At 62.3% G+C, this 57,671-nt stretch carries 53 protein-coding genes (2 of these 53 running past the window's edge); 38 read left to right on the top strand and 15 right to left on the bottom strand.

Features of this window, described 5'->3' with window-relative positions; all coding sequences use genetic code 11:
- The 9 genes from RB548_RS19085 to nadE all read left to right on the top strand — a co-directional run.
- On the top strand, positions 1–1,537 hold the 3' portion of the coding sequence (locus RB548_RS19085; RefSeq protein WP_331375017.1) for a methanol/ethanol family PQQ-dependent dehydrogenase. The gene continues 335 nt to the left of window position 1, outside the view; the window shows 1,537 of its 1,872 coding nt (coding positions 336–1,872); its start codon lies beyond the left edge, outside the window; the stop codon is at positions 1,535–1,537.
- 163 nt (positions 1,538–1,700) lie between these two features.
- Positions 1,701–2,225 carry a c-type cytochrome, methanol metabolism-related gene (locus RB548_RS19090; protein WP_331372769.1) on the top strand — a complete coding sequence of 175 codons (525 nt, stop codon included), beginning with the start codon at positions 1,701–1,703 and terminating at the stop codon, positions 2,223–2,225.
- A gap of 1 nt (position 2,226) precedes the next feature.
- Positions 2,227–3,093, top strand: a complete 867-nt coding sequence (locus RB548_RS19095; RefSeq protein WP_331372770.1) for a substrate-binding domain-containing protein — start codon at positions 2,227–2,229, stop codon at positions 3,091–3,093.
- A 227-nt stretch (positions 3,094–3,320) separates the two neighbouring features.
- Positions 3,321–3,896: an S-(hydroxymethyl)glutathione synthase gene (gene gfa / locus RB548_RS19100; RefSeq protein WP_331372771.1), complete on the top strand. Its 576-nt coding sequence runs from the start codon at positions 3,321–3,323 to the stop codon at positions 3,894–3,896.
- A 263-nt stretch (positions 3,897–4,159) separates the two neighbouring features.
- Positions 4,160–4,720: a methylated-DNA--[protein]-cysteine S-methyltransferase gene (locus tag RB548_RS19105; protein ID WP_331372772.1), complete on the top strand. Its 561-nt coding sequence runs from the start codon at positions 4,160–4,162 to the stop codon at positions 4,718–4,720.
- A 542-nt stretch (positions 4,721–5,262) separates the two neighbouring features.
- The gene (gene asnB, locus RB548_RS19110) at positions 5,263–7,200 is read left to right on the top strand and encodes an asparagine synthase (glutamine-hydrolyzing) (protein WP_331372773.1); all 1,938 of its coding nucleotides are present in this window, start codon (positions 5,263–5,265) and stop codon (positions 7,198–7,200) included.
- A 23-nt stretch (positions 7,201–7,223) separates the two neighbouring features.
- On the top strand, positions 7,224–7,490 hold the full coding sequence (locus RB548_RS19115; protein WP_331372774.1) for an acyl carrier protein: 267 nt from the start codon (positions 7,224–7,226) through the stop codon (positions 7,488–7,490).
- Positions 7,491–7,519: 29 nt separating this feature from the next.
- Complete coding sequence (locus RB548_RS19120; protein WP_331372775.1) at positions 7,520–9,067, top strand: class I adenylate-forming enzyme family protein; 1,548 nt, start codon at positions 7,520–7,522, stop codon at positions 9,065–9,067.
- Positions 9,064–10,071 (top strand): NAD(+) synthase, encoded by a 1,008-nt coding sequence (nadE, locus tag RB548_RS19125; RefSeq protein WP_331372776.1) that lies wholly within the window; start codon positions 9,064–9,066, stop codon positions 10,069–10,071. Before RB548_RS19120 ends, nadE begins: the two co-directional genes overlap by 4 nt.
- Before the next feature lie 133 nt (positions 10,072–10,204).
- On the opposite strand, the gene RB548_RS19130 is transcribed toward nadE, so the two are convergent.
- Positions 10,205–11,317 carry a GNAT family protein gene (locus RB548_RS19130; RefSeq protein ID WP_331372777.1) on the bottom strand — a complete coding sequence of 371 codons (1,113 nt, stop codon included), beginning with the start codon at positions 11,315–11,317 and terminating at the stop codon, positions 10,205–10,207.
- Positions 11,314–12,162 (bottom strand): N5-glutamine methyltransferase family protein, encoded by an 849-nt coding sequence (locus tag RB548_RS19135; protein ID WP_331372778.1) that lies wholly within the window; start codon positions 12,160–12,162, stop codon positions 11,314–11,316. Before RB548_RS19135 ends, RB548_RS19130 begins: the two co-directional genes overlap by 4 nt.
- 104 nt (positions 12,163–12,266) lie before the next feature.
- On the opposite strand from RB548_RS19135, the gene RB548_RS19140 reads away from it, so the two are divergent.
- From RB548_RS19140 to deoA, 17 genes are all read left to right on the top strand, one after another.
- Entirely contained in the window at positions 12,267–13,589 is a 1,323-nt protein-coding gene (locus tag RB548_RS19140; protein WP_331372779.1) for a lipopolysaccharide biosynthesis protein, read from the top strand.
- The gene (locus RB548_RS19145; protein WP_331372780.1) at positions 13,579–14,727 is read left to right on the top strand and encodes a GNAT family N-acetyltransferase; all 1,149 of its coding nucleotides are present in this window, start codon (positions 13,579–13,581) and stop codon (positions 14,725–14,727) included. The genes RB548_RS19140 and RB548_RS19145 overlap by 11 nt, the downstream gene beginning before the upstream one ends.
- Before the next feature lie 190 nt (positions 14,728–14,917).
- Entirely contained in the window at positions 14,918–16,522 is a 1,605-nt protein-coding gene (locus RB548_RS19150; protein ID WP_331372781.1) for a GumC family protein, read from the top strand.
- Between the two features lie 14 nt (positions 16,523–16,536).
- Positions 16,537–17,868 (top strand): O-antigen ligase family protein, encoded by a 1,332-nt coding sequence (locus RB548_RS19155; RefSeq protein ID WP_331372782.1) that lies wholly within the window; start codon positions 16,537–16,539, stop codon positions 17,866–17,868.
- Positions 17,861–18,622 carry a polysaccharide deacetylase family protein gene (locus RB548_RS19160; protein WP_331372783.1) on the top strand — a complete coding sequence of 254 codons (762 nt, stop codon included), beginning with the start codon at positions 17,861–17,863 and terminating at the stop codon, positions 18,620–18,622. The genes RB548_RS19155 and RB548_RS19160 overlap by 8 nt, the downstream gene beginning before the upstream one ends.
- A 9-nt stretch (positions 18,623–18,631) precedes the next feature.
- Entirely contained in the window at positions 18,632–19,876 is a 1,245-nt protein-coding gene (locus tag RB548_RS19165; RefSeq protein ID WP_331372784.1) for a glycosyltransferase family 4 protein, read from the top strand.
- Positions 19,877–20,116: 240 nt separating this feature from the next.
- Positions 20,117–21,361 carry a glycosyltransferase family 4 protein gene (locus tag RB548_RS19170; RefSeq protein ID WP_408642384.1) on the top strand — a complete coding sequence of 415 codons (1,245 nt, stop codon included), beginning with the start codon at positions 20,117–20,119 and terminating at the stop codon, positions 21,359–21,361.
- A 99-nt stretch (positions 21,362–21,460) separates the two neighbouring features.
- Positions 21,461–21,820 carry a VanZ family protein gene (locus tag RB548_RS19175; protein WP_408642385.1) on the top strand — a complete coding sequence of 120 codons (360 nt, stop codon included), beginning with the start codon at positions 21,461–21,463 and terminating at the stop codon, positions 21,818–21,820.
- Positions 21,821–22,011: 191 nt separating this feature from the next.
- Complete coding sequence (locus RB548_RS19180; RefSeq protein WP_331372785.1) at positions 22,012–23,010, top strand: glycosyltransferase family 2 protein; 999 nt, start codon at positions 22,012–22,014, stop codon at positions 23,008–23,010.
- On the top strand, positions 23,007–25,175 hold the full coding sequence (locus tag RB548_RS19185) for a glycoside hydrolase (protein ID WP_331372786.1): 2,169 nt from the start codon (positions 23,007–23,009) through the stop codon (positions 25,173–25,175). Before RB548_RS19180 ends, RB548_RS19185 begins: the two co-directional genes overlap by 4 nt.
- Before the next feature lie 141 nt (positions 25,176–25,316).
- Positions 25,317–27,518: a heavy metal translocating P-type ATPase gene (locus RB548_RS19190; RefSeq protein WP_331375019.1), complete on the top strand. Its 2,202-nt coding sequence runs from the start codon at positions 25,317–25,319 to the stop codon at positions 27,516–27,518.
- 244 nt (positions 27,519–27,762) lie between these two features.
- Positions 27,763–29,298, top strand: a complete 1,536-nt coding sequence (locus tag RB548_RS19195) for an ABC transporter ATP-binding protein (RefSeq protein WP_331372787.1) — start codon at positions 27,763–27,765, stop codon at positions 29,296–29,298.
- The gene (locus tag RB548_RS19200; protein ID WP_331372788.1) at positions 29,295–30,428 is read left to right on the top strand and encodes an ABC transporter permease; all 1,134 of its coding nucleotides are present in this window, start codon (positions 29,295–29,297) and stop codon (positions 30,426–30,428) included. The genes RB548_RS19195 and RB548_RS19200 overlap by 4 nt, the downstream gene beginning before the upstream one ends.
- Before the next feature lie 4 nt (positions 30,429–30,432).
- The gene (locus RB548_RS19205; RefSeq protein ID WP_331372789.1) at positions 30,433–31,404 is read left to right on the top strand and encodes an ABC transporter permease; all 972 of its coding nucleotides are present in this window, start codon (positions 30,433–30,435) and stop codon (positions 31,402–31,404) included.
- Between the two features lies 1 nt (position 31,405).
- A complete protein-coding gene (locus tag RB548_RS19210) occupies positions 31,406–31,798 on the top strand; it encodes a cytidine deaminase (protein ID WP_180939687.1) in 393 nt (130 codons plus the stop codon).
- Positions 31,795–32,604 (top strand): purine-nucleoside phosphorylase, encoded by an 810-nt coding sequence (locus RB548_RS19215; protein WP_331372790.1) that lies wholly within the window; start codon positions 31,795–31,797, stop codon positions 32,602–32,604. The genes RB548_RS19210 and RB548_RS19215 overlap by 4 nt, the downstream gene beginning before the upstream one ends.
- Positions 32,601–33,917 (top strand): thymidine phosphorylase, encoded by a 1,317-nt coding sequence (gene deoA, locus RB548_RS19220; protein WP_331375020.1) that lies wholly within the window; start codon positions 32,601–32,603, stop codon positions 33,915–33,917. The genes RB548_RS19215 and deoA overlap by 4 nt, the downstream gene beginning before the upstream one ends.
- On the opposite strand, the gene RB548_RS19225 is transcribed toward deoA, so the two are convergent.
- The 7 genes from RB548_RS19225 to RB548_RS19255 form a co-directional block, all read right to left on the bottom strand.
- A complete protein-coding gene (locus RB548_RS19225) occupies positions 33,910–34,431 on the bottom strand; it encodes a retropepsin-like aspartic protease family protein (protein WP_331372791.1) in 522 nt (173 codons plus the stop codon). The two genes, deoA and RB548_RS19225, sit on opposite strands and share 8 nt — an antisense overlap.
- 151 nt (positions 34,432–34,582) lie before the next feature.
- Positions 34,583–35,212 (bottom strand): uracil phosphoribosyltransferase, encoded by a 630-nt coding sequence (gene upp, locus RB548_RS19230; RefSeq protein WP_331372792.1) that lies wholly within the window; start codon positions 35,210–35,212, stop codon positions 34,583–34,585.
- A 104-nt stretch (positions 35,213–35,316) separates the two neighbouring features.
- A complete protein-coding gene (locus RB548_RS19235) occupies positions 35,317–36,285 on the bottom strand; it encodes an adenosine deaminase (protein WP_331372793.1) in 969 nt (322 codons plus the stop codon).
- Positions 36,282–37,502, bottom strand: coding sequence for a phosphopentomutase (locus tag RB548_RS19240; protein ID WP_331372794.1), 1,221 nt, complete (start codon positions 37,500–37,502; stop codon positions 36,282–36,284). The genes RB548_RS19235 and RB548_RS19240 overlap by 4 nt, the downstream gene beginning before the upstream one ends.
- A gap of 135 nt (positions 37,503–37,637) precedes the next feature.
- Positions 37,638–38,228, bottom strand: coding sequence for a TadE/TadG family type IV pilus assembly protein (locus tag RB548_RS19245; RefSeq protein WP_331372795.1), 591 nt, complete (start codon positions 38,226–38,228; stop codon positions 37,638–37,640).
- A 7-nt stretch (positions 38,229–38,235) separates the two neighbouring features.
- Positions 38,236–38,847 carry a TadE/TadG family type IV pilus assembly protein gene (locus RB548_RS19250; RefSeq protein WP_331372796.1) on the bottom strand — a complete coding sequence of 204 codons (612 nt, stop codon included), beginning with the start codon at positions 38,845–38,847 and terminating at the stop codon, positions 38,236–38,238.
- A gap of 111 nt (positions 38,848–38,958) precedes the next feature.
- Positions 38,959–39,381, bottom strand: a complete 423-nt coding sequence (locus RB548_RS19255) for a pilus assembly protein N-terminal domain-containing protein (RefSeq protein WP_331372797.1) — start codon at positions 39,379–39,381, stop codon at positions 38,959–38,961.
- A gap of 252 nt (positions 39,382–39,633) precedes the next feature.
- Here RB548_RS19255 and RB548_RS19260 point away from each other — a divergent pair, with 252 nt between their 5' ends.
- The 9 genes from RB548_RS19260 to RB548_RS19300 all read left to right on the top strand — a co-directional run bounded on the left by RB548_RS19260 (position 39,634) and on the right by RB548_RS19300 (position 48,580).
- Positions 39,634–39,813, top strand: a complete 180-nt coding sequence (locus RB548_RS19260) for a Flp family type IVb pilin (RefSeq protein ID WP_331372798.1) — start codon at positions 39,634–39,636, stop codon at positions 39,811–39,813.
- 135 nt (positions 39,814–39,948) lie between these two features.
- Complete coding sequence (locus tag RB548_RS19265; protein ID WP_331375021.1) at positions 39,949–40,461, top strand: A24 family peptidase; 513 nt, start codon at positions 39,949–39,951, stop codon at positions 40,459–40,461.
- Between the two features lie 134 nt (positions 40,462–40,595).
- The gene (gene cpaB / locus RB548_RS19270) at positions 40,596–41,405 is read left to right on the top strand and encodes a Flp pilus assembly protein CpaB (RefSeq protein WP_331372799.1); all 810 of its coding nucleotides are present in this window, start codon (positions 40,596–40,598) and stop codon (positions 41,403–41,405) included.
- A gap of 7 nt (positions 41,406–41,412) precedes the next feature.
- Positions 41,413–42,960 carry a type II and III secretion system protein family protein gene (locus RB548_RS19275; RefSeq protein WP_331372800.1) on the top strand — a complete coding sequence of 516 codons (1,548 nt, stop codon included), beginning with the start codon at positions 41,413–41,415 and terminating at the stop codon, positions 42,958–42,960.
- An 8-nt stretch (positions 42,961–42,968) separates the two neighbouring features.
- On the top strand, positions 42,969–43,715 hold the full coding sequence (locus RB548_RS19280) for a CpaD family pilus assembly protein (RefSeq protein ID WP_408642386.1): 747 nt from the start codon (positions 42,969–42,971) through the stop codon (positions 43,713–43,715).
- 18 nt (positions 43,716–43,733) lie between these two features.
- Positions 43,734–45,020, top strand: coding sequence for an AAA family ATPase (locus RB548_RS19285; protein WP_331372801.1), 1,287 nt, complete (start codon positions 43,734–43,736; stop codon positions 45,018–45,020).
- 25 nt (positions 45,021–45,045) lie between these two features.
- Complete coding sequence (locus RB548_RS19290; RefSeq protein ID WP_331372802.1) at positions 45,046–46,512, top strand: CpaF family protein; 1,467 nt, start codon at positions 45,046–45,048, stop codon at positions 46,510–46,512.
- 63 nt (positions 46,513–46,575) lie between these two features.
- Positions 46,576–47,586 carry a type II secretion system F family protein gene (locus RB548_RS19295; protein ID WP_331372803.1) on the top strand — a complete coding sequence of 337 codons (1,011 nt, stop codon included), beginning with the start codon at positions 46,576–46,578 and terminating at the stop codon, positions 47,584–47,586.
- A gap of 70 nt (positions 47,587–47,656) precedes the next feature.
- Positions 47,657–48,580, top strand: a complete 924-nt coding sequence (locus RB548_RS19300) for a type II secretion system F family protein (RefSeq protein ID WP_408642426.1) — start codon at positions 47,657–47,659, stop codon at positions 48,578–48,580.
- A 217-nt stretch (positions 48,581–48,797) separates the two neighbouring features.
- On the opposite strand, the gene RB548_RS19305 is transcribed toward RB548_RS19300, so the two are convergent.
- A complete protein-coding gene (locus RB548_RS19305; protein ID WP_331372805.1) occupies positions 48,798–49,619 on the bottom strand; it encodes a tetratricopeptide repeat protein in 822 nt (273 codons plus the stop codon).
- 131 nt (positions 49,620–49,750) lie between these two features.
- Here RB548_RS19305 and RB548_RS19310 point away from each other — a divergent pair, with 131 nt between their 5' ends.
- The 3 genes from RB548_RS19310 to RB548_RS19320 all read left to right on the top strand — a co-directional run bounded on the left by RB548_RS19310 (position 49,751) and on the right by RB548_RS19320 (position 52,633).
- Positions 49,751–51,142 carry a leucyl aminopeptidase family protein gene (locus RB548_RS19310; protein WP_331372806.1) on the top strand — a complete coding sequence of 464 codons (1,392 nt, stop codon included), beginning with the start codon at positions 49,751–49,753 and terminating at the stop codon, positions 51,140–51,142.
- A gap of 277 nt (positions 51,143–51,419) precedes the next feature.
- Positions 51,420–51,770 carry a MarR family transcriptional regulator gene (locus RB548_RS19315; protein ID WP_331372807.1) on the top strand — a complete coding sequence of 117 codons (351 nt, stop codon included), beginning with the start codon at positions 51,420–51,422 and terminating at the stop codon, positions 51,768–51,770.
- 8 nt (positions 51,771–51,778) lie between these two features.
- Positions 51,779–52,633, top strand: coding sequence for a C40 family peptidase (locus tag RB548_RS19320; protein WP_331372808.1), 855 nt, complete (start codon positions 51,779–51,781; stop codon positions 52,631–52,633).
- 12 nt (positions 52,634–52,645) lie between these two features.
- On the opposite strand, the gene RB548_RS19325 is transcribed toward RB548_RS19320, so the two are convergent.
- From RB548_RS19325 to RB548_RS19345, 5 genes are all read right to left on the bottom strand, one after another.
- Positions 52,646–53,605, bottom strand: a complete 960-nt coding sequence (locus tag RB548_RS19325; protein WP_331372809.1) for a 2-hydroxyacid dehydrogenase — start codon at positions 53,603–53,605, stop codon at positions 52,646–52,648.
- Between the two features lie 10 nt (positions 53,606–53,615).
- Positions 53,616–55,244, bottom strand: coding sequence for an ABC transporter ATP-binding protein (locus RB548_RS19330; protein ID WP_331372810.1), 1,629 nt, complete (start codon positions 55,242–55,244; stop codon positions 53,616–53,618).
- A gap of 8 nt (positions 55,245–55,252) precedes the next feature.
- Complete coding sequence (locus RB548_RS19335; protein WP_331372811.1) at positions 55,253–56,395, bottom strand: ABC transporter permease; 1,143 nt, start codon at positions 56,393–56,395, stop codon at positions 55,253–55,255.
- Positions 56,395–57,477: a microcin C ABC transporter permease YejB gene (locus RB548_RS19340; protein ID WP_331372812.1), complete on the bottom strand. Its 1,083-nt coding sequence runs from the start codon at positions 57,475–57,477 to the stop codon at positions 56,395–56,397. The genes RB548_RS19335 and RB548_RS19340 overlap by 1 nt, the downstream gene beginning before the upstream one ends.
- Before the next feature lie 179 nt (positions 57,478–57,656).
- Positions 57,657–57,671 carry the end of an extracellular solute-binding protein gene (locus tag RB548_RS19345; RefSeq protein WP_331372813.1) on the bottom strand. It continues 1,836 nt past the right edge of the window, so only the last 15 of its 1,851 coding nucleotides appear in the window; the start codon falls outside the window, past its right edge; it ends in the stop codon at positions 57,657–57,659.

The raw sequence follows: 57,671 nt of genomic DNA on the forward strand, positions 1-57,671 counted from the left end.
TGCGAACGTCATCGGCATCATGTGCTGCGACACGGTCTATCGCGGCGTCGCCTATGGCGATGGCAAGATAATCCTGGCCCAGGCGGACACGACGGTCGTTGCTCTCGACGCCAAGACCGGCAAGGTCGTCTGGTCTGTGAAGAATGGAGAGCACATCGATGGCAGCAAGGCGGAATCCAGCACCGGTGCGCCGATGGTCGTCAAGGACAAGGTGCTGGTCGGCATATCTGGTGCGGAATATGGTGTCCGCGGCTCGATGGCGGCGTACAATCTGAAAGACGGGTCGCTTGCCTGGAGAGCCTATTCGACTGGCCCCGACTCTGAAATGCTCGTCGACCCCGAAAAGACCACTCACCTCGGAAAGCCGATCGGACCTGACTCTGGTGTAAAGAGCTGGGAAGGCGAGGAGTGGAAGACCGGCGGCGGCACGACGTGGGGGTGGTACTCCTATGATCCGAAGCTGAACCTGATTTACTATGGCACGGCTAATCCGGGGACCTGGAATCCCGTGCAGCGCCCAGGCGACAATCGCTGGTCCATGACCCTGATGGCGCGTGACGTCGATACCGGTATGGCCAAGTGGCTTTATCAGATGACCCCGCACGACGAATGGGACTTTGACGGCGTCAACGAGAACATTCTCGTCGATCAGATGCAGATCAACGGTCAGCCGCGCGACGTGCTCGTGCATTTTGACCGCAACGGCTTTGCCTACACCCTCGATCGGGCGACGGGAGAGCTTCTGGTTGCCAAGAAGTATGATCCGAAGGTCAACTGGGCGACGGAAGTCGTCATGGATCCGAAGAGCGATAAGTATGGCCGGCCGCAGGTCGTGGCGAAATACTCCACCGAACAGAACGGCGAGGACGTGAATTCGACGGGGATATGCCCCGCTGCCCTCGGCACGAAGGATCAGCAGCCAGCGACTTATTCACCGAAGACCGGCTTGTTCTACGTGCCGACAAACCACGTCTGCATGGACTATGAGCCCTACAAGGTCAGCTATACGGCCGGTCAACCTTATGTCGGTGCGACCCTTTCGATGTATCCGGCCCCCGACAGCCATGGCGGCATGGGCAACTTCATTGCCTGGGATGCTGCCAAGGGCGAGATCGTCTGGTCGAAGCCCGAGCGGTTCTCGGTCTGGTCGGGCGCTCTGGCGACCGAAGGGGACGTGGTCTTTTACGGAACACTGGAAGGCTACATCGTTGCGGTCGATACGGCGGGTAACGAACTCTACCGGTTCAAGACGCCCTCCGGCATCATCGGCAATATCAACACGTTCGAACACGGCGGCAAGCAGTATATCGCCGTCTTGTCCGGCGTTGGCGGCTGGGCAGGCATCGGGCTCGCCGGCGGCCTTCTGGGAGCGGAGGGTGCAGCGGCGTGGCAGCAGGCCGTGGCCGGTAAGAACGCTCCGACCGAAGAAAGCGAAAGCATCTCCACGGCAGGCTTGGGTGCAGTCGGTGGTTATGCCGGACTGGCGGAGTACACGACGCTTGGCGGGCAGTTGACCGTCTTCGGGCTTCCGGACTGATGACCTGTTCAAGAGTGATGGGGCGGTGTCTGCGGCGCCGCTCCATCAGACATCGATCGCCCGAGGCAATGACCGCCGGGCAATCCGTATCTCCGTTCGTAAAAACCCTGATAGGTCCTGCTGGAGCAGCGTGTTCCGGTTTTCCCAAAGCGTGGAGTTGTTGATGGCTTTCCGTAATGCAGTTCTGGCGCTCGGCGCCGTGTTCCCGCTCCTGATTTCCGGAAATGTTGCAGCGGCAGACGACAAGGAAAAAGCCGCAGCGGTCAAAGACGAAGACGGCAAATACTTCGATGCGGAGGGAAACCCGACATTCAAGTTTCAGAGCGACGGGACGGTCGACTGGTACACCTTCAGCGGCTATCGGCGCTATCACTCGGACTGTCACGTCTGTCACGGCCCCGATGGGGTCGGCTCGAGTTATGCACCCGCCTTGGCCACGTCCATGAAGAACATGGATTATCCGACTTTCCTCTCGGTTGTTGCGGAGGGACGCAAGAACGTCGGCGGCGGCAAGGAAAACGTCATGCCGGCATTCGGCGACAACAAGAACGTCTATTGCTACCTCGACGACATCTACGTCTACCTGCGCGCCCGCGCCGTTGGCGCCGCGCCTCGGGGTCGTCCGCCCAAAAAGGCCGACAAGCCCGAAGCGGCGAAGGCCTACGAGGCGTCCTGCATGGGTGAATGACATGGCACACGGCGCCCATCGGACCTGCAAGATAGCCCTCATCTCGACGGCGATGGCCGCCGCACTGATGCCGCTCCAGGCGCTATCCCAGGGCGCCGGGCTCGGAGCCGCTGGCGAACTGGTCGATCCGGAGACGCTGCGCGTCTGCGCCGACCCGTCCAATATGCCCTTCTCCGACCAGAGCGGCGAAGGCTTCGAGGACAAGCTCGCCAAGATGGTCGCAGCCAAGACAGGACGAGGCTCCGTCGCCTACATGTGGTATCCTTCGATCACTGGTTTTGTGCGCAACACGCTCGGTGCCAATCGCTGTGACATCATCATGGGCTATGCGCAGGGAGACGAACTCGTCCAGAACACCAACGCCTATTATCGCTCCTCCTATGTGTTGGTTTACAGGAAGGATGGCGACCTTGCAGGCGTAGAAACGCTGGTCGATCCGAAGCTTGCCGACAAGAGGATCGGCGTGGTCCAGGGGACGCCGCCCTCCGCCAATATGGCGGCGGCAAAACTGATGCGCAAGGCGAAGGTCTATCCGCTCACGGTCGACACGCGGATAATGCCGTCGGTGGCGGAGATCATGATCCGGGACATGCTGGCAGGCGTGATTGACGCCGCCGTGATCTGGGGTCCGATGGCAGGCTATTACGCCGGCAAGTCCGGGGCCGAACTGGCGATCGTGCCTTTGACCAGCGAGAAGGGCGGCCAGCGCATGATCTATCGTATCACGATGGGAGTACGGCCCTCCGACCAGCAATGGAAACGCACGCTCAATTCCTTCATCAGGGACAACCAGGCGGAAATCAACAAGCTCCTGCTCTCCTATGGCGTCCCGCTGCTCAATGAACGCGACGAAAGGATCACGCAGTGATGTTCGAGTACCTCGCGACACTGGAAATGCGCGATGCCGGAGATACCGCGGTGTCATCTGCCGGTGATCGTCGCCGCGCGTCCTATCAGGCGCGCCAGGGACGTTGCAGCACTTTGAATTGCTGCTTGTTCCCCTAAATCGGGTACGATTTAGGGGAACAGGCAGCGAGCCGAAGCGCCGCCGCATGCAAGACGGACCGGGCTTCGACACAACAGGGAGGACAAGCAATGGAAAGTTCTGTTCGCATTCATCCGGCGGTGGATGGCGGCATCCGACCGGCCAACCCGGATTTTGCCGGAGGTACGCTTGTTTGCGCCTGCACGGACAGGCCCGTCAAGGTCCGGATCGAGGGCCAGATCGCCCACAACCACGCTTGCGGCTGTACCAAATGCTGGAAGCCAAGTGGCGCCGATTTCTCCATTGTCGCAGTTGTTCCGCACGACAAGTTGACGGTGCTCGAGAACGGCGACAAGCTGCAAGTGGTCGACCCGTCCGCGCTGATCCAGCGGCACGCCTGCAGGGAGTGCGGCGTTCATATGTATGGACCGGTGGAGCGGGAACATGCCTTCCAGGGGCTGGACTTCATTCACCCCGAGCGCTTCCAGGAGTCGGGCTGGGCTCCGCCCGGCTTCGCCGCCTTCGTCTCCTCGATCATCGAATCGGGTGTCGACCCTGGCCGCATGGATGGCGTCCGCGCTCGCCTGAGGGAGCTCGGGCTGGAGCCCTATGACTGCCTGTCGCCAGCCCTGATGGACTATGTTGCCACCTGGGTCGCGAAGAAATCGGGCGCGCTTTCGAGCTGATCGCGCAGGCGGATTTGATGCGGGCCGGTCAGCGTCCTGACCCTGACGCTGACCGGGAGCGCGGACTTTGTTGTATGGAAACATCTTCGCGTCCGGGCTATCCTGTCTGCAGGCCCGAAACGCCACGGTCATATCGCCCGCAGTGGCGCTTCCCGATGGCCCTCTTTCGCACTCACACATCCTCTTCGCTGCGCCGAAAACGGGTTGAAGTCGGGGTCGGAAAGCACGATTCTTATGTCATAGGAAACGTGGAGGCCCACGTGATGGGACAAACAGTGTACCATTACCTCATCTTCGAAACCGTTGGCGGTTTCTGCGGCATCGCCTGGAACGACAACGGCATAACGCGCTTCCAGCTGCCGACAAAAGATGCCGCCGCGACCGAGCAAATGCTGCTGCGTCGCATTCCGGATGCCGAGCCCGGTACGCCTACGCCGGACGTGCTGGAAGCAGTCGCGGCCGCGAAGCGCTACTTCGAGGGTGAGGAAACGGATTTCTCCGGCGTGAGGCTTGATCTCGCCGGACAGGAAGCGTTTTTCAAGGAGGTATATGCCGCTGCGCGGCGAGTCCGGTGGGGGCAGACGACCACCTATGGCGCGTTGGCGAAGGAGCTCGGTGCCGGACCGGAAGCGGCGCGAGACGTCGGCCAAGCCATGGCGAAGAATCCGGTTCCGCTGATCATTCCCTGCCACCGCGTCCTCGCCGCTGGCGGCAAGATCGGCGGTTTCTCCGCGCCGGGCGGTGCATCGGCAAAGACGCGCATGCTCGAACTGGAAGGCGTTCATGTCGGCGCGCCGCCCGTGCAACAATCCTTCGGCTTCTGAAGCAATAACAAGAAAAGTGCGTAACGTCCGGAACAGAGGCGCGTTCGAATCGACGCGCAAGACACGCTCTGGCGCTTTCTTCTCTGAACCGCTTCCGTGATTCCGCTTGAAGCCGGCATCCCCAGCCGCCTGCGCCGCGTGTGACCGCCACCTACAGCGGTCTCACATCGATCCTGGCATCGATATCACGCGGATCCAGTGGCGTGCAGCGTTAACCACAAATCCATGTAATCCGGGCGCTGGCCTCGGCGAGCTTGTTAAAGGATCGTTAATGACAATATAAGTTCCGCAGCTCAATAGAAGAGAGACGACGTGGATGTAAAACAATGCGGGTTTTTTTGGCGGATGCATAATAACTATCGATTGAGGAATTGTGTAAAATTTTAGAAAAAGAGTATCGGTCCGCAATTGTATCCTTTTGTGGTTTTCGTTCCGATCCAGATTGATTTACCATTTCAATGAAAACACTCGACAGTTAACTCTTGCTGTCGATATCCCGGCTATATTTTCCGCGTTGTCAGCGGGCGTCAGAGTATCTCGTCATGTGCGGTTTTGGTGGCTATTTCGGCTCGGTTCCGGATGGAAAGGCTCTTCTTGAGAAGATGACGGTCGCGATTGCCCATCGCGGACCGGATGAGCAAGGCGTTTTCACGGCGCCGCAGGCCGGTCTTGGCCATGTCAGGCTGTCGATCGTCGGGTTGGGGGATGGCCAGCAGCCGATGTCCGATGCCTCCGGCGAGCTGACGATCGCCTTCAACGGCGAGATCTTCAATTATGTCGAACTGCGCGACGAGCTTCGCGCCAAGGGCCGCCGTTTCCGCACATCCAGCGACACGGAGGTCATCCTCCATCTTTACGATCAGATGGGCGAGGATTGCGTATCCCGCCTCAACGGCGATTTTGCCTTTGCACTGTGGGACAATCGGCGTCGGCGGATGCTGCTGGCGCGTGACCGCATGGGTGTCCGGCCGTTGTTTTATACGATGCGGGCGGGAACGCTCTATTTCGCCTCAGAAGTCAAGGCGCTCCTTCAGGTTCCCGGCATTTCCGCGGAGATCGACCCGATCGCGCTCGACCAGATTTTTACGCTCTGGGCGCCGATCGCGCCGCGCACGCCGTTCAAGGACATCTTTGAGCTCGAACCGGCAAGCCTGGTGGTTGCCGACGAGCGGGGCGTGGCCACGCGGAGCTATTGGAGCCTCGAGTTTGCGGACCGCGATGCGCCGCCCCGGCATGTGAACGAAGGCAAGGCTGCCGAGGAACTGCGCACGCTTCTGACCGACGCGACGCGCATCCGCATGCGGGCCGACGTGCCGGTCGGCTCCTATCTGTCGGGTGGCCTCGATTCGTCCATCGTTTCGGCGCTCGCCGCCGGCATGGCGCCGCAAGGGCTTCGAACCTTTTCCGTGACCTTCGACAGCGCCGAACATGACGAGAGCGCCTTCCAGAACGAGATGGCTGTCGCCCTCGGCACCGATCACAGGGCTGTCGCCTGCCGCGCCGGCGATATCGCGAAGGTTTTCCCGGACGTGGTCCGCTATGCCGAGAGGCCGGTGCTTCGAACTGCGCCGGCCCCCTTGTACCAACTCTCCGGCCTGGTGCGCGATACGGGTCTGAAGGTGGTGCTGACAGGCGAGGGGGCGGACGAGGTTTTCGCAGGCTACGACATCTTCAAGGAGTCGCGCGTGCGCCGCTTCTGCGGCCGACAACCCGGCTCGCGGATAAGGCCGCATCTGTTCCGCAAGCTTTATCCCTATCTGCCCGGCCTCAAGCAGCAGTCGCCCGAATATCTGGCGGCGTTTTTCGGCGCCGGGAACGACCCACTTGACGATCCGCTCTTTTCGCACCGCCCGCGGCTCAAGGGGACGGCAGCGACGAAAATGTTCTTCTCCGGCGACTTGCGTGCGAGGTTGGCGGGTTATGATGCAGCAGACGAGCTCGTCAGCCGCCTGCCCGAGGCCTTCGGCCGCTGGCATCCGCTGCATCAGGCGCAATTTCTCGAAAGCCGCTTCCTTCTGCCGGGCTACATCCTTTCGAGCCAGGGCGACCGCATGGCGATGGCGCATGGGGTCGAGGGCCGATTCCCCTTCCTCGATCATCGCCTCGTCGAATTCGCCGCGGGACTGCCGCCGGAAATGAAGCTCAAGGGTCTGGTGGAAAAACACATTCTGCGCGAGGCGACAAAGGATCTCCTGCCGCCTTCGATCGGCAAGCGGACCAAGCAGCCCTATCGCGCGCCGGACAGCCATTCCTTCAGCGGCCGGGGCGAATTCGACTACGTGCGCACCGCCATGGGCGAAGAGGCGATTGCCGCCGGCGGCCTCTTCAACGCAAAGGCGGTGACGAAACTTTACGAGAAGTGCCGGGCACGCCCGGCCTCCGGCTTCCGCGACAACGCGGCCTTCGTCGGCATCCTGTCGACGCAACTGTGGCTGCAGACATTCACCGGCACGAGCATCCGCACGGCGGAGGCTGCCTGAAACCAGATAGGAAAGGATAAGACATGACAGAAACGATCAAGGACAGCGTCAAGGCGTTCATCATCGAGAATTTTCTCTTCGGTGATACGTCCTATGAGCTCGCCGATACGGCATCGCTGATCGAGAACGACATCATCGATTCGACCGGGGTGCTGGAGCTTGTCGCGTTCATCGAGGACCGTTTCGGCATCGCCATGGCGGACGCCGATATCGTGCCGGCAAACCTCGATTCGCTTGCACGCATTTCCGCATTCATCGCGGCGAGAAGCGCCGTGCCGGTATCGGCATAGACGGCGACAGGTTGGGGGGCGTCACGCGTATGCGGTTCGAGCAATTTCTCATCAGGAACGCCGGAGCAAGCGGCGGCAAGACGGCGCTCGTCACCGAGCGGAAGCGGCTGAGTTACGAAGAGCTCGATGATCTCTCGGCCCGCCTTGCCGCTGCCCTCGCTGCAAACGGCGTAAAGCGGAACGACCGGGTTCTGGTCTTCATGGACAATTGCTGGGAGGCGGCGGTTTCGATCTTCGCGATCCTCAAGGCCGGTGCGACCTTCAGCCCGATCAACGCGTCGACCAAGGCCGACAAGCTCGCCTATATCATCGACGATTGCGACGCGGCGGCGATTCTCACTCAGGCCAAGCTGATGCCGATCGTCGCGGAGGCACGCGACCTTCTGCCCGGCGCGCCACCCTTCGTCGCTTCGACCGCTGCGCCAGGAGGCCGGACGCCGGAAGGCGCCGCTTCGTTCGAGGATTGCCTGGCGGCAGCACTCCTCTTCGTCCCTCATGGCGGCATCGATATCGATCTCGCGATGCTGATCTACACCTCCGGGTCGACCGGCCGGCCCAAGGGCGTGATGATGACGCATCGCAATATCGATGCGGCTTCGGAATCGATCACCACCTATTTGCGCAACACGCCGGACGACGTCATCCTCAACGTCCTGCCGCTCGCCTTCGACTACGGCCTCTATCAGCTCCTGATGGCTGTCCGGCTTGGGGCCACGCTCGTCCTCGAAAAGTCCTTCGCCTTCCCGCAGGCGATCTTCGAGCGGATTCGTGCCGAAGGCGTGACGGGCTTTCCTCTCGTGCCGACGATGGCGGCGATGATCCTGCAGATGCGCGATCTCGAGCCCGGCTTTCTGTCGAGCCTTCGCTATATCTCCAACACGGCCGCGGCGCTGCCGCCGGCCCATATCGCGCGTCTGAGAGAACTCTTCCCCTCTGCCCGGCTCTATTCCATGTACGGCCTGACGGAATGCAAGCGCTGCACCTATCTGCCGCCTGAGGAACTCGATCGTCGGCCCGGATCGGTCGGGATCGCCATTCCGAACACGGAAGCCTTCGTCGTCGACGACGAGGGAAACCCGGTGCCGCCTGGCGTTCCCGGCGAGCTGGTGATCCGAGGCCCGCACGTGATGCAGGGATACTGGCGTAATGACGCGGCGACCGAGCGCATGCTGCGGCCCGGCCCGAACCCCTGGGAGAAGGTGCTTTACACGGGTGATCTCTTCCGGGCCGACGAGGAAGGCTTCCTCTATTTCGTCGGCCGCAAGGACGACATCGTCAAGACGCGCGGCGAGAAGGTGGCGCCGAAGGAAGTCGAGACCGTGCTGCATGCCCATCCGGGAATTGCGGAAGCGGTTGTGATCGGTGTTCCTGATCCGGTGCTCGGGGCTGCGATCGGAGCGCTTGTCGTTCTTTCGGATCCGGCCCTCACCGAGAAGGACATCATTCGGCATTGCGCCCGCCACCTCGAGGATTTCATGGTGCCGAAGATCGTCGAATTCCGCACCGAACTCCCGAAGACCGATACAGGCAAGGTCAGCCGCAGGCTGGCGGCCGAAACATTGGAGCCCGCAGAATGAACATCCGTCCGGATCAGGATAAATTTGTCTTCTCGGCCGATAGCCTGAAGGTGGACGCGGCCGCGGAGACGGATCGCATCGTCGAAGGGCTGCGCGCGCAGCTGCGCGGCATGCGCAAACGCGGCCTCGTGCTCGGCCTTTCCGGCGGCATCGATTCCAGCGTCTCGGTGGCACTGGCGGTGCGCGCCGTCGGTGCGAAGAATGTTTTCTGTGTGTTCATGCCGGAAAACGACTCCGATCCGGAGAGCCTTCGCCTCGGCCGGCTGGTGGCGGAAAGCTTCGGCGTCGAGGCGGTCGTCGAGGACATCGGACCAACGCTCGCGGCAATGGGCTGCTACAAGCGCCGCGACGCTTTCATTCGAGAGCTTGTTCCCGACTATGGGTTGGGCTGGGCATCGAAGATCGTCATCGCCAACGCGCTCGAAGGCGATGGCTACAACATCTCCTCGCTGGTCGTGCAGGATCCTGCGGGAAAGCAGACAAGGTTGCGCATGCCGCCCTCGGTCTATCTCGGCATCGTTGCCGCGACGAACATGAAGCAGCGCACGCGCAAGCAGATCGAATATTATCACGCCGACCGGTTGAACTTCGCCGTTCTCGGAACCCCGAACAGGCTCGAATACGACCAGGGCTTCTTCGTCAAGAACGGCGACGGCGCGGCCGACGTCAAGCCGATCGCGCATCTCTACAAATCGCAGGTCTATGAGCTCGCCGCCTACCTTGACGTCCCCGAGGAAATCCGGCGCAGGCCGCCGACAACGGACACCTATTCGCTCGCGCAGACGCAGGAGGAATTTTACTTCTCGCTGCCCTACGATCGCATGGACCTCTGCCTCTATGGTCTCAACAACGGCATCAGTGCCGAGGCGGTTGCCCGCGTGGCGCAACTGACCGCGATCCAGGTGGAGCGCGTCTGGGCCGACATTGCTGCCAAGCGCAAGGCGACACGCTACCTGCACCTGGGGCCGCAGCTCGTCCAGCCTGTTGAGGAAATCGGTCACTAGGTCGCGATGATTCTGGGTCGGATCGACCCAAAATCATAAACGTGAGACGCGGGATACGGGCGGAAAACCGCGCACACTTTTCCTCATCCCGCTCTGTCCGGGACGGGGCGCCAGCGTTCTCTCCAGCGCGGTGTCAATCGAAACGGCCACCGAACACACGGTTCCATTGTTCGCCTGCGAGCCCGTTCATGAAGCCTTGCGCTTTGCGGAAGGCGTCGACGAGTTCTTCGTCGCGGGAGTGGACGACGGTCGAGGCTGCGTGAACGAAAGCAATGCGGCGGCCGAGCATCGCTTCCAGCAGGGCGGGCTGTGTTCGCCCGCGCAGGCCCGCAACACCGCGCGCTGCTGCGTGGTCGATGAGGCAGTCGATGACGGGACCGGCTTGTCCCGGCGCGGCGAGAACCTGAAGCACCCTGGCGATACCGCCGGCACGTACGTGGTAGAAGAACCCACCCACCGGCGTGCCGCCGCGAGCGGTGACGGCAGCGAAGACCGGCTCGCCAAATTCCGGCTTCTCGACTGCATCCGCCAATACGTGATCGAGTTGTCCTGGCGCCCAGTCGGGGCGCAATGCGAACTGCGCCGTCAGCCGTTCGAAGAGAGCGGCAAAGGCGTACCGATTGATGTCCGAGACCTGCAATGCCCCGCGGGCGGGCGGGCTTTCCGCCAGGCCCGACCAGCGCAATCTGCCACGGTCCATCCTGTTGCGATAAAGGTGATCGACCGACCGCGCCAGTGGGCTTAGCAGGCGGGCCGGCCGGATGCGGCCCGCGACGAGATCGAGCGCGAAAGCCGAAGGCCGGACGACCCGTATCCACTCGAGACTGTATTGGGGAAGCGCGATGCCGCGCAGCTTGGTCCACATCTGCGTGGAAACTTCGCTCGCGGTCTCGCTGAAGGAAAGATCCTGCGGGCCGGCGAGAAAAGCCTTGAGAAGTCGTGCGCCGGCAAGCGGATCGTTCTCGTGCCCCTCGACCATCAGCGATCCGCAGATCGCCGCGCGCAATCGTCTGCCGTTGAAGGTCATCGGCAGGGCGTTCACGCCGACGAAGCCGGAAATGCGCCCGCCTCCGTTGACGTAGACGAGCGGCGAAATCTCCGGGTCGCATCCGGGCGCTTCCAGATAGAGCTGGCGGAGATAGTCGATGAAGGTGGGCGGCGTCACTTGCCCGTTGCGAAATACGCTCTGGAACAGCCCGGCAACGGCCGGAATGTCCGCCGCTTCCAGAGGACGGATATCGCTCATCTTGCGCGTCCTTCGAATGCGTTGACCGGGCTTTCGCTGGCAAGCTTCTGCACCAAGGCCACGCGTGGCTTGCCCGCTGCATCTGTCGCAAATGTCACGGCGCCATAGGCCTTGGTCCGGGCGAGAAGCGCGGCCGCCTGCCGTTCCTGCCCTTCTCCAAACTCGAACAGCAGCCGGCCGCCCGGCTTCAGAAAGGCAATGGCGTCGCGCACCAGGCGTTGATGGATGGATATGCCATAGGGGCCGCCGTCGAAGGCTTCGCGCGGTTCGGTTGTGAGAAGATGGGCGCTGTCGCTTTCGAGGCGCGATGTCGAGATGTAAGGCGGATTGCAGACGACCAGGTCGACCGCGCCTTCGAGCCCCTCACCCTCGAGCGCGGCGAAAAGATCGCCCTGCCGGATGGCTACGCGCCCTTGAAGGGCGAGACGCTCGACGTTGCGGCGCGCAAGCGCCACCGTGCTGTCCGTCAGATCCGCGCCCCAGACACGCGCGGAAGGAATGTTGGCCGCGATGCCGAGCGCAAGGTTGCCTGAGCCGCAGCACATGTCGATGACCGTCGCCTGCCCGGCGTGATCGCGAAGGATGGCCGCGGCGCGACGCCCGAGGAGCTCGGTTTCCTCCCTTGGCACCAGGACGTCCGGCGCCAGCTCGAGCTCGACGTCCATGAACCGAACGAGGCGAACCGAGGGGTCGCCTGCCCGATTGCCGCGTAATTGATCGTGGCCCTGCTGCACGAGCGCTCCTTGGGTTTGGGGATGGAAAATCAGATCGCCGCGGACCCTAACGCATCCAGGTAAACGGAAGCTAAAATGCAATTGATGCGAGTATGTTAACCGCGCAATCATTTCTGCGTGGTAGGGTCCGCGCGATCGATGCCGGTGACCGGGCGGACCACGCGTCCGCCCGATTGCCGCGCACGACGTCAGGCAGTCGTCAAAGGCAGATCGCAATGGCTTCGGAATGCGCAACGGAACCGGGCAGGTACAAGCCATTTCTGCCGATGCTCGTGTCCTATATTGCCTCTGGCGGCAGTCTCGTCATTGGGTCAGCGGCGCAGCTTCTGACCTTCGCGATTCTCGCGCGCTGGCTCGGCGTCCATGAATTCAGCGTCTTCGTTGCGGTGACAGCGGTCGCCAACATTGCCGTTCACTTATGCGGGCTCGGCGCCATGGAATGCCTCGTGCGCCGGGTCGCGCGCGATCGCGCCATTTATCCGCAGATGCTTGGCCACAACGTCATTCTGACGGCGGCAAGCGGCGTGGCGCTGGTCCTGATCGGGGCCGCCGTGCTGCCGTTCTTTCTCAAGCTTTCCGCCGATCCGCTGACGAACTTCGCGGTGATCACGCTGATGCTCGTGACCAATGTCGTGCTGGTTCGCGTCATCGTGCTGGTGGAACAGATCTTTCTCGCCCATTCCGACTTCGCTTCGGCGAACGTCGTCGTGGTCGGTTTCGCGGTCGCACGGACAGCCGCGGCGGCGCTCGCCTGCATTGCCTTCGGCGTCGCCACGGTCGCGTCCTGGGCCGTCTGGCAGTTCATATGCCACGTCCTGGTGGCCTTGGCCTGCATGTGGGCGATCAGGGGGCTCGGTAGGCCAAGCTATTGCATCGTGCGTGAGGAATTGGCGCAGGGCCTCTATTTCAGCATCCCGTTCATCCTGCGCGCCGTGCGCCAGAACGCTGACCTGCTCGTCCTCAGTCTCGTCGCGACCGCCGAGATCGTTTCGAGCTACAGCGTTGCGCGCCGGATGCTGGAGAGCAGCTACCTGTCCGTCGAGGCGCTGCATCGCCTCATCTACCCCGGTTCGGCAAGAATTTCCGCGGCTGGGCTGCATCACGCGCTGGAGCGGGTGCGAAAGGTGCTGATCGCCGCCACCGGCATCAGCGTCGCGGCGGCCGTGGTGGTTTTTGTGCTGGCGCCGATCCTGCCCTATCTGTTCGGCAAGGATTACATTTCTCTCGTCGCATTTGTCAGGAACCTTTGCTGGGTCATCGTACCTATGGCCATCTGGTCTGTGGCGGTGGAAGCGCTCGGCGCTTCGGGTTACCACGCCGCCCGCGCAACAGTGATGGGACTTGGCAGTGTCGCGGGGGCGGCGCTCGCCGCCTGGGCGAGCTGGTATGCCCCGCCTGCCGGTACATTCGTTTCGTTCTATGTGATCGAGATCGCGATGGTTGTCGCCACATGGAGTGTGTTCCTGCATTTCGTTCGGCGCGACAGGGCGCAGGCCGGTCGGCCGGAACTTGCCGCAAGGATGGTGCATGAAGGCTGACCTGCGGGACGCTCAATCGGCGCCGGCCGGCGAAACCGACCTGTGCCGACCGGCCGGCATAAGGGCCATGGAGCGCGGCGACGTCCCCACAATCGGCAAGCTGTTCAACAAGATTTTCCGCAAGACCGACTGTGACGCCGGAGACGATCTCCGGCGGTACCTGGAGACAGTCTTCTTCGGCAGTCCCCATTGCACTCCGGAATGTGGGAGCGTCGTTCACGAGAATGGCGCAGGGGACATCGACAGCGCGATCCTTGCGGTTCCCATCGAGTTCATGGTTCACGGCCGCCCGACCATCGCCCGGCTTCTCTGCGCCTTCATGGCGGACGGCAAGGCCGGGGCAGCGGGTGCCGCGCGTCTTGCCCGCATGATGCGCGCGGCGCGACAGGACATGTGCTTTTCGGACAATTCGTCTCCGGTGAGCGCCGATCACTGGGTTGCCGGCGGCGGTGTCGTCATGCCCATCCAGAGTCTCGAATGGCGACGCTCGTTTCGGCCGTTCACCGCGGGCGCCTTCCTTGCGGGCCGCCGCGTTCCGCTGCTGCGGTTGCGTGCCGTCATCGGCGCGCTTGCATTGGCGGATCGCGTGCTGCGTTGGCGGAGGCCGTCGACGAAACCCACTCCGGTGCCGGGATTTGAGACGCGGCTGGCAAGCCTCGAGGAGTTCCGCCAGTGCGCGGGACCGATGCTTAAGCGCTTTTCGGTTCGCCCCACCTGGTCGCGATCCGAATTCGATTGGCTCGCCGGCGTTGCCTCCTTGAACAGGAGCCTCGGGGCGCTGCACTGCAGGAAGGTGATTTGTGAAAGCGGACGGACCGTTGGCGCATTCCTCTTCTTCGGCAAAGAGAACGGGATTGCCAATGTGCTGAATGTGCTTTGCGAGGAGGGACGCGAATTCGACGTCACCGGCGAAATGTTCGCCTCGCTCGATAGCGAAGGTTATGCCGCCGCCGTGGGCATGGCGCAGCCCTTCCTGATGAATGCCATATTGCGCCAGCGATGGCTGTCCTTCCGCCACCGGGGGTATTTCTGCATGGTCACGCGCCACGCCGACCTCATGGAGGCGGCCTCGCGCAATGACATCTATATCGGCGGCCTCGCCTCGGAGAGCTGGAGCAGGCTGATTACGGATTTCTAAAGCCAGATGAGAAAGTGCTGGCGGTTTTCCGACCGCACTCCGCCCCTGGTTCTTTGCGGCCGGCGAATGGTTACCGACGGCCAGCCGCACTTAACGGAATATTCACCGTGCTGGCTTAGTTCTTAACAATGGATGCGGGGTACGCAGGACGCTCTTTGTTGGCTTCAAGGGCATGCGTGGGGAAAAACGGATGTATCGGCGGAGCGAGCCCGAGGAGCAAGGATTACGCCTGCAGACACGCTATCGGCGGCTTCGCTCCGGCGAAGGCTCGCTGCTCGATCTCGTCCCCACTGCGGAAGAGGAAGAGGCGATCCTTCCCGAAGATCGCGGGATTTCGCTCCGAGCCGTGGATTTTCCGCCGGCCCCACCGGCTCCGCCGGCCCGGGAGCCGGTACAGCCGACCGTTGGTGAATGGCTCCCTCGTCTTCAGCTCATCGGCGAGATCGGCATCGATGACGTGATCCTATGGCTGCGCCACGGGGTGCGGTGGATTGCCATTGCCGTCGTCCTTTGCGTTGCCGCCGCTCTTGCCTACGCGCTGATGGCGTCGCCGCGATACACTGTCTATGCCGACATCGTCGTCGATCCATCCAATCTCAACGTTGTCAGCGACGACGTCTTCACCAGCAACCCGCAGCGCGACGCGCAACTGCTGGAGGTCGAAAGCAAGCTCAGGATTCTCACGTCGCGCAACGTTCTGGCGCGCGTCATCGACAAGCTGCAGCTGACGCAGGATGTCGAGTTCGTCAAACCGTCCCCGCTGGATTTTCTGAAGAACCTGCTCCTGTCGGATCAGGAGGAAGCCGCCGACAAGCACCTGGCGGCGCTGCGCGCTCTCACGGAGCGGGTCGAGGCGCGGCGGGAAGAGCGTTCCTTCGTCGTCGTCATGAAGGTCTGGAGCGAAGAACCGGAAAAGGCCGTCGCCCTGTCGGATGCGATCGTAGATGCCTTTGAAACAGAACTTTTCCAGTCGGCCGCGGAAAGCGCCGGCCGTGTCGCCCGGAACCTGAACGCCCGTCTCGACGAGCTCCGCCGCAACGTGACCGAGGCCGAAAAGAAGGTCGAGGACTTCCGCCGCGCGAGCGGACTGCAGTCGAGCAACGGCGAGCTCGTCAGCAACCAGCTTTCCAGCGAGCTCAATACCCAGGTCCTGGCCGCCCAGCAGGGCTTCATCCTGGCCGAGACGCGTTACAAGCAGATGAGTGCAGCCATCGCCGAGAAGCAGACGGCAAGCGCTTCGGTCTTCGAATCCGCCAACATGACGAACCTGCGGCAACAGTATAATGCGCTCCAGCAACAGATCGGCTCGATGCGGCTGATCTACGGCGAGAGGCACCCGCGCCTCGTTTCCACGCGCTCCGAACGGACGACGCTGGAAGCCGCCATGGACGAGGAAGCCCGGCGCATCCTGGAGCGCGCGAAGGCCGATTTCGACAGGGAACAAACGGCGCTCGGCGCGCTGCGCGACAAGGCACGCGCCGAGAAATCGAATGTCTTCACCGACAACGAGGCCCAGGTCCAGCTGCGCGATCTGGAGCGCGACGCACGGGCAAAGGCGGCGATCTATGAAACGCACCTCGCTCGCGCCCAGCAGATCACCGAGCGTCAGCAGATCGACGCGACCAATGTCCGCGTCATCTCGCGCGCGGTGCCTCCGAACTCCCGAACCTGGCCGCCCCGGACATTCATCCTCCTGATTGCCGGCGGTGTAGCGGGGCTCCTCATCGGTGTGGCAGCCGCGCTGATCCTTGGCCTGTGGAAGTATGTTCGCGGCCCACGGCCAATGGCCGCATAAAGGGAGCCGCAGGCATGAGCAGTGCCACCTACAGCGAGGATCGGTCCACACAGACCCTGATGGCGCCTGCCGGAACCTTTCTGTTCATGGCGATGTTCCTGTTCCTGTGGATCTCGATCGACCCCTTTGTCGACCTGACGGGCGAGGCGATCCTGGACCCTTCGGCCGGCAATTCCAGTCGGCTGAATCAGATCATTTCCCTGGCTCTCTTCGCCGGCACGCTTTGTTACGGTGTGCTTCATCCGATGCGGAATATCATCCTGCAGCCGCGCCTCCTCTTGGCTGTGCTGTTCACGTGGTTTCTTCTCGTCTCGGTCATTTCCGCGCATCCGATCCTCGGCATCAAGGGCGTCGTTCTCAGCGCGATGATGGCGGTGAATGCCAGTGTCTATCTGTTGATGCCGGACTCGGAACGACATTTCGCCAAGATGCTCGGGATAGGCACACTCTTCATGCTGGCGGTTGCCTATTACGGCATCCTTTTCAAGCCGTCGCTTGCCATACACCAGGCCTCGGAACTGCGTGAACCGATGAACGCCGGATTGTGGCGGGGCCATTTTCCGCACAAGAACAGCGCCGCCGCCGCGATGGTGCTTGGCGCCTTCTTCGGTTTCTTCGTCATGAATACCTGGTCGCGCCTCGCCGGCATGGCGATCGTTGCGCTGTCCTGCGTCTTTCTCGTCCACACCGGTGGAAAGACCTCGACGGCGATGCTCCCCGCGATATTGATCCTCGCATGGATTTTCGAGCATGCGCGTTTCCTGCGCATCCCGATCGCCGTCGGCGGTGTTGGGCTTTTCAATCTCTTCGCCGTCGGGTCGGCCGTCTTCATCCCGCTCGGAGAATTCATTAGCCGGCTTGGCATCGACGCGACATTTACAAACCGCGCCGATATCTGGCGTTTCGCCTTCTCGGCGCTGGCGGAGCATCCGTTGCTTGGCTATGGCTTCCGGGCGTTCTGGCAGACGGAAGAATTGGTCTACAGCGGCGGGTCGGTGGAGACGTGGGCCGTGGCTGCGGCCAATGGGCACAATTCCTACCTGGATGTCGCATTGATGACCGGATTTCCGGGGCTGATCCTGACCTTGATCTGGGTCATTCTGCTGCCGCTGCGCGACATCTCCCGGATCGCTCCGGACTGCGAGCACGCCCACCTCACGCGGCTCTTCCTTCGCATCTGGCTTTACACGATTTTCCATGCCGGCCTCGAGACGCTGTTCTTCGAGGGCGGAAATCTGATCTGGTTCACGTTCATGTTCGCGCTCTACGGTCTGCATCTCCAGTCCTCCGCGGTGTTGAAGGTCGATCGGCAACCGGTGAAAAGGAGCACGATGGCGCATGCCTGAGGTCGCACGGAAGATCGACGGGCTCGTCGACCGGTTGGCAAACCGGCTGATCTGGCGCTTCGGCAGGGAACGACGCCGGCTGGAAACGGCAGCGCCGCTCGTCTCCTTCACCTTTGACGACGTTCCCGACAGTGCGCTCGACCACGGGGCAGCTATTCTGGAGCGACACGGCGTCCGCGGCACCTTTTACATTGCCGGCGGGCTTGCCGGTCAGGTGGAACCGGACCGAACGCTGATCTCGCCGGCCGGCTGTGGCGAGCTAGTGGCTCGTGGGCACGAAATCGGCTGCCACACTTTCTCGCATCGCAGGATGCGGGACATGTCCACTGCCGCCCTCGGCCTCGATCTCGATCGCAATGCTGCCTATCTCGAGGGCGTGGGCGTGGCCACCGCCCCGGCAAATTTCGCTTTTCCGTACAATGCAGCCTGGCCTCTGGCGCGTCAGGAGCTTCGTAGGCGTTATCGCACCTGCCGGGCGGGCGGCGAGGCCATCAATCGCGGACTGGTGGATCCGTTGATGCTCAAGGCCGTCGAGATCCGCCAGCCAGAGCAGCACGCGCGTGTGCTGACACGCTGGATAGACGACGTCGTCGAGCGTCCGGGCTGGCTCGTCTTCTTCACGCATGACATAGCGCCATCTCCGACACCCTACGGCTGCACCCCGGAAACCTTCGATCATCTGGTCCGCTATGCGGTCGGCAAGGGATGTCAGGTGCTTCCGGTCGATCAGGTGCTCAACCGGATCAAGTGGTGAGGTGCGCACGTGGCGGGCTTTGCAGATTCCGGGAAAAAGTTGCTGGCGATCAACAACTACTTCTATCGCCGCGGTGGCGCGGAGACGGTCTTTTTCGACCACATGACCATGTTCGGAGAGATCGGCTGGGATGTGGTGCCGTTCGCCATGCAGCACGATCGCAACGAAGCTTCCCCGTGGTCGGATTATTTCGTATCGGAAATCGAATACGGCCGGCAGACGGGTCTGCTGCGAAAAGTCTCTCAGGCCGCGAGCGTCATTTATTCCCTTGAGGCGCAGCGCAACATCGGCCGGCTCATCGAGCGGGTGCGGCCGTCGGTCGCCCACGCCCACAACGTCTATCACCATCTGTCGCCGGCAATCTTCTCGACGCTGAAATCAGCCGGCATTCCGGTGGTGATGACCGTTCACGATCTCAAGCTCGCCTGTCCGTCCTACAAGATGCTTCGTGACGGAAAAGTCTGCGAGGATTGCAGCGGCGGGCGAATTTACAACGTCCTGCGCCACCGCTGCGTCAAGGACTCCGTGTCGCTCAGCGCTGTCGTGCTCACCGAAACCATGCTGCATCGCCTGCTCGGTCTTTACCGCGAAAAGGTGGATCGCTTCGTGGTGCCGAGTCGGTTCTACCTGGAGAAGCTCGCCGAGTGGAACTGGCCGCGTGAGAAGATGATCCATATTCCGAATTTCGTCGACGTCGAGGAGTATCGTGACGACTGGCAGGAGGGAAACTACTTCGTCTTTGCCGGCCGGCTTGCTCCGGAAAAGGGACTCGCGACGCTGATCCGGGCCGTCGCCCTTTCGAAGCAGCGGCTGATCATCGCCGGTACCGGGCCGGAGGAAGCAGCCCTTCGGCAACTCGCGGCCGAACTCGGCGCGGACGTGAGTTTCGCCGGCTATCTTTCGGGGCACGACCTGCATCGCCTGATCGGCCAGTCCCTGGCGCTCGTGCTTCCTTCAGAATGGTACGAGAACGCTCCGGTCAGCATTCTCGAGACCTATGCGCTCGGACGCCCGGTTATCGGTGCGGCGATCGGTGGCATCCCGGAGATGGTGAAGGAAGGCGAGACCGGCCTGCTGGCGGCGGCCGGCGACGGCGAAGATCTCGCGAGGGTCTTGAATGCCATGGCCGATCTTGCACCGGCCGTTCGCGCACAAATGGGCGCTGCGGGCCGCGCCTGGATCGCCGGCGAGTTCTCTGCGGCAGCGTATCGCGCCAGGACGCTCGACCTCTACGCAGCACTTGGGGTCAGCTAGAGCAATTCCAGGAAAAGTGTGTAACGGTTTTCCGTCCGGAATTGTGTAGTTTCAAAGAGTTAAACCGGAGACGGAATCTGCGATTGCGCCACCGGCGGGCGCTGGCGGGAGAGCGCCCGCCCATGCGGTGCAACCGTTTGATTTTTGTGCATTTCCTTCGAAGTTTAAGGAATTTCTTACGGAGACAGTAGGCGCTCGGGGTGCATAAGCCGTCGAGGGAAACCCCTGGGGCTGACAACCATGAGCAGAGAGTCCGAAGTCTCGAGAAACCGGATGGTGCAGTCGAGCGCCTTTCCGCGCACACACAGCATGCCCGCCGGTCTTCCGGAGGAACTCGCAAGCATTCCGCGGCCCGCGGCCGGCCGGCGTGGCCGGCGGCGCGTGGTGATGCTCGGCTTGCGCGGCATCCCCAGCGTCCAGGGCGGCGTCGAGAAGCACGTCGAGATGCTCGCGGGCAAGCTTGTGGAGCATGGCTGGGACGCAGACGTCATCGGACGCCGCCACTACCTGCAGAAGCCGTCGTCGTTCTCCTGGAACGGGATTCGCGTCTTTCCGCTCTGGGCACCGCGACTGATGGCATTGGAAGCCTTCGCACACACCTTCGTAGGTGTCTGTTTCGCGGCTTTGCGCCGACCCGATATCCTGCACATCCACGCTATTGGACCGGCGCTCCTGGTGCCTCTGGCGAGGCTTCTTGGCATGAAGGTGGTCGTCACTCACCACGGCTACGACTACGACCGGCAGAAATGGGGCGGCTTCGCCAAGCGCATGTTGCGTCTCGGGGAGTTCATGGGCATGCGCCTCTCTCACGGCCGCATCGCGATCTCGAAGGAGATCGTTCACGCCATGGGCGAGCGCCACAGGGCGGCCGTGACCTTTGTCCCGAACGGGGTCGCCGTTTCCCCCTTCCGCGGCGACACCGGCATCCTCGCCGAGTTTGGATTGGAGCCGCGCCGCTATATTCTGCTGGCTGCGCGGCTTGTCCCGGAGAAGCGCCAGACGGACCTGATCCAGGCATTCGCGAGGCTCAGCAACGCCGAATTCAAGCTTGTGCTCGCCGGCGACGGGGAATTCGAGACGCCTTACGTTCAGCAGGTGCGGGCAATGGCCGCAAATATCACGGGCGTCGTTCTGGCAGGCTTTCAGACCGGCGACCGGCTGGCGGAGCTCTTCGCCAACGCGGCCCTCTTCGTACTGCCTTCCAGCCACGAGGGCATGCCGATCGCGCTCCTGGAGGCAATGGCCCATGGCCTGCCGGTGCTGGCGAGCGACATCGTCGCCAACCGCGAGTTGGACCTTCCTTCCGACGACTATTTTCCACTGGGCGATATCGACGCGCTTGCAGCCGCGATCAGCAGCAAGATTGCCAATCCTCCGAGCGAGGAGCAGGTCCTTTCGAAGATCAGGCATGCCGAGTTGACCTACAGCTGGACGGGGGTCGCCGCAAAGACGCTTGCGGTATACGGGGCACTGCTGTCGAAATAAGCCGGGTCCTCCCGCGGCGCTGCTGCAGCGTTTTGCACCATGCACGTTATCCTCGGTACCGCTCTGGGGAAGACAGGTCACGACGATTTGGATTGAAGCATGAACGTCAGACGCATCGCATCGCTGCTCGCTTGGCTCTTGTTCGGCGTGATCGCCTATTCGACGCTGTCTCCGATCGGCATGCGCCCCCATATCGGCACATGGGTGCATGTCGAACGGTTTGGCGCTTTCGGCCTCCTCGGCCTCCTGTTCATGATCGGCTATCCGGGACGTTTGCCGTTTGTAATTGCGATCGTGCTTGCAACGGCGGTCGGGTTCGAATTGCTGCAGATGCTGTCCATGGATCGTCACGCCCGCTGGGAAGATCTTGCGGTCAAGCTCGCAGGCGGCGGTTGTGGCGCGGCGGCGGCGTGGTTCATGGTGCGGCAGTGGCCGCGCTTGCTGCACCGCGCGCCGTGAATAAACCAAACCTCAAGTTATCCCGGCTAGAAACGATTGCCGGACTGCTCCCTGCATGTTTCCTTAAATCGTCGCCGATTTGAGGATAAAAACATGCAGCAATTCAAAGTGCTACAGCGTCCTTTGCGCGTCTGATAAGACGCGCGGCGCTGTAGGCCGTCACGACACCCTGCCGACATCTGGGGGCTCTTTTGACAATATCCGTCATCATAAAAACCTTGAATGAAGAGAAGCGGATTGCCGCGACGATCGAGAGCGTCGTCGCGGCATTGGCGGACAAAGAGGCCGAAATCATCATTGCCGACAGCGGGTCGTCCGATCGGACCGTGGATATCGCATCACAATATCCGGTCACCGTCGCGCAGATCGTCCCGCCGGCGCTTCCGAGCTGTGGCATCGGGCCGCAACTCGGTTTCCAGTATTCCCGCCACGCCTTCGTCTGCCTGATGGACGGCGACATGCTGCTGGATGCCGAATTTCTCGACGCGGCGATCGTTTTCCTCGCGGAAAATCCCTCGGTTGGCGGTGTTACCGGCCACGTGGAGGAGATGCTCGTTTCCAACCTGGAATTCGCCCGGCGCGTCAAACGCAACGCGCCTGAGAACCGCATCGGCCCGATCGACCGCATGAACGGGGGCGGACTCTATCGGCGCGCCGCGATTGAGGATGTCGGCTATCTTTCGGACCGGAATCTTCACGGCTACGAGGAGTTCGAGCTCGGTGTGCGGCTCAGAAGCGCCGGATGGGGGCTCCATCGTCTCGACCGTCGCTTCGTCCAGCATTTCGGCCACACCGTCAATTCCTACCGGCTGCTCGTCCGCCGCTGGAAGAGCAAATATCTTTACGGCATCGGCGAGTTGCTACGCGCTTCCTTCGGCAAGCCCTATTTTCTGCAGGTGCTACGGGAACTACCTGAACTGAAATTATGGGCCTTCGTCTATCTCTGGTGGGCGCTCTCGCTCGGCCTGATCCTGTTCCTGCCCGACAAGGGTATGGCGATTGCCTCGGTCTCAGCCATATTTGCAGCCGTTGTCCTGCTGGTCAGCCTCAAGAAGCGCGGCCTCGGAATGGGCCTTTATACGGTCGTTGCCTGGTTCTTCCATGCCGCCGCTCTGGCCGTCGGATTGTTCCGGCCACGCCTGAAACCGGGCGCGCCAATCGAGAGCAGAATCCTCGGCAAACCCGCATGAACGGCCGCGCACTGCTCGCCGCAGCGGTGGTTTTTTTTGCCGGTCCGCCTGCCCACGCCTCCGACCAATGGCTGCCGGTCCGGGAAATCTCACTAGAGGTCCGTGCGGGCAGCCCGCTCGACTTCTCGTCCGTTTTGCCGAACGACACTATCGATGCAGGCCACCGGCTGATTGCCGGCCCGAAGGGGCAACTGTCCTTCGCTGAGGCTCCGGAAAAGCCGGTCAGGATGCTCTGCGCCTCGCTCGCCTGGAGCCCGGCTTCCGGCGGCTTCCCGGACCATGACGGCGCTGACCGCTATGCCCGGCAACTGGCGCTGCATGGCTATAACATCGCGCGGCTGCACTTCACCGATGCGAGCCTGATGTTCGGCCGGCATGAGGATTTCGACTTCGATCCGGAGACGCTCGACCGCATCCACTACCTGCTTGCCGCGCTCAAGCGCAACGGCATCCACTGGATCGTCGACGGCCTGTCGTCGCCGCGCGGCGCCTACGGTGGCTACGATGATCGCTGGGATGCAAATGGAAATCTGAAGCTCCTGCTTCATTTCGATGAGGAAGCCTTCGCCCACTGGAAGAGGTCGCAGGAGAAATTTCTGGGCCGGGTCAATCCCTATACGGGTGTCGCGCCAATCCATGACGATGCTCTGGCGCTGGTGATCCTTGCCAACGAGAACGGCATCGAGTTCGACGGCGTCGTGCATGATCGCCCGACCAAGCCGCCGTACGACCCGGCGCTCGCTACCCCATTCAACCACTGGCTTGTGAAACGCTACACCTCGACCGAGACGCTCGCGAAAGCCTGGGGCGATCTTGAGGACGATGAACGGCTTGAGACAGCTTCCGTGAAATTGCCGGCCGATAGATACGCCGATAGTCCCCGCATGCGCGATCTCCAGGCCTTCATCGTGGACGTCGAGCGATCATCGGCGGCGCGGATGAGCAAGGTCCTGCGGGATCTCGGATATAGGGGGCTGATCAGCACCTACAACAATTGGCCCACGGTGCAGACGGGCTTGAGCAGGCGCGACCTCGAGGCCGTGACGATGAATACCTATCACGACTGGGTCGGTGGCTATTCTCCAGGCAGCGCGCTCCTGCAGACAAGCGCGATTGCCGACAGTGCCAACTATATGCGCATGATCGCCGCTGCGCGCTGGCTCGGAAAACCCTTCATCGTCAGCGAATACGATCATCTCTTCTGGAACCGCTACCGCTACGAAGCGGGCCTCGTGATGCCGGCTTACGCGGCGCTGCAGGGCTGGGACGTGCTCTGCAGGCATGCTCATGGGCCGATCGCGCTCGCCTACGGCGAGCCCTATCCTCACAAGAAGGCGATGCTTCCCTATGCGATCGCGCTCGATCCGGTCGCCCGGGCGGGTGAAACGCTTGCGGCGCTCGTCTACCGGCGGGGAGATGTGGCGACCTCGGCGATAACGATCCCCTTCGCGGTTCGCGGCGAGGAAGATCTTGGCGAGGACATGCAGGCGCGCGAGCCGGATCAATCGACCGATCTGGCCCTGGTCGGCCGCGTAGGGCTGAAGCGCTCAGATCCAGCGCGGCTCGACATCGGCGTCGTCCAACCGCGGACCCAGGTCAGTGCTGATATCCTCGCCGAGTTCCGTGACATCGGCATCCTCCCGCCCGGCAATGCCACAGATGTCGAAAGGGGGCTCTATGAAAGCAGCACGGGAGAGATCGTGCTGCAGCGCGCCACCGGGCAGCTGCGCGTCTCGACCGCTTCGACAGAAGCGGCCGCATTTTCCTCCCTTCGTGAGCCGATCGATCTCGGTATTCTGCGGATAGAACGGGCTGACGGGAATGGGCTCGTCGCGCTGTCGGCGCTCGATACGCCCGCGACCCTTCCCGACAGCCGCCGTTTTCTGCTGGTCTTTGCGACCGATGCCCAGAACACCGGCATGGTCTTTCGTGACAGCGAAGAAAAGGTCATCGAGGATTTCGGCAGATTGCCGGTTCTGATCCGAAAAGGTGAGGTTGACTTGGCGTTGTCGCGAACGGCAGCGAAATGGAAGCTGTCACCGGTCGGCCTCGACGGTACCGTTCATCCGCCGGTTGAAAGCGGAACGGGCCCGATCTCGTTCCGGCTTTCGAATGACGCGCCCGACGGGCCGACCACCTACTTCCTCCTGGAACTCGAAGGCTGATTTGCGATCGACGTCGCTATGGCGCGAAAATGCTATATTTCTCCTTGCACCTCTAGTGGCTAGAGGTCTTAGCCTGCTTCCGATTTCGCTAGGAGAAGGCATGTGAGCAACTTTCGGGAAAGCAGATACCGCGTCGAAGGTATGGATTGTGCGTCCTGTGCATCGAAAATCGATACCGCCGTGCGGCGCATTTCCGGCGTGGAGGACGTCAGGGTGTCGGTCACCGCGGGTACGATGACGGTTCGCCACCTGGACGGGCGCGAAATCGGCCCGGACATTTTGCGCAGGGTCGGCGGCCTCGGCTACCGGCTATCGCCGTTGGCGGGCATGAGCGTCGGCGAAGCGCCCGGTGCCGGCGGCTGTGGTTGTTGCGACCACGCGCATGGGCACGACCACGCTTCGTCGACGGATGAGCCGACCCGTACCAGCCCGATGCGGCTGGAGACGACTGGAAGTCACGGCCATGATCATGGATCTGCCGCCGGCCCCTGGTGGAGGACGGCCAAGGGACGGCTTGTCGTTGCGTGTGGCCTCGCGCTCGCGGTCGCCTATGGCGCCGGCAAGTTTCTGCCCGCGACGGGGCCCTGGATTTTCACGCTCGCCATGCTTGTCGGCCTCGTGCCGATCGCAAGACGCGCGCTGATGGCAGCACTTGCCGGCACGCCCTTCTCGATCGAGATGCTGATGAGCGTTGCCGCTCTCGGAGCCGTTTTCATCGGCGCCACGGAGGAAGCGGCCATGGTCGTCTTTCTGTTTTTGATCGGTGAACTCCTGGAGGGCGTCGCGGCGAGCAGGGCGCGGGCGAGCATACAGTCGCTGACGGCGCTCGTGCCGAAATCGGCGCTCATCGAGATCGATGGCCGGACAAGCGAGGTTCCGGCCGAGAGCCTGCCGGTGGGGGCGACGATCCTGGTCCGGCCGGGAGACAGAATTTCCGCGGACGGCGCGATCCTTTCGGGCGAAAGCATGGTCGACGAAGCGCCGGTCACCGGGGAAAGCGCGCCCGTTCGCAAGGAAGCTGGCGACGACGTGTTCGCCGGGACGGTCAATGGCGACGGTGCACTGCGTGTGCGCGTCACTGCCGCGTCCGCCGACAACACCATTGCACGCGTCATCCGGCTGGTCGAGGAAGCGCAGGAGATGAAGGCGCCGACTGAGCGTTTCATCGATCGCTTCTCCCGCTACTACACGCCGGTAGTCGTCATCGTCGCCGCTTTGGTTGCTTTGATGCCGCCGCTCCTCTGGGGTGCGGCCTGGGGCGAATGGATCTACAAGGGGCTTGCGATCCTGCTCATCGGCTGCCCCTGCGCGCTGGTGATCTCCACGCCGGCGGCAATCGCCGCGAGCCTCTCGGCGGGCGCTCGCCGCGGCCTGCTATTGAAGGGCGGCGCGGTACTTGAGAGTATCGGCCGGGTTACCGCTGCCGCCTTCGACAAGACCGGTACGCTTACCGAAGGGAAGCCGAAGGTCGCCGATGTCGTAGGCTTCGACCTGACGGAAGCGGATGTTCTTCTGTATGCGGCAGCACTCGAACACGGTTCCAGCCATCCGCTTGCGCTGGCTATCCGCACCCGCGCCGCTGCGGACGGGCTGCAGCTTCCCCCGGTCGCACGCGCCAGGGCGATCGGCGGCAAGGGTATCGAGGGCTCAGTCGACGGGGTCGAGCTTTTTCTCGGCTCGGTGGAGGCGGTCGACGAGCGCGTGCCACTCTCCGCGACTGAGAAGCAGCGGATCGCGAGCCTCCACGACCAGGGAAAAACCGCTTCCGTTCTGGTTGTCGATGGCCGGGCAGCGGGGGCGCTGGCGATGCGCGACGAGCCGCGCGCCGATGCGGCAAAAGGCGTGAAAGCGCTGAGCGACGCCGGTATCCGCGTAGTGATGCTGACGGGCGACAACCGCCGCACAGCGGAGGCGATCGGGCGCCCCATGGGAATCGAGATCCATGCCGGCCTCCTGCCGGAGGATAAGCAGAACATCGTTCGTCAGCTGAAAGCCGAGGGACTTCAGGTTGCCAAGATCGGTGACGGTATCAATGACGCGCCGGCGCTGGCGGCAGCCGATGTCGGCATTGCCATGGGCGGTGGAACGGATGTTGCCCTTGAAACGGCCGACGCCGCCTCATTGCATGCGCGTGTCTCCGACATCGCCGCCATGGTCAGGCTTTCGCGGGCGACGATGCGCAATATTTACCAGAACATCGGCATGGCGCTGGGCCTGAAAGCGGTCTTCCTCGTCACGACCATCGCCGGCGTCACGGGCCTCTGGCCCGCGATCCTGGCGGATACCGGCGCGACCGTTCTGGTGACCATGAATGCCTTGCGGCTGTTGCGGCCGCCCGCCTGAATGTGAAGCCCGCCTGGATATGAAGAATGAGCCGTCGCCGTTTTGCGGCGACAATCACGTGATAGGGCTGTGTATATTCACGCTGGACTCTCACCAGCGATCCGGTGAGAGTATAAGGAGATCACGATTGAGGGCTTTCGCGCCCGAAAATCGATGATAAACTTATACCAAATGGTAAAAAAATTGCCGGCACGGTTTGGGAAGAGAACCGAAGCAGGGCAAGATTGGGGATCGCAGGGCCAATATGGACAATATTGCCATCGAATTGCGTGGGATCGATAAGAGTTTCGGCCCCGTCCACGCCAACAAGAATATCAATCTCAAGGTTCGCAAAGGCACGATCCACGGCATTATCGGAGAGAACGGCGCCGGCAAGTCGACCTTGATGTCGATCCTCTATGGCTTCTATCAGGCCGATAGCGGTGAGATCGTCGTGGATGGGCGGCCGGTTTCGATCCGCGACCCGAATACGGCGATCTCCGTCGGCATCGGCATGGTGCACCAGCATTTCATGCTGGTCGAGAACTTCACTGTGCTTGAAAACGTCATGCTCGGTGCCGAGGACAGTCAGATCCTCAACAAGGGCATCGCCAAGGCGCGGCAAGAGCTGAAGCGGCTGGAGAAGGAATATGCGCTCGAGGTCAATCCGGACGCGCCGATCGAGGAACTGCCGGTTGGTCTCCAGCAGCGCGTGGAGATCCTGAAGGCGCTCTACCGCAAGGCCGATATCCTGATCCTCGACGAACCGACCGGCGTGTTGACGCCGGCCGAGGCCGATCATCTCTTCCGCATCCTCGGTCAGCTCAAGGCCCAGGGAAAGACGATCATCCTGATCACGCACAAGCTCCGCGAGATCATGGCGATCACCGACGAGGTCTCGGTGATGCGTCGCGGCGAAATGGTCGCAACCCGCATGACAGGTGAGACTTCGGTCGAAGAACTCGCGGAACTTATGGTTGGCCGTCGCGTGCTGCTACGCGTCGAGAAGGGCGAGGGCACGCCCGGCGACGTGAAACTTTCGGTTCAGGGCCTGACGGTCAAGGACAGCCGCGGCGTCACCATGGTCGATGACGTCTCCTTCGAGGTGCGGGCCGGCGAGATCGTCGGCATTGCCGGTGTCGCCGGCAATGGCCAGTCGGAGCTGCTCGAAGCGATCGCCGGCATCCGCAAGGCGACCTCCGGAACGGTGCTGCTCAACGGCGAGTCCGTCGATGTGACGGGCCATAGGGATCCCGCCGCGCTCAGGGTTCGCGGATTGGCGCATGTGCCGGAGGATCGCCATCATGTCGGGCTTGTCCTGAAGTTCGAGGAGAGCGAGAACGCCATCCTCGGCTACCACAACGACCCGCGCTACCTGAACGGCGTCTTCCTGAACATCGATGCGATCCGCAAGGATGCCGAGGAGAAGATCGCCAAATATGACATCCGTCCGCCGAACGCGCGGCTGAAGACGGCCAATTTCTCCGGCGGTAATCAGCAGAAGATCGTGCTTGCGCGCGAAATGGAGCGCGGACCGGACGTGCTGATCATCGGCCAGCCGACCCGCGGCGTCGACGTCGGCGCCATCGAATTCATCCACAAGCGGATCATCGAGATGCGCGATCAGGGCAAGGCCGTCCTGCTCGTCTCCGTCGAACTCGATGAGATCCGCGCGCTCTCCGACCGCATTCTCGTCATGTTTGCCGGACGTGTCGTCGGCGAGCGCAGCCCCGAGGCGACCGAGGGCGAGCTCGGCCTCCTGATGGCCGGCGTCGAGGGCCGCAAGGAGGCCGCAGAATGAGCACCCCTTATGCAAAGCTTCCGGGCTGGGTCGAATACGGTCTGGTCCCGCTGGTCAATCTTGCCGTTGCCTTCATCGTCGCCGGACTTGTCGTCCTGCTCGTCGGTGAAAATCCGTTCGAGGCCGCCTATCACCTGATCAACGGCGCCTTCGGCCGCGGCGAATATATCGGCTTCACGCTCTACTATGCGACGACCTTCATCTTCACCGGTCTTGCCGTCGCCGTTGCGTTCCACTGCGGGCTCTTCAATATCGGCGGCGAAGGGCAGGCCTATGTCGGCGGCATCGGGGTGGCGCTCGCCTGCCTCTGGCTGGACCAGACGATGCCCTGGTACGTGGTCTTCCCGGTCGCGATCATCGGTTCGGCCTTCTTCGGTGCGCTCTGGGCGTTCCTGCCCGGCTGGCTGCAGGCAAAACGCGGCAGCCATATCGTTATCACCACCATCATGTTCAACTTCATTGCCTCGAGCCTGATGGTCTACCTGTTGACGCGCGTGCTGAAACCGCTCGGGTCGATGGCGCCGCAGACACGCACTTTCGCCGAGGGCGGCCAACTGCCGAAACTCGACTGGCTGCTCTCCATTTTCGGACTGAACATCGGTACGGCACCGTTCAACATTTCCTTCCTGCTGGCGCTGGCCGCAGCTTTTGCCGTCTGGGTGCTGATCTGGCGCACGAAGTTCGGCTACGAGATGCGGACCATGGGCCACAGCCCGTCCGCGGCGCGTTATGCCGGCATTCGTGAAAGTCGGATCACCGTCATCGCCATGATGATCTCGGGCGGGCTCGCCGGCATGATGGCGCTGAACCCGATCATGGGCGAACAGTTCCGCATGCAGCTCGATTTCGTCCAGGGGGCGGGCTTCGTCGGTATCGCCGTCGCGCTGATGGGTCGCTCTCACCCGGGCGGCATCATTCCGGCGGCGGTCCTCTTCGGCGTGCTCTATCAGGGCGGGGCGGAAATCGCCTTCGAAATGCCGTCGATTTCGCGCGACATGATCGTCATCATCCAGGGCCTCGTCATCCTCTTTGCCGGTGCGCTCGAAAACATGTTCCGCCCCGCCATCACACGTCTATTCGCGATGTGGGGCCAGCGCGCCGCCGCTGTCGTGCAGACCAAGGGAGCCTGAAGTCATGGATTTCTTCCACGTCCTCGTCGTGCTCCTGGAATCGACGATCCGGGTCTCGGTGCCGCTGGTCTTTGCGGCGCTCGCCGGGCTCTTCACCGAGCGGGCCGGCGTGTTCGATATCGGTCTCGAAGGCAAGATGCTCGGTGCAGCCTTCGCTGCGGGCGCCGCCGCCGCCGTGACTCAATCGGTCTGGGTCGGCCTACTCGCCGCGATCCTCATCTCCGTGCTCCTGTCGCTCGTCCACGGCTATGCCTCGATCACCCAGCGCGGCAACCAGATCGTCTCGGGTGTCGCGATCAATTTCATTGTCTTTGGCGCCACCGTGATCCTTGGCGAGGCCTGGTTCCGCCAGGGCGGCCGCACGCCGGCGCTTGCCGAAGGCGCAAGGTTCCAGATCATCAATTTCCCCGGGGCGGATGCGATCCGCGAGGTGCCGATCCTCGGGCCGATCTATGCGGATCTGCTTTCCGGTCATTTCCTGCTCACTTACCTTGCCTTCGCCATGGTGCCGATAAGCTGGTGGATCCTCTATCGCACCCGTTTCGGCCTGAGGCTGCGCGCTGTGGGCGAGAACCCGGGAGCGGTCGATACGGCTGGCATCTCCGTGATCTGGCTGCGCTACCGCGCGGTCATCTGCTGCGGCATTCTCTGCGGCTTCGCCGGCGCCTACCTGTCGCTGGCGATGACAGCCGGTTTCGTCAAGGGCATGACGGCGGGCAAGGGCTACATCGCACTTGCCGCCCTCATCTTCGCCAAGTGGCGGCCTAAGAACGTCATGCTCGCCTGCCTGCTCTTCGGTTTCCTCGATGCCCTTGCCATCCGTTTGCAAGGCACGCCGCTGCCGCTCGTCGGCCAGGTTCCGGTGCAGTTGATGCAAGCGCTGCCTTACATTCTGACGGTCATTCTGCTTGCCGGCTTTATCGGCAAGGCAATACCGCCCAAGGCGGGCGGCGTACCTTACGTAAAGGAGCGCTAAGATGGAGAACGATCTGTTCGTTGCGGCGCGTGAAGCTATGTCGAAGGCGCATGCGCCCTATTCCAAGTTCCCGGTCGGTGCCGCCATCCGCGCGGAGGACGGCAAGATCTACACCGGCGCGAATATCGAGAACCTGTCCTTCCCGGAAGGCTGGTGCGCCGAGACGACGGCGATCAGCCACATGGTCATGGCCGGTCAGCGCAAGATCATGGAGGTTGCCGTCGTCGCCGAGAAGCTTGCCCTTTGTCCGCCCTGCGGCGGCTGCCGGCAGCGGTTGGCGGAATTCTCCGGCGCAAGCACGCGGATCTATCTCTGCGACGAGACGGGTGTGAAGAAAACGCTGGCGCTCTCCGATCTCCTTCCGCACAGCTTCGAAACAGAGATCCTCGGATGAACGACGCGGCGGAGTTCCTGAAGACAAGGCTGGGAGGGTTTGCGCCGCGCTATGGGATTGTGCTCGGCTCCGGACTCGGCTCGCTGGTCGAGGCCGTGGAGGAACCGGTTCGCGTCCCCTTTGCGGAGATCCCGGGCTTCCCGTTGAGCAGCGTCTCCGGCCATGCCGGCGAATTGGTGGCGGGCGAGCTTGGTGGCGTGCCCGTGGCGATGCTCTCCGGTCGGGTGCATTATTACGAGCGGGGCGACGCCAATGCGATGCGCGTGCCGATCGAGGCGCTGAAGCGGCTCGGCATCGAAAGTCTCATCCTGACCAACTCGGCAGGGTCGCTGCGGGAGGATATGCCGCCGGGCTCGGTGATGCGCATCGCCGACCATATCGGCTTTTCCGGTTTCAACCCGCTGATCGGCGTCGAGAGCGACGATCGCTTCGTCGGCATGACGAACGCCTATGACGCGGAGCTTGCCGAACGGATGCAAAAGGCTGCGGCCCGGCTTGGCATTCCGCTCCAGAGCGGCGTCTACATGTGGTTTTCCGGTCCTAGTTTCGAGACGCCGGCCGAAATCAGGATGGCGCGCATTCTCGGGGCGGACGCCGTCGGCATGTCCACCGTTCCCGAAGTCATCCTGGCGCGCTTTTTCGGCTTGCGGGTTGCCGCCGCCTCCGTCGTCACCAATTTCGGTGCGGGCATGACCGGCGCGGAACTGAGCCACCATGAGACGAAGGATATGGCGCCGGTCGGCGGCAAGCGGCTGGCTGCGATCCTCAAAGAGATGATTGCGAGCGAAGCCTCAGCGGCGGCCTGACTATGCTCCCACAGGAAGTGATCCGACGGAAGAGGAACGGCGACCAGCTTGAAGCGGCCGAGATCGCCGGCTTCGTCAAAGGCATCGCCGATGGCTCCATTTCGGAAGGCCAGGTCGCCGCCTTCGCCATGGCCGTGTGGTTTTCCGGCATGAGCCGGGACGAATGCGTGGCCCTGACGCTGGCCATGCGCGATTCCGGTGACACGCTCGACTGGAGCGCTCTCGGTCGGGCGATCGTCGACAAGCATTCGACCGGCGGCGTCGGCGACAATGTCTCGCTGATGCTGGCGCCGATCGTTGCCGCCTGTGGTGCCGCGGTGCCGATGATATCCGGCAGAGGCCTCGGTCACACCGGCGGCACGCTGGACAAGCTCGAATCGATTCCGGGTTACAACATCCAGCCCGCCGCGGCCCTTTTTCGAAACGTGGTCGACGAGGTCGGTTGTGCGATCATCGGCCAGACGGCAAACCTCGCGCCGGCAGACAAGCGCCTCTACGCCGTCCGTGACGTGACGGCGACGGTCGATTCGGTGCCGCTGATCACCGCTTCCATTCTCTCGAAGAAACTTGCCGCGGGACTCCAGTCGCTCGTGCTCGACGTCAAGCTCGGCAACGGCTCTTTCCTGACCGATGCCGACGAGACGGAGATCCTCGCGCGCTCGCTCGTCGATGTTGCGAACGGTGCTGGTGTCCGCACGTCCGCCTTGATTACAGACATGAACGAGCCGCTCGCGGACGCGGCCGGAAATGCGCTCGAGATCGACAACTGCCTTGCTTATCTGCGCGGTGAGAAGAAAGGCACGCGCCTTGACGCGGTGGTCATGGCCTTTGCAGCGGAAATGCTCGTCGCCGCCGGTCCGGCGGCCGATCGAAAGCAAGGGGAAACGATGGCGCGCCACGCGCTTGAAAGCGGCGCCGCAATGGAGCGCTTCGGCCGCATGGTCCATCTGCTCGGTGGGCCGGCGGACTTTGTCGACCGGCCGCAGACCTATTTGAGAAAGGCACCGGTCGTGGTGGCCGTGGAAGCGAGCCGAGACGGCTATCTCGGAGCCTGCGAGACGCGCGAACTGGGCATGGCCGTTATTGCGCTTGGCGGCGGGCGGACCCGTCCCGACGACCGGATCGACCACAGCGTCGGCCTCTCGGGCCTGCGCCCGCTTGGAACGAAAGTAGCGAAGGGCGAGCCGATCGCATTCGTTCATGCGGCTGATCGGGAGACGGCCGAAGCCGTACGCAACGCAGTTGCGGCGCTTTACACGATCGCGGACCAAAAGCCGGATCCGCGCCCGATCGTTGTCGCCCGCATCACCTGACGAGATGCAGCGCTCCATTCTCGACGCGGTAGGACGATAGCCGGCTCAGGAAGCTCATGCCGACGAGCATGCCGGAAAGCGCCTTGTCGGGAAGGACCATGGCATCGACATCCTTGAGCGTGATGCCGCCGATCTCGACGCGATCCAGACGGACATAGGCAGCCTCGACAATGCCGTTGGCTGTCTGCGCCCGCGCACTGAAAGCGAGGCTGCCGACGGAAACGCCGAAGCGACGGGCGGCCGAAGTGTTGATCGCAATCGTGCTTGCCCCGGTGTCGACAAGCCCCCTTTCCGCGCGCCCGTTGATGCGAAACGTGCCGAAGAAATGGCCGGCGGGATCGGCTTCAAGAACGACGCCCTTGCCGCTCGCATATTTGGCGGCGGCAATGGGCGCGGTGCGCGGAGCGTCTTGCGCCGCCTGGTCCCGTCGTTCGAGATAGGTGGACGCAAGGTCGGGAACGACCAATGCAACAAGGGCGAGGCCGCCGGCAAAGGCAAGTAGACGTGTAATCATTGCTGAGGTCCCGGCCGTTGACCGTGCGGTAGGCGTCGCAAGCGACCGCACGCGCTCCGCCCATCTGAACAGACGATCGCTAACGGGACGCAAAAAAGCCGCCGGGAAAACCGGCGGCCGCACACCTGTCTTATGATGTGGTTAAGAAAAACTATTTTGTCCCGTACATGCGGTCGCCCGCATCCCCCAAGCCGGGCACGATATAGCCCTTTTCATTGAGGTGGCTGTCGATCGCCGCCGTGAAGATCGCCACATCCGGATGGGCGGACTGAAAGTTGCGGATACCTTCCGGCGCCGCGAGCAGGCAGAGGAAGCGGATGTTCTTCGCGCCTCGTTCCTTCAGCTTGTCGATGGCGGCAATCGAGGAATTGCCGGTGGCGAGCATCGGGTCGACGACGATGACGAGACGCTCCGCCAGGCTGTCCGGCGCCTTGAAATAATATTCGACCGGCTGCAGCGTCTCGTGGTCGCGATAGACGCCGATATGCGAGACGCGCGCCGAAGGCACGAGTTCAAGCATGCCTTCGAGCAGCCCGTTGCCCGCGCGCAGGATCGATGCGAAGACGAGCTTCTTGCCTTCGAGAATGGGTGCGTCGATCTCCATCAACGGCGTTTCGATGCGCTCCATGGTGAGTTCGAGGTCGCGTGTCACCTCGTAGCAGAGCAGCGTCGAGATTTCCCTAAGCAGCCTGCGAAAGCCTGCCGTCGACGTTTCCTTCTTGCGCATGATGGTCAGCTTGTGCTGCACAAGCGGATGATCGATCACTGTGACGCCGTCCATGGCTCTTCCCTCAAAAATTTTTGGACATGGGCCTCTTTTCCATGGAAAGAGCCGACCCTGCAAGGGTGTTGCAGGCTCTTCCCGGCCTTCCCCGATTGGAACCGTCAGAGAGTGGCGAGCAGCCTCTGTCTTGTCGCCTCGTCGACGAAGGCGGCCTCGATCGCCGTCCTCGTCATCCCGTTTATCTCGCTGTCCTCGAAACCCATGACCGTCGATGCGATGTCGTATTCCTGCGCCAGCGACGTGTGGAAGAACGGCGGATCGTCGGAGTTGAGCGTGACGCGCACACCGGCAGTGTACAACGCCTTGAGAGGATGCGATGCAAAGTCTGGAAAGACCTTGAGCGAAATGTTGGAGCCGGGGCAGACTTCAAGAACGACGCCTTCGTCGGCCAGCCGCTTTACAAGATCTTCGTCCTCGATCGCCCGCACACCATGGCTGATCCGGGCTGGCCGCACGTGATCCAATGCATCGCGCACGCTGAAAGCGCCGGAAAGTTCGCCCGCGTGGATCGTGAGCCCGAGGTCTGCATCGCGGACGATATCGAAGGCGCGCGCAAATTCGGCAACGCTGTGCATTCTTTCCTCGCCCGCGAGGTTGAAGCCGGTGACGAGCGGATGCCGCAGCCTGGCCGCATATTCCGCGGTCCTGATCACAGCCTCCGGCCCCAAGTGGCGAATGCCGGTGATCAGCATGCGCGATTCGATGCCCGTCTTTGCCCTTGCCGCATCCATGCCGGCGGCAAGACCTTCGATGTAGGCGTCGGCGCCGAGGCCGACCGTGTTGCCGTGGTCCGGCGAAACGATGATCTCGCTGTAGATCGTGCCCGCTTCGGCGAGCTCGGTCAGATAGGCCTCGGCGAGAAGCGCGTAGTCGCCTTCTGTCCGGAACAGCGACGCGACGGCATCGTAGCACCTGACGAAACTGGTGAAATCGTCCCAGACATAGGCCTTGTCACGGATGATCGCGCTGGTGTCGACCCCGTATTTCCTGGCTTGCCTCAGCGCGAGTTCCGGCGGCGTCGCGCCCTCGATATGGCAATGCAGTTCGGCTTTCTTCAGATGGAGGGTCAAATGAGGCTTCTCCCATGCGGGCCTGGCGCGATGCCAAGGTGCCTGGCAACGGTCTCGCCGATATGCGCGAATGTGTTTGCAACACCGAAGGAGCGGCTGCGCAACGAGGGACCGAACATCAGCACCGGCACGCGTTCGCGCGTGTGGTCGGTTCCCCGCCAGGTCGGATCGCAACCATGATCGGCGGTCAGGATGACAATATCGCCGGGCTTGAGGCGACGGTCGAGGTCCGGCAGGCGCGCATCGAAGGCTTCGAGCGCGGCGGCGTAACCCGGCACGTCGCGGCGATGACCATAGAGCATGTCGAAATCCACGAAGTTGGTGAAGACGAGATCGCCGTCTTCGGCCTCCTCGATCGCCGCGAGGCTTGCATCGAAAAGCGCCATGTTTCCATTGGCTTTGGTCAGCTTCGTCACGCCCTGATGCGCGAAGATATCGCCGATCTTGCCGACGGCGTGGACCTTGCGTCCGGCCTCTTTCAGGCGGTCGAGAACCGTCGGTTCCGGCGGCAGCACCGAATAGTCGCGGCGATTGCCGGTGCGCGTGAAATTCTGCGGACTGTCGCCGACGAACGGCCGGGCGATGACGCGGCCGATATTGTAGTCGTCGACAAGGCGGCGGACCACCTGACATAGCTCCAGCAACCGATCGAGCCCGAAGCTCTGTTCATGCGCGGCGATCTGGAAGACGGAATCGGACGAGGTGTAACAGATCGGTTTTCCGCTCCGCCGATGCTCCTCGCCGAACCGGGCGATGATCTCGGTGCCGGAGGCATGGCAGTTGCCGAGTATGCCGGGAATATTGCCCTCGCGGCAGATCGCCTCGACGAGTTCGGCGGGAAAGGCGTCTCCCTCCGAAGGGAAATAACCCCAGTCGAACATCACCGGCGTGCCGGCGATTTCCCAATGGCCGGATGGCGTGTCCTTGCCGCGCGAGGTTTCGCTGGCGGCGCCATAGACGCCGTATACCCGCTCCGGCAGCGGCATGCCGGCGGGCAGGCGCCCGGTTGCGAGTTTCGCGGAATGCATCAGCCCGAGCGCGGACATATTCGGCAGTTGCAGCGGCCCTTCGCGCAGGCCCGCGCGATCACCGGCGCCGGCAGCGCAAAATTCGGCGATGTGGCCTAGCGTGTCAGCTCCGAGGTCGCCGAAAGCGTCCGCATCCGGCGCACCGCCGATGCCGAAGGAATCGAGTACGAAAAGGAATGCACGCGCCATGAGACACCCGGTTATCCGGAGCGCGTCACGAAGAACCGCGATCCGGTGCTGCTTGCCCGCGCGGGAGTGACCCGCGCAATCCGGGAGGAATAGCGCGAGGAAGCGCGCATTGCAATTGACGCCGCCAAGCGGCCGTCAGCAGTCCGTGCATTTGATCGTGTCGCCAAAGCGTTGGCGATAATAGGACGTCTTGGAGAGCGGGATTGTGCCTCCGGCCTCCGGCCCAAAAAGCGTAAGCTGGTGATTGACGATCAGTTCCGTGCGAATCACGAATGCGTTCACCGCATCCAGGTCCGCAGGAACGGTCGTGACCGAATTGACCGCGTAAGGCACCGTCGCGCTCTCGCTCGCGTCCGACCAGCCGCGGGACCAGACAACTTTGCCTTCCGTCGTTCCGGTAACCTCGATGCCGGTAATTTTCAGGTCGTAGTCGGAACTGTCGTAGGGCACGAGAATATTCTTTGCGACGTTCTTCATGTCGTCCAGGAAAGCCTTGTCGACATCCTGCTCCTGGGAAACGATGTCGCTCACCGCGCTCGACGCGCGCGCAACCTTACGTGCAACGGAGAATCCGAGCGAAAGCTCGAATGCTCCGATATAGGCGGCGATCAGGAGCGGGGCGACGATGGCGAATTCCACGGCGCCGACGCCGCGCCGGTCGATCATCAGGCGGTGGAGCGGGTTCAGAGCGCGCCGAGCAAGCGAGAATCCAGGAAAGCGTCCCATGACGGCCTCAATAGTCTTCGTTGAGGAACGTTGCTGTTGCGACCATCAGATAATCACGCGGCATACTGTCGCCGGCGGGCCGCAACTTGGTGACGAGGGGGCGGACGAGGTCGGTCATTACTTCCCAGCGGTAGTAAGCACGCACCATGGTGAAATCCCGAGGGCCTCCAGGGGCAAACAGAAAGCCGCTGGTGTCGAGATCGGAGCCTGATCTTGGCACCGCATCCGGAAAATTGCTCAGGTCAGCGATGTTACGGACATCGAGGTAGAGCTTTGCCGGCTGCGCCACCTCCGTCGCTGAGCACGTCATCATGATGGCGATCTCATCGCAGAAGGCCTGGCGGAACTGTGCCTGGGTCATGTCAGTCGGTTTGCCCTGGTTGAACGTGATTTCGCCGGTGCGGATTTTCCGCGCCAGCGTATCCGTCGCGTTGGCGAGCAGTTGTTCGCCGGCAAAGGCGACGAAGGTTTCGATCGATGCGAAGATGATCACGCAGAAGGGGAGAGCCAGGAGCGCGAACTCCATCGCCGTCGCACCCCCACGATCGCCAAGCAGACGACCAAATAGGCCGCGCGGCGCGCGGTTCCGCAAAGATGATGCCTTTCGCTCAGTCGCCATTGCGCCGTTCCGTCATGCAACGTCCGATCGGCGAAAATTAAAGCGGGAGTGTTGAAATTTCGTTTGCGACGATCGGAAGAATTTTAGCGATCTTGAATTCTTGTGGTCGCGCTAGTTTGTGCGTGCCGCCGATCCTTGACGCTCGGCGTGCCGCTCGCAGTTTGGCGTGCAGGAAAGGACCGTGCGCGAAGTCTGCTTGTAGACACGCACGGTATTGCCTTCGTCGATCGAAACCAGGATGCGTTCGTCGACGATCGCGTTTCCGTCCTGGTCGAGGATCACGAGATTGGTTGTGCCGAAGTTGCGCCCCGTCAGCACGATCGTCTTCGAGTCCGCGACCGTCGCATCGGCGACTTCCGAATTGCCGATGATCACCTTGCTCACCGGGCGGTCGAGCTTCAGCACGCGCGCGTGATCCATATAAACGCGCATCATCTGTTCCTGAGCGTGCGTGGCGACCGGCGCGAACACGGCGACGAGCGCGGCGCCGAATGTGAGCGTGGCGATCCACTTGTGCGGGAGGAGCGTGTCCATGGTGCTTCCTGACGAGATATCTGGCGCATCTTCGCCTCTTTTGGTGAATGAAACGTTACGCCGGTGCGCGGCAATTTAAGGCATCCCGTTCTTGCACATTTACCCCGGAAAGCGGGATGGCCGCTTAACTTCACGGTAACCGGTTTCCTTAAGCCGATGGCAATTCGCGCCCTGTAGCGTCCTGTCATCCGATCAACGGCAAACAGTTGGCGGAAGTGCTGAACAACAAACACGTGAAGTAGGAGAATCACCATGAAGACGATTTTCGCACGCCTGCTGAAGGACGAGTCCGGTGCAACCGCCATCGAATACGGCCTGATCGCAGCCTTGATCTCCGTAGCATTGATCACCGGCGCTACCTCGCTTGGGACCAGCCTGAACAGCCAGTTTCAGAACCTGAGCACGTTCCTCAGCGTCGACGCAGCCCCGTAACAAGCGCTCCGTTCGATAGTTGCAGTAGACCGCCTTCGAAGAAGGCGGTCTTTACCATTGGAGATCGCGGCGGAAGGTTACGCGGTCGAGCCGGACGAAATACATAGGATCAGAACGTCTGACCGAGGGAAGCGGATGATTGAAGCAGCGATCTTTGTGATCTTTCCGCTTTGCCTCGCCTTTGCTGCGTTCTCGGATCTGTTCACAATGGCAATTCCGAACCGCATCTCCGTGATCTTGCTGGGAACTTTCGTCGCTGTTGCCCTTGCCTCGGAGCTCGCTATTGGCGAGATCGGCCTTCATATCTCCGCAGCGGCCCTGGTCTTTGCTGTCTGTTTCTGTCTTTTTGCCGCAAACGTCATGGGCGGTGGGGATGCGAAGCTCCTTAGCGCCAGTGCCATCTGGTTTGGCTTGAATGCGTCGCTCGCCGGGTTTCTTCTCTATGTCTCCGTAGCCGGCGGGCTGCTGACGCTCCTGGTGCTGTTCCTGCGTAGGCAGGAGGACAGAATCCTCGCCGCCGGCATCCCGGTGCCGCGCTTGCTTCTGACTGCCAAGAAGATCCCGTACGGCATAGCTATTGCGCTTGGTGGTTTTGCGGCCTATCCCTCGTCACCGCTAATGCAGGCCACCTTGGCGCAGCTTCCATGAAATCCCGCCTGCCGCTCGCGAAATCGATCCGCGCAAGCATTCGTTAACCACGTCCGTATCCGGCTCGTTAACCATAATTACACCAATTCCTGATCAATCTGGCCAAGGGCATTTCTTGGGGCTTGGGGAAGATCATGAAACCGGTGCGCATCATCATTCTGGCGGTGGCCGTGATTTCGGCTGCCATGGCCGGGCTGCTCGCGATGAAGCTGACCCGTGGCCCCGTGCAGCAGACGGCTGAACCGGTTATCGAGCAGGCGCCGACGGTCAACGTGCTGGTCGCCAGCAAGAGCCTGCCGGTCGGTTCGCGGCTCGGAGCCGATTCGATCCATTGGATGGCCTGGCCGAAAGACGGTATCGTCGAAGGACTGATTACCGAGGAAAATCGGCCGGGCGCGGTCGACGACCTATCGGGCGCCGTCGTGCGCCTGCCGATCTTTACCGGTGAGCCGGTCCGCCAGGAAAAAATCGCCGATTCTTCGAGCCGCATCATGTCGTCGCTGTTGCCCGCCGGAAAGCGGGCCGTTGCAACGGAAATCACCGTCGCAACGGGGGCGGGCGGCTTCATCCTGCCGAACGACCGCGTCGACGTCATCATGGTGCGCAAGTCCGACAGCGACATCTACCTGACCGAAACCGTGCTGAGCAACGTCCGGGTGCTGGCGATCGATCAGCAGGTCGAAGAGAAGGACGACGGTTCGAAATCGGTTGTCGGTACCACCGCGACGCTCGAACTGACGCCGGATCAATCCAAGGTCATGACGGTTGCGCAGCAGATGGCCGAGCGCATTTCGCTGGCGCTTCGCAGCGTCGCCGATGCGCAGGAGGCCGATACCAACGCTGCCGACTATCTCTTGAGCGGCGACGGTCAACCGAGCATTCAAGTCATCAAGTCGGGCTCCATCGTCAAGAACGATGCTGCCGCAGTCCAGAACGAGAAATGATGATCGAATGGGGCGCAAGGTGAAGCGGAACGGAAACATATTTCGAACGTCGGTCGCAGCGGGCCTGTCGTTCTGCCTGACGTTCTCGGGCATGGCGCTGCCGGTCGTGCCTCCGGCTGAGGCGGCCGCATCGTCGGTCGTCAGAATCGCGGAAAGCGGCCCGGGCGCCAAGAAAACGATCAATCTCGGTCTCAACAAGGCCGTCGTCGTCGATCTCCCGACGGATGCCCACGATATCCTGGTGGCCGATCCGTCGCTTGCCGATGCGGTCACCCGCACCTCCCGGCGCATCTATTTGTTCGGCAAGGCCGTTGGCCAGACGAATATTTTCGTCTTTGGGCCGAATGGCGAGGAAATCGTCAGTCTTGAGGTTGCGGTCGAGCGCGATGTCGCAGGTCTCGAAGGGAACCTGCGGCGCTTCATTCCGGATGCCGACATCAATGTCGAAATCATCTCGGACAACGTCGTCCTGACCGGCACCGTCCGCACGCCGCTCGATTCTACCCGGGCCGTCGACCTTGCCCGGGCATTTCTGAAAGGCGGTGAAGCGACGACCCGCAACATCACCGCCCAGGGCAACAACGGCGACGCGGATATATTCGCGGAGGACCGCCAAACCTCGCAGATCGTCAATTTGCTGACGATCGAAGGTGACGACCAGGTGACATTGAAGGTTACGGTTGCCGAGGTCAGCAGGCAGGTGTTGAAGCAGCTCGGCTTCAACGGTCGTGTATCCGACGGCGAAAGCGGTATTAGTTTCCGCAATCCTGCCAATCTCGGTGACGCGATCAGTGTGGGGGCGAATGCTCTCATCAAGGGATCGATCGGCGGCACGACCATTTCGAGCTATATCAACGCCATGGAACAGGCGGGTGTCATGCGCACGCTCGCCGAGCCGAGCCTGACCGCGATCTCTGGCCAAGAAGCAAAGTTCTACGTAGGGGGCGAGTTTCGACTTGCGGGTGTGCAGGACGTTGGCAGGGACGAAGATACCGGCGACACCACAGTCAGCCGTGACGTGACCGATGTCGAATACGGCATCCGGCTGAACTTCAAGCCGGTTGTTCTGGGTCCCGGTCGCATAAGCCTCCAGATACAGACAGACGTTTCGGAGCCGACCTACGAGGGCTCGGTCGTAACCGGCAACGGCACGGTCAATATCCCCGGCAATACCTTCCTCGGAATTCGTCGGCGCGAGGCCGAGACGAGCGTCGAACTCCCGTCCGGCGGCTCGATCGTCATAGCCGGTCTGGTGCAGGACAATATCCGCCAGGCGATGTCGGGTCTGCCCGGCGCTGCGAAAATCCCGATCCTCGGTACGCTGTTCCGCAGCAAGGATTTCCAGCGCAACGAGACGGAACTCGTCATCATCGCGACGCCCTATCTGGTACGCCCGGTTGCCCGTGCAGCGCTATCGCGTCCGGACGACAACTTCAATCCGGCCAACGATCTCGAAAGCTTCTTCCTTGGTCGCGTCAACCGGATCTACGGACGGCCGGAGGCACCGGCACCGGTCGGTCGCTATCACGGCAATGTCGGCTTCATCTACAAATAGGTCGGGTCATGAACAAGCGAACCACAACGCAGAACAGTCCTGAAAGGCAGACCCGGATGTTCCTCGACCGAAGCCGTCTTCCCGCCCGCTCGACGGGTCGCATGCTCGCGCTCGCCCTCGTTGCCGGGCTGCTTGCAAGCTGCGGCACCAAGGACAAGCTGGCGACCGGCGCGATCCCGGACGACTATCGCACCCGGCACCCGATCGTCATCGCCGAGGCCGAGCGGACGATCGACATTCCCGTCGCGTCCGGCGACACGCGGCTCTCCCAGGGCACGCGCGACGTCGTCCGTGGGTTTGCCGCGGAATACCGCCAAGCGTCGACCGGCGTCATCCAGATCATGCTGCCGCGCGGATCGGTCAACAGCCATGCCGCCCACCTCGTCCGCAAGGATATCCGCCGCCAGTTGGCGGCGGTTGGGGTGCCGGCGAAGAGAGTGCTCGAAACCGGCTATGAGGCGGGTGCAACCGGCGACGCGGCCCCCATTCGCCTGAGCTATGTAGCGATTGCCGCACAGACCGCACCCTGCGGCGAGTGGCCGGAGGATGTGACGCTCAATACCCTTGAAAACCGCAACTACTACAATTTCGGTTGCGCCAGCCAGTCCAATCTCGCCGCCCAGATCGCCAATCCGACGGATCTCATCGGTCCGCGCCAGATGTCGCCGATCGACGCCGAACAGCGTGGCGAAGTGATCAACACCTGGCGCGGTACGGACACGGACAACGGCGGCACGACAATCATCTTCAATTGATCGGCCCGAGGAAAAACGATGAGCGCCATTGAATACAGCATCGACAGCGGCGGAGCAGCGGACTTTTCCGTCGACGCCGCGCGCCCGGGCGACCTCGATCAGTTGAGACCGCTGCCGCGCATTTCGATCCATGCGTTCTGCGAGAGCGACGCCGTGCAGCGGCTCATGGAGCGTTGCGGTCAGGATCGTCGCATGGCGAAGGTCAGCCTCAGGATCACCGGCGGCAGTATCGCCGCCGCCGCCAACATGTTCGCCAGCGTATCGACGCCAAACCTGATCATCCTGGAAACCGGCACCGAACCGCGCTCGTTGCTCGCCGAACTCGCGCCCTTGGCGGAAGTTTGCGATCCGAGCACCAAGGTGATCATCATCGGCCGCCACAACGACATTGCGCTCTACCGCGATCTGATCCGCCACGGCATTTCCGAATACATGGTCGCCCCGGTATCGATGGCCGATGTCCTGACGGCCGTTTCGGCGATCTTCGTCGACCCCGAGGCTGAGCCTTTGGGGCGCAGCCTTGCTTTCATCGGTGCGAAGGGCGGCTGCGGCTCGTCGATCATCGCCCACAATTGCGCCTGGGGCATCTCCAATCTGTTTTCGACAGAGACCATTCTCGCGGATCTCGACCTGCCTTACGGAACGGCGAACATCGATTTCGACCAGGATCCGCCGCAGGGCATTTCGGAAGCGGTCTTTGCGCCGGACCGGCTGGACGAGGTCTTCCTCGACCGTCTGCTGACGAAATGTTCCGAGCATCTGTCGTTGCTCGCCGCACCTTCGATGCTCGATCGCGCCTATGATTTCGAGGCAGGTGCCTTTCATCCGATCCTCGAAATTCTGCAGCGCAGCGCGCCCGTCTCGGTCCTTGACGTACCGCATATATGGTCCGATTGGACGCGCTCGGTTCTGGCCGAGGCCGACGAAGTGGTCGTCACGGCCGTGCCCGATCTCGCCAGCCTCAGAAACACCAAGAACCTCTTCGACGCGCTGAAGAAAATTCGCCCGAACGACAGGGCGCCGCACCTCATCCTGAACCAGGTGGGTATGCCGAAGCGGCCGGAAATCGCACCGAACGAGTTCTGCGAGTCGCTCGAGCTGGAGGCCGCGGCCATTATTGCCTTCGATGCGGTCCTCTTCGGCAACGCCTCCAACAGCGGACGCATGATCGCGGAAATCGACAAGAAGTCTCCGGTTGCCGAGACCTTCTCGCAGGTCGCGCATCTCCTGACTGGACGCGCGACGATCAAGAAGGCACGCAAGGGGGGACTAGGCAAGGTGCTTGCCCGGCTCCGCGGGCGATAGGCAATGAAGCAATCGGATTGAAGTGATGTTTGGCAAACGCGGAAATGAAGGTTTTGGCAAGGCTGGCGTGACGAGCCCTGTGGTTCCGCCGCCCATGCCGGCCGCACAGCCGATTGCTGCAGAGCGACCGGTGGCAGCCGTTCTCGCCGAACCCGTTGTCGCCCCGGCCCGCCCGCAGCCGGCGGCTCCGCCGGCACGCCGGCGCGCGGCCAGGGACGAGGACTATTACGACACCAAATCGCAGGTCTTTTCTGCGCTGATCGACACGATCGATCTCTCGCAGCTCTCAAAGCTCGACACCGAAAGCGCGCGCGAAGAAATTCGCGATATCGTCAACGATATCATCACAATCAAGAATTTCGCGATGTCGATCGCCGAGCAGGAGGAACTGCTCGACGACATCTGCAACGACGTGCTCGGATATGGCCCGCTGGAGCCGCTGCTTGCGCGCGACGACATCGCCGACATCATGGTCAACGGCGCCGGCCAGACCTTCATCGAAGTCGGCGGCAAGGTGCAGGAATCGGAAGTCCGCTTTCGCGACAACGCACAACTGCTGTCTATCTGCCAGCGTATCGTGAGCCAAGTGGGCCGCCGCGTCGACGAATCGAGCCCGATCTGCGACGCGCGCCTGCCCGATGGATCGCGCGTCAACGTCATCGCCCCGCCTCTGGCGATCGATGGCACGGCGCTCACGATCCGCAAGTTCAAGAAAGACAAGCTGACGCTGGAACAGTTAGTGCGTTTCGGATCGATCACGCCGGAGGGCGCCGTTCTCCTGCAGATTATTGGCCGCGTGCGCTGCAACATCGTCATTTCCGGCGGCACCGGCTCGGGCAAGACAACGCTGCTCAATTGTCTCACGCGCTATATTGATACCGACGAGCGGGTCATCACCTGCGAGGATTCGGCCGAACTGCAGCTGCAGCAGCCGCATGTCGTGCGCCTCGAAACCCGTCCGCCGAACATCGAGGGCGAGGGCGAGATCACCATGCGGGATCTCATCAAGAACTGCCTGCGCATGCGCCCCGAACGCATCATCGTCGGCGAAGTGCGCGGCCCGGAGGTATTCGACCTGTTACAGGCGATGAACACCGGTCACGACGGTTCGATGGGCACGATCCATGCCAACACGCCGCGCGAGTGCCTGAGCCGCATGGAATCGATGATTGCCATGGGCGGTTATACGCTGCCGGCCAAGACGGTTCGGGAAATCATCGCGGGCTCGATCGACGTCATCATCCAGGCTTCGCGCCTGCGCGACGGGTCCCGCCGGATCACCCACATCACCGAAGTGGTCGGCATGGAAGGCGACGTGGTCATCACGCAGGACCTGATGCGCTACGAGATCGACGGCGAGGACGCCAATGGCCGGATCATTGGCCGCCACGTTTCGACCGGCATCGGCCGGCCGCATTTCTGGGACCGCGCACGTTATTTCAACGAGGACAAGCGGCTCGCCGCGACGCTCGACGCGATGGAAAAGAACTAGAGCGGGACGAGCCGAGGACGTGAACGGCTCTCCGCCCGCTGACGTAAGGAAACAGGTTCGACGATGTTCGGCATAGACACTAGCGTTCTGGCATTGGCTGGCCTTGTCGCGGTTGCGGCGGCGGCGCTCGCCTACGGTGTGCTCTTCTCGCGCATCGAAAACGAGAAGAAGGCTGAAGGCCGCTTCCGTCGGGTCAGTGCCGCCGAGACGGACCGCACCAAGATCAAGGCGGCGCGCGATCGCGTCAACGAGATGTCGAAACGGCGCAAATCCGTCCAGGATTCGCTGAAGGAGCTCGAAAAGAAGCAGCAGGAAAAGTCGGCAAAGGCCGCTCCGTCGATGAAGATGCGGTTGGCGCAGGCCAACCTCTCCATGTCGGTGACGCAGTTCTATTTGTTCAGCGCTTTCTTTGGCCTGTTTGCCTTTCTGCTGACAGTCATCGCCAGTGGCAAACTCCTGATTGCCGTCGGCGTCGCGCTGATCGCCGCTGCCGGCTTGCCGCGCTGGATCGTTGGCTTCATGATCAAGCGGCGGTGCAAGCAGTTCCTCGACGAATTTCCGAACGCGCTCGATGTCATGGTTCGCTCGATCAAGTCCGGTCTGCCGCTGAACGACGCGCTGCGGCTGATCGCCAGCGACGGGCAGGAGCCGGTCAAGACGGAATTTCGTCGCGTCGTCGAATCCCAGCAGGTCGGCCTCACCGTGCCGGAAGCCTGCGCCCGCATGATGCAAAGCATTCCCCTGCCGGAAGTGAACTTCTTCGCGATTGTGATCGGGATTCAGGCACAGGCGGGCGGCAACCTTTCGGAGGCGCTCGGCAACCTCTCCAAGGTCCTGCGCGAGCGCAAGAAGATGAAAGCGAAGGTCAGTGCCCTGTCCATGGAAGCCAAGGCGTCCGCCTGCATTATCGGCGCGCTCCCCTTTATCGTTGCGACGCTCGTTTATCTCACGTCGCCCGAATACATGATGATCCTCTTCACCGATCCGCGCGGCCACCTCATCATGGGTGCTTCCGGCGTCTGGATGAGCATCGGCATCTTCGTGATGCGAAACATGATCAATTTCGACATTTGAGGATGCTTCGGTGGACGCCTGGGTAAAAACACTGACCGATCCGAACATCATCATCGCGGTCCTCGTCTCGATGGCGGTCCTTGCGACATTCTATTCTCTCGCCGTCCCCTTCTTCGAAAAGGGCGATCTGACGAAGCGGATGAAATCGGTGGCGACCGAACGCGAGCAGATACGCGCCCGCGAACGCGCGCGTATGAACGCCGAGACCGCCAGTGGCAAAGGGAGCCTTCGAGCACAGAACAACACGTCCGTGCGGCAGATCGTCGAACGGCTGAACCTGAAGCAGGCGCTGGTGGACGACAACACGGTCAATCGCCTGAAGACCGCAGGCTATCGGTCGCAGAACGCGCTCAATACCTTTCTCTTTGCCCGCTTCTGCCTGCCTTTCCTGTTCCTGATCATTGCGGTCGTCTACATCTTCGTGCTGGAGAATTTTGCCGACAAACCGCTTATGCTCAGGCTGCTCTTCGCCGTGGGCTTTGCTTATCTCGGTTTCTATGCGCCGAATATCTTCATCGCCAATGCTGTCTCCAAGCGCCAGCATTCGATCCGCCGTGCCTGGCCCGACGCGCTGGACCTTCTGCTGATCTGCGTTGAATCAGGCGTCTCCATGGAGCTTGCCATGCGTCGCGTTGCCGACGAGATCGCGGCGCAATCGCCGCCGCTCGCCGAGGAACTGGTGCTGACGACGGCCGAGCTTTCGTTCCTTCCGGACCGGCGCGTCGCGCTTGAAAATCTTGGCTTGCGCACCGGCATCGAGGATGTGAAGTCGGTGACTCAGGCGCTGATCCAGGCCGACCGTTACGGCACCCCCGTGGCGCAGGCCCTGCGCGTGCTGGCGCAGGAAAGCCGTGACCAGCGCATGAATGCGGCGGAAAAAAAGGCGGCGGCACTGCCGCCGAAGCTCACCGTCCCGATGATCCTTTTCTTCCTGCCGGTTCTCGTGGCCGTCATCCTTGGCCCGGCCGGCATCCAGGTCGCGGACAAATTTTAGACGCGTAATAAAACTGCCCAATTGTTCGAGTCTGCGCGGCGCGCACGCCGGCCCCTCACCCTAGCCCTCTCCCCGCAGGCGGGGAGAGGGGATTTGAGGGCGCGCCGCGAGTCTCCTTCGCCCGCTTGCGGGGAGAAGGTGGCCAGCAGGCCGGATGAGGGGCGAGTCCTGTGTCTTGGCCGTGGAGCGTCCGCGGCAAAGGTAAAAATGCCTTGGCCTAATTGGTATTTCCGTCGTCGGCCCTGGCGAGCTGCTTCCAGGCGCCTTGCTGTGAGAGCATGGACCTGAGGTAGGCGACGTTCGCCTCGGCCTGCTCTGCCGTCAATTCCTGACGGGCGATCGCTTCGGCTTCCTGGAAACGTCCCTGGAGGCCGACGGCGAGGGCGAGATTCTGCCGCACGCTGCTGTCGGCGCCGGGCTGGTCGGCGGCCGATTTGAGATAGGTTTCGGCGGTCCTGAGATCCTTCGTCAACAGATAGGACATGCCGAGATTGGAGAGCACGGAGGGGTCGTTCGGGCGAAGGTCAAGGGCCTCGCGGTATCTGAGGCGCGCCTCCGACGACCGGCCAAGCTGATCGAGCACGGCGCCCTCTGCGGATTTAAGCTTCCAATCCGGACGGTCCGGTGTTTGTGCCCGGCTGATCGTCGCCAACGCCTGTTCGAGCTGGCCGGCTGCCGCCTGCGCCTTGCCGTAGGCGCCGAGCACCTCGCGATCCGAAGGATGGTTGATCGCCACCTGCTGCATGACGGCAAGTGCTTGTTCGTTGCGGCCGGTCATGCGCAGCAGGTTTGCGTAGTTGAGACCCGCCTCGCGATCCTTCGGGTTGCGCTCGTAGGCTTGTCCTATGCTTTCCGCCGCCTGTGACAACTCGGTTGCGTTCATCGATTGCACGGGTTTCGAGAGCGTCGGGATCGAGCCGGTGGTGAGTTCCTTCTTCTGCTGCCCGGCGCAGCCGGCGAGCGACAGCGCGATAAGCGCGACGGCGGTACCCTGAAAGAGACGAGGGAGTAAGGACGAACAAGTGGCTTCAGCGGTCATGAGTGGTGCCCCCAGCATGCGTTCGCACCGGAACTCCCAACATCAGCGGCGCAACTTTCACTCCAGCAATAATCTGTTAACCCTAACGGAGCGTTAATCACGCAATCTGTTTCTGTCAGTCGAGGATTTCCATGGCTCCCTATCAGTTCATCGAGCGGCCGTCGCCGTTCAACACCAGTACCGGCAAGACGCTGCCGATCTTCGCGGTGACGCCGGCGCATATCGAAACGGGGAGCATCGATCCGATCGCGCTCGACTGGGCGAAGAAGGCAGGGTTCAAGGCGGAATCCGGTGCCGTTCTTCTCATTCCGTCATCCGACGGCCATCTCGGCGGCGCGCTGTTCGGCCTCGGCGCCAATCCGTCGGAAGCACCGTTCCTGACCGGCAAGCTTGCCCGCGCACTGCCTGCCGGCAAGTGGCATATCGAAACGGCCCCGTTGACCGCCAACCGGCTGGCGCTCGGCTACGGCCTCGGTTCCTATCGTTTCGAGCGCTACAAGTCCGCCAAGGCGGAGGCACCGACACTGCTCATCCCCGCCGACGCGGATGCGACCGACATCAAGAGGCAGCTTGCCGGCGTCTTTCTGGCGCGCGACCTCATCAACACGCCGACCAACGACATGGGGCCGGAGGCGTTGGAAGCGGCCTTCCGGGCGCTTGCCGGCCACTACAAGGCCGATGTCTCGGTGATATCGGGAGAGGCGCTGCTGACGCAGAATTTCCCGCTGGTCCATACGGTCGGCCGCGCCAGCGCCGAGGCGCCGCGGCTTCTCGAGATGCGTTGGGGCAAGAAGGGTCACCGACGGGTGACGCTGGTCGGCAAGGGCGTCTGCTTCGATACCGGGGGGCTCGACATCAAGCCGGCCGCCTCGATGCTGCTCATGAAGAAGGACATGGGCGGCGCTGCCAACGTTATGGGCCTCGCGCTGATGATCATGGACGCCAAGCTGAAGGTCGATCTGCGCGTCATCGTTCCGGTTGTCGAGAACTCGATCTCGTCGAACGCCTTCCGTCCGGGCGACATCTACCGGAGCCGCAAAGGCCTGACGGTGCAGATCGATAATACTGACGCCGAGGGCCGGCTGATTCTCGCCGACGCGCTCGCCTATGCCGACGAGGAGCAGACTGACCTCATCATCGACATGGCGACGCTGACGGGCGCTGCGCGCGTGGCGCTCGGTCCCGATCTGCCGCCGTTCTTCACCGACGACGGCGCGCTTGCCCATGATCTTGCCGAAGCGAGCCTCAGCGTTGATGATCCGATGTGGCGGATGCCGCTCCATATGGGCTACGACAAGGATGTTTCCGCGCGGATCGCCGATGTCACCAACGCGCCCGCAGGCGGCATGGGTGGCGCGATCACGGCGGCGCTCTTCCTCAAACGCTTCGTCACCAATGCGAAGAGCTGGGTGCATTTCGACATTTTCGGCTGGGCACAGGCCGAGCGCCCGCATTCCCCCATCGGTGGCGAAGCACAGGCGATCCGGGCCCTCTATCATCATATCGGTCGCATCGCGTCGTAGCCATTCACGCGTTTTTTGCGCGCCCCTCATCCCGCAGCCGCAACAATAGCGGATTCGGCAAATGAGAAATTACAGAGGGGTAGGCTGCGCGCACTCAGCCACACTGCACCGGCTGTGCGGAGGGGATATCGACGGTGCCGCGAGTCCCTTCTCCCCATCAAAATGGGGAGAAGGTGCCGGCAGGCGGATGAGGGCCACCACAATGATGTGGCAAAAGAAACGCTTGCGTAACGATCGCCTGCTATCCGTACAGGCATTCGTTGCGCAGGAGTCTTCATTGCCGGTCGAGCTTACGCCTTCCCAAGCTTTGGGGCTTTGGCATTCGGTGACGCTTGAACAGGTCCGGGTCGACAGTCGCGATCTGACCCTGCGCCAGATGGCGATCCTCTTGCAGATCTATCTGGTTCCGCCACCGCACACGGTCAGGGGCCTTGCCGCGACGCTCGGTGTGACGAAGCCGGTCATCACGCGCGCGCTCGATACCATGGGTGCACTCGGCCTCGTCGACCGGGTGCGCGACGAGAGGGATCGGCGCAACGTCGTCATCAAACGCACCGTCGAAGGTGCACTTTATCTTGAAAAGTTCGGCGATCTGATCATCAATCAGGGTCGAAAACTGCCCTTGTGAGTCTGCCCATGTCGCAATTGCCTGATCGCCGTCTCAATGCCTATCGCGATGATCTCGCGGAGGAGCGCCTGCGCGGCGTTGTCGAAGCGCGGCGCTATGTCGAAGGCGCGCCTGCAACGGTTTCCGTTTCCGTGACCCCGCTACGGGCAAGGCCCGATCTCGACTGTGGGACAGACACCGAATTGCTTTACGGGGAGACCGCGCGTGTGCTGGACATTGCGGGCGGCTGGGCATGGGTGAAGGCCGATCTCGACGGCTATGTCGGCTATGTGCCTGAGGCAGTGCTGCGTTCTCCGAATGCTTCGGCAACCGACATCGTCGCGGTGCCGCGAACACTCGTCTATCGCGGTGCCGATCTGCGCTTCCCCCAGGCCTTTGCCCTTTCCATGGGCAGCCGGCTCGCTGTCGTCGGCGAAACCGAAACCCGTGGCACGCGGTACTTCCTGCTGGACGGCGGGTTGGCTGTCATCGCCAATCATTGTGTTCCCGCCGGTGAGGCGCTCGCCGGCGACTATGTCAGCGTTGCTACGCGTTTTCTCGAAACCCCCTATCTCTGGGGCGGCCGGTCCGGTTTCGGCATCGATTGCTCCGGCCTCGTGCAGCTGGCGATGCAGATGGTGGGAAGTCACGCGCCACGCGACTCCGACATGCAGGCGAGTGGGCTTGGCCGCGCTATCAGCCGCGACGAGCTCGTCCGCGGAGACCTCGTCTTCTGGAAGGGCCATGTCGCGATCATGGAGGACGAAAAGACGCTGGTTCACGCCAACGGCCATACGATGACGGTCGCACGCGAGGGACTGGAGGACGCGATCCGCCGCATCGGCTGGCTCTACGACCAGCCGACCGGATATCGCCGGCCTTGAAAGGCGTATAAATCAGTAGCCGGCTAATCTATCGACGACGTGCTCGAGCGGTAGGCCGCTTTCGAGGCGGGCTATCTGCTGCTCGACATGGGCGAAGAGCGCCTTGACGTCCGAGGACGCGGCGACATGCGGCGTCACATAGACGTTGGGCATGGTCCAGAAGCGGCTGTCCGGCGAGAGAGGCTCCTCCTCGAAGACGTCGAGCGAGGCCGCTCCCAGGATGCCGGAGTCTAGGCTTTTCAGGATGTCGGCTTCCACCTGGCTGCCGCCGCGTCCGGCATTGATGAACACGGGCGCGCCGAACGGCCCCTTGCGGCTGAGCTTCGCGAACAGGTCGGCATCGAATATGCTTTTGGTCTCCGCCGTCAGTGGCAGCAGGCCGACGAGAAAGTCCGTGCGGGCCAGGAAGGCGTCGAGATCGGCGGCGCCGTAGGTGTCCATCCCCTCGATCGTCCGCTGGGTTCGCGACCAGCCGATCACATTGAAGCCCATGACCGCGAGCTTGCGGGCGGTGTCCTGGCCGAGCACGCCCATGCCCATGATGCCGACCGTGACGTCGGCAGCCTCCGGCTGGATGAGGTCTCGCCATTCCCGCCTCTGAGCCAAGGCCTCGTAGGCGCGATGCTGGCGCAAATGCAGGAGGCACTGCATGACCACCCATTCGCTCATGCGTGTGGTCAGCGTCCGGTCGACGAAGCGCACGAGCGGCACGTCCGGCAGTCCCGGCAGCGTCAACACGTGGTCGACGCCGGCGCCGCCGGAAAACACCACCTTGAGGTCAGGCGCGCGCGAAAAGAGATCGGGAGCCGATTTCCAGACCACCGCATAGTCGATGCCGGAAAGGTCTCGGTCCCTTTGTGCCGGATCTGCGCGATTGATCACCTCGCGATCGGGAAACGCGCCATTGAGGGCGGCCTCAACCTCTTCCGGAATGAATTTCAGGTCGACGATGACGGGACTCTTGGCGGGCATTCTCGGAACTCTATTGACGGATGGCGGAGAGGTTGACGGCTTCGAGATTGAAGGCGGCAGCCATCAATGCCCTTGTATAGTCCTCGCCCGGCGCTTCGAAGATTCGCGCGGCGGGCCCCTGTTCGACCACCTTGCCGAGCCGCATGACGATCATCTCGTTGGCAAGCGCGCGCACGACCTTGAGATCGTGGCTGATGAACAGATAGGCGAGATTGTGCTTGCGCTGGAGATCGCGGAGCAGGTCGACCACCTGCGCCTGCACGCTCATGTCGAGCGCCGAGGTCGGCTCGTCGAGCATGACGAATTGCGGCTTCAGCACCATGGCGCGGGCAATTGCGATGCGCTGTCGCTGGCCGCCGGAAAATTCGTGCGGATAGCGCCAGCGGGTTGCCGGATCGAGCCCGACCTCCTGAAGGGCGGCGGCGACGCGCGCGTCACGTTCTTCGCCGGAAAGGGCACTTTCGTGGATCTTCAGCCCTTCGCCGATGATGTCGGCGATCGACATGCGCGGGCTGAGCGAACCATAGGGATCCTGGAAGACCACCTGCATCCGGTTTCTGAGCGGCCGCATTTCGCGGAAGCTGTAGGCGTCGATGTCCTTGCCGACAAAGGCGATGCGCCCCTTGGACGAGATGAGGCGTGTCAGCGCGAGACCCAGCGTCGTCTTGCCCGAGCCGGACTCGCCGACAACGCCGAGCGTCTGGCCGGCGCGGAGCGTCAGGTCGATGCCATCCACCGCTTTGACGTGATCGACGACACGGCGCATGAAGCCCGCCTTGATCGGGAACCAGACCTTCACGTCCTTGGCCTCGATGACGATCGGCTTCGAGGCATCGGAAGGCGGGGGCTCGCCCTTGGGCTCGGAGGCGAGGAGATGCCGGGTATAGGCGTGCTGCGGGTTGGCGAAGATTTCGGCCGTCGGGCCCGTTTCGACGATCTTGCCCTTGGTCATGACGCAGACCCGGTCGGCGATCTTGCGGACGATGCCGAGGTCATGGGTGATGAAGAGCATGGACATGCCGTGCTCGTCCTTGAGCGACTTCAGAAGCTCCAGGATCTGTGCCTGCACGGTGACGTCGAGCGCCGTCGTCGGCTCGTCGGCGATCAAGAGTTCCGGCCGGTTGGCGAGCGCCATGGCGATCATCACGCGCTGCCGCTGGCCGCCGGAAAGCTCGTGCGGATAGGCACCGAGTCGCTTCTCCGGCTCTCGGATGCCTACCTGGTTCAGGAGTTCGAGCGTTTTCGCCCGCGCGGCGGCGCCCTCGATGCCCTGGTGGAGATCGAGGATCTCGCCGATCTGCTGCTCGATTGTGTGCAGCGGGTTCAGCGACGTCATCGGTTCCTGGAAGATCATCGTGATGTCGTTGCCGCGGACATGCCTGAGTTCCGCGTCGGTTGCCTTCAGGAGATCCTTGCCGTTGAAGAAGATCTCGCCGCTCGGGTGGCTTGCGGCCGGGTAGGGCAGCAGCTTCAGGATCGAATTTGCCGACACCGACTTGCCCGAGCCGGATTCGCCGACGAGCGCCACGGTCTCGCCGCGCTTGATGTCGAAGGAAATGTGGTCGACCGCGACCGACGTCTCGCCGCCCTGATGAAAGGCGACGGAAAGATCGCGAACGGAAAGAAGGGGCTCTGTCATCGTCGCGCTCACCGGAACGTCTTTCTTGGGTCGAAGGCGTCGCGTGTCGCTTCGCCGACGAAGATCAAGAGCGAAAGCATGACCGACATGGCTGAGAAGGCCGTCAGCCCCAGCCACGGCGCCTGCAGGTTGGATTTGCCCTGGGCGATCATCTCGCCGAGCGAGGGCGAACCCGGCGGCATGCCGAAGCCGAGAAAGTCGAGCGAGGTCAGCGTGGTGATCGAGCCGGAGAGAATGAACGGCAGGAAGGTGAGCGTGGCGACCATCGCGTTCGGCAGCAGGTGGCGGTACATGATCGTACCATTGCCGACGCCGAGCGCGCGGGCGGCGTTCACATATTCGAAGTTGCGGGCTCTCAGGAACTCCGCCCGGACCACGCCGACAAAACCGACCCAGGAGAAAAGCAGCATGATGCCGAGCAGGATGAAGAAACCGGGCGGCAGGATGGCGGCGATGATCAGCAGGATATAGAGCACCGGCATCGACGACCAGATTTCGATGAAGCGCTGCAGGAGCAGGTCGGTCCAGCCGCCGAAATAGCCCTGCACTGCCCCGGCCGAAACACCGATCACGGCAGACGCGATCGTGAGCGCGAGGCCGAAGAGGACCGAGATGCGGAAGCCGTAGATCATCCGCGCCATCACGTCGCGCGCCTGATCGTCGGTGCCGAGCCAGTTTAGGTTGCCGAGCGTGCAGCCCGGATCGGCGGCACCTTGCGGGTAGGCCGAGCAGCGCTCCTCCTTGCTCATCAGCCAGAACGGTGCCGTCGGTGCCGAATGGGGAATGTTCGAGTTGACCGTCTGGTAGGAATAGCGGATCGGCGGCCAGATCATCCAGCCGTTGGCCTCGATCTCGTCTCGGATGAAATCGGAGCGATAGTCCGTTTCGGCAAGAAATCCGCCGAACCTTTCCTCGGGATAGTTCACGAGAACCGGGAAGAGAATCTCGCCCTTGTACGAGGCCACGAGCGGCCTGTCATTGGCGATGAACTCCGCGAACAGGCTGAGGCCGAAGAGCACGAGAAAGATCCAGAGCGACCAGTAGCCGCGGCGGTTGGCCTTGAAATTCTGCCAGCGCCGCTGGCCGATCGGCGTCAACCAGCCTTTGGCGGGAGTCGTCCCCTGACCGGGAAGCGTCGTAACCGTACTCATCACACGTCCCTCCGCTCGAAGTCGATGCGCGGGTCGACCCAGGTGTAAATCAGGTCGGAGATCAGACTGACGAAGAGGCCCATCAGCGAGAAGATGTAGAGCGTCGCGAAGACGATCGGATAGTCGCGTTTGACGACGGCGTCGTAGCCGAGCCGGCCGAGCCCATCGAGGGAGAAGATGTATTCGATCAACAACGAACCGGTGAAGAAGGCGGAGATGAAGGCGCCGGGAAAGCCTGCGATGATGATCAGCATGGCATTGCGGAAGACGTGGCCGTAGAGCACCTGCCGCTCTGCCAACCCCTTCGCACGCGCCGTCGTCACGTACTGCTTCTTGATTTCGTCGATGAAGGAGTTCTTGGTGAGCAGCGTCGTCGTCGCAAACGCGGAAAGCAAAAGCGTGATCAGCGGCAACGTCATGTGCCAGAAGTAGTCGAGGATCTTCTGCCACCAGGGCAGCTCATAGAAATTGTCCGAGACGAGACCGCGCAGAGGGAACCAGTCGAAGAAGGATCCGCCCGCGAAGACCACGATCAAGAGGATGCCGAACAGAAAGCCCGGTACGGCGTAGCCGATGATGATGATGCCGGACGTCCAGACATCGAAGGTGGAACCGTCGGTCACGGCCTTCCGGATGCCAAGTGGGATCGAAATGGCGTAGGAGAAGATGAGGATCCAGACGCCAAGCGAGATGGAGACCGGCATCTTGTCGACGATCAGGTCGACGACCGATGTGTTGCGAAAGAAGCTCTCGCCGAAATCGAAGCGGGCATAGTTCCACATCATCGTCAGGAAGCGTTCGAGTGGCGGCTTGTCGAAGCCGAACTGCTTCTCGAGCTTTGCGATGAACTCGGGATCGAGACCTTGCGCTCCGCGATATCGGCCGCCCTCGTCGCCGCCGCTCTGAAGCAGATCGCCACCGCCGCCGGTGAGCCGGTCCGACCCGGCCGCGTTCGTCAACTCCGAAATCACCTGCTCCACCGGACCGCCCGGCGCAAACTGCACGACGGCGAAGGAGATTGCCATGATCCCGATGATCGTCGGGATCATCAAGAGCAGCCGACGCAGGATATAGGCACCCATCAGGCGAACCTCGGCATCTTCTTGCCGCCGATCCCGTCGATCCGCGGTGCTTCGGGTTGCCGTCTATTTCGTCTCAATACCTGATACTCCTTGCCGTGCGTTGCGAGCCCGGCCACTGCCGTATTTAAGTGATTCGCTTTTTACATTTGGAATCGAGAGCCAACTCGAGCGCAAGGGTCTCATTGCTCGGCGGC

Origin of the sequence: Sinorhizobium chiapasense (assembly GCF_036488675.1) — a bacterium.
Classification (GTDB): domain Bacteria; phylum Pseudomonadota; class Alphaproteobacteria; order Rhizobiales; family Rhizobiaceae; genus Sinorhizobium; species Sinorhizobium chiapasense.

Bases quoted from the DNA above. Each gene is read 5' to 3' on its own strand.
- RB548_RS19095 (WP_331372770.1), top strand. From the start codon at position 2,227: ATGGCACACGGCGCCCATCGGACCTGCAAGATAGCCCTCATCTCGACG.
- asnB (WP_331372773.1), top strand. From the start codon at position 5,263: ATGTGCGGTTTTGGTGGCTATTTCGGCTCGGTTCCGGATGGAAAGGCT.
- RB548_RS19205 (WP_331372789.1), top strand. From the start codon at position 30,433: ATGGATTTCTTCCACGTCCTCGTCGTGCTCCTGGAATCGACGATCCGG.
- RB548_RS19330 (WP_331372810.1), bottom strand. From the start codon at position 55,244: ATGACAGAGCCCCTTCTTTCCGTTCGCGATCTTTCCGTCGCCTTTCAT.
- RB548_RS19335 (WP_331372811.1), bottom strand. From the start codon at position 56,395: ATGAGTACGGTTACGACGCTTCCCGGTCAGGGGACGACTCCCGCCAAA.
- RB548_RS19090 (WP_331372769.1), top strand. From the start codon at position 1,701: ATGGCTTTCCGTAATGCAGTTCTGGCGCTCGGCGCCGTGTTCCCGCTC.
- RB548_RS19225 (WP_331372791.1), bottom strand. From the start codon at position 34,431: ATGATTACACGTCTACTTGCCTTTGCCGGCGGCCTCGCCCTTGTTGCA.
- RB548_RS19210 (WP_180939687.1), top strand. From the start codon at position 31,406: ATGGAGAACGATCTGTTCGTTGCGGCGCGTGAAGCTATGTCGAAGGCG.
- nadE (WP_331372776.1), top strand. From the start codon at position 9,064: ATGAACATCCGTCCGGATCAGGATAAATTTGTCTTCTCGGCCGATAGC.
- RB548_RS19340 (WP_331372812.1), bottom strand. From the start codon at position 57,477: ATGGGTGCCTATATCCTGCGTCGGCTGCTCTTGATGATCCCGACGATC.
- RB548_RS19135 (WP_331372778.1), bottom strand. From the start codon at position 12,162: ATGATTGCGCGGTTAACATACTCGCATCAATTGCATTTTAGCTTCCGT.
- RB548_RS19290 (WP_331372802.1), top strand. From the start codon at position 45,046: ATGTTTGGCAAACGCGGAAATGAAGGTTTTGGCAAGGCTGGCGTGACG.
- RB548_RS19145 (WP_331372780.1), top strand. From the start codon at position 13,579: ATGAAGGCTGACCTGCGGGACGCTCAATCGGCGCCGGCCGGCGAAACC.
- RB548_RS19190 (WP_331375019.1), top strand. From the start codon at position 25,317: ATGGATTGTGCGTCCTGTGCATCGAAAATCGATACCGCCGTGCGGCGC.
- RB548_RS19250 (WP_331372796.1), bottom strand. From the start codon at position 38,847: ATGGCGACTGAGCGAAAGGCATCATCTTTGCGGAACCGCGCGCCGCGC.
- RB548_RS19195 (WP_331372787.1), top strand. From the start codon at position 27,763: ATGGACAATATTGCCATCGAATTGCGTGGGATCGATAAGAGTTTCGGC.
- RB548_RS19150 (WP_331372781.1), top strand. From the start codon at position 14,918: ATGTATCGGCGGAGCGAGCCCGAGGAGCAAGGATTACGCCTGCAGACA.
- RB548_RS19265 (WP_331375021.1), top strand. From the start codon at position 39,949: ATGATTGAAGCAGCGATCTTTGTGATCTTTCCGCTTTGCCTCGCCTTT.
- RB548_RS19320 (WP_331372808.1), top strand. From the start codon at position 51,779: ATGTCGCAATTGCCTGATCGCCGTCTCAATGCCTATCGCGATGATCTC.
- RB548_RS19260 (WP_331372798.1), top strand. From the start codon at position 39,634: ATGAAGACGATTTTCGCACGCCTGCTGAAGGACGAGTCCGGTGCAACC.
- RB548_RS19155 (WP_331372782.1), top strand. From the start codon at position 16,537: ATGAGCAGTGCCACCTACAGCGAGGATCGGTCCACACAGACCCTGATG.
- RB548_RS19140 (WP_331372779.1), top strand. From the start codon at position 12,267: ATGGCTTCGGAATGCGCAACGGAACCGGGCAGGTACAAGCCATTTCTG.
- RB548_RS19120 (WP_331372775.1), top strand. From the start codon at position 7,520: ATGCGGTTCGAGCAATTTCTCATCAGGAACGCCGGAGCAAGCGGCGGC.
- gfa (WP_331372771.1), top strand. From the start codon at position 3,321: ATGGAAAGTTCTGTTCGCATTCATCCGGCGGTGGATGGCGGCATCCGA.
- RB548_RS19255 (WP_331372797.1), bottom strand. From the start codon at position 39,381: ATGGACACGCTCCTCCCGCACAAGTGGATCGCCACGCTCACATTCGGC.
- RB548_RS19215 (WP_331372790.1), top strand. From the start codon at position 31,795: ATGAACGACGCGGCGGAGTTCCTGAAGACAAGGCTGGGAGGGTTTGCG.
- upp (WP_331372792.1), bottom strand. From the start codon at position 35,212: ATGGACGGCGTCACAGTGATCGATCATCCGCTTGTGCAGCACAAGCTG.
- RB548_RS19300 (WP_408642426.1), top strand. From the start codon at position 47,657: ATGGCGGTCCTTGCGACATTCTATTCTCTCGCCGTCCCCTTCTTCGAA.
- RB548_RS19130 (WP_331372777.1), bottom strand. From the start codon at position 11,317: ATGAGCGATATCCGTCCTCTGGAAGCGGCGGACATTCCGGCCGTTGCC.
- RB548_RS19275 (WP_331372800.1), top strand. From the start codon at position 41,413: ATGGGGCGCAAGGTGAAGCGGAACGGAAACATATTTCGAACGTCGGTC.
- RB548_RS19305 (WP_331372805.1), bottom strand. From the start codon at position 49,619: ATGACCGCTGAAGCCACTTGTTCGTCCTTACTCCCTCGTCTCTTTCAG.
- RB548_RS19105 (WP_331372772.1), top strand. From the start codon at position 4,160: ATGGGACAAACAGTGTACCATTACCTCATCTTCGAAACCGTTGGCGGT.
- RB548_RS19160 (WP_331372783.1), top strand. From the start codon at position 17,861: ATGCCTGAGGTCGCACGGAAGATCGACGGGCTCGTCGACCGGTTGGCA.
- RB548_RS19185 (WP_331372786.1), top strand. From the start codon at position 23,007: ATGAACGGCCGCGCACTGCTCGCCGCAGCGGTGGTTTTTTTTGCCGGT.
- RB548_RS19310 (WP_331372806.1), top strand. From the start codon at position 49,751: ATGGCTCCCTATCAGTTCATCGAGCGGCCGTCGCCGTTCAACACCAGT.
- RB548_RS19170 (WP_408642384.1), top strand. From the start codon at position 20,117: ATGAGCAGAGAGTCCGAAGTCTCGAGAAACCGGATGGTGCAGTCGAGC.
- RB548_RS19325 (WP_331372809.1), bottom strand. From the start codon at position 53,605: ATGCCCGCCAAGAGTCCCGTCATCGTCGACCTGAAATTCATTCCGGAA.
- RB548_RS19280 (WP_408642386.1), top strand. From the start codon at position 42,969: ATGAACAAGCGAACCACAACGCAGAACAGTCCTGAAAGGCAGACCCGG.
- RB548_RS19200 (WP_331372788.1), top strand. From the start codon at position 29,295: ATGAGCACCCCTTATGCAAAGCTTCCGGGCTGGGTCGAATACGGTCTG.
- RB548_RS19295 (WP_331372803.1), top strand. From the start codon at position 46,576: ATGTTCGGCATAGACACTAGCGTTCTGGCATTGGCTGGCCTTGTCGCG.
- RB548_RS19175 (WP_408642385.1), top strand. From the start codon at position 21,461: ATGAACGTCAGACGCATCGCATCGCTGCTCGCTTGGCTCTTGTTCGGC.
- RB548_RS19240 (WP_331372794.1), bottom strand. From the start codon at position 37,502: ATGGCGCGTGCATTCCTTTTCGTACTCGATTCCTTCGGCATCGGCGGT.
- RB548_RS19115 (WP_331372774.1), top strand. From the start codon at position 7,224: ATGACAGAAACGATCAAGGACAGCGTCAAGGCGTTCATCATCGAGAAT.
- RB548_RS19285 (WP_331372801.1), top strand. From the start codon at position 43,734: ATGAGCGCCATTGAATACAGCATCGACAGCGGCGGAGCAGCGGACTTT.
- cpaB (WP_331372799.1), top strand. From the start codon at position 40,596: ATGAAACCGGTGCGCATCATCATTCTGGCGGTGGCCGTGATTTCGGCT.
- RB548_RS19245 (WP_331372795.1), bottom strand. From the start codon at position 38,228: ATGGGACGCTTTCCTGGATTCTCGCTTGCTCGGCGCGCTCTGAACCCG.